At 66.7% G+C, this 42,761-nt stretch carries 37 protein-coding genes (1 of these 37 cut by a window edge); 18 read left to right on the top strand and 19 right to left on the bottom strand.

Features of this window, described 5'->3' with window-relative positions; translation table 11 throughout:
• Positions 1–33 precede the first annotated feature (33 nt).
• Together AC6LKD_RS02935 and AC6LKD_RS02930 are read right to left on the bottom strand one after the other, a co-directional pair.
• The gene (locus AC6LKD_RS02935) at positions 34–765 is read right to left on the bottom strand and encodes an iron-containing redox enzyme family protein (protein ID WP_013391055.1); all 732 of its coding nucleotides are present in this window, start codon (positions 763–765) and stop codon (positions 34–36) included.
• Between the two features lie 141 nt (positions 766–906).
• Positions 907–1,665 carry a ribosomal maturation YjgA family protein gene (locus tag AC6LKD_RS02930; protein ID WP_498115009.1) on the bottom strand — a complete coding sequence of 253 codons (759 nt, stop codon included), beginning with the start codon at positions 1,663–1,665 and terminating at the stop codon, positions 907–909.
• Positions 1,666–1,790: 125 nt separating this feature from the next.
• Between AC6LKD_RS02930 and sorA the strand changes: the two genes are divergently transcribed.
• From sorA to AC6LKD_RS02915, 3 genes are all read left to right on the top strand, one after another.
• Complete coding sequence (sorA, locus tag AC6LKD_RS02925) at positions 1,791–3,026, top strand: SorA family sulfite dehydrogenase catalytic subunit (RefSeq protein ID WP_498115008.1); 1,236 nt, start codon at positions 1,791–1,793, stop codon at positions 3,024–3,026.
• A gap of 10 nt (positions 3,027–3,036) precedes the next feature.
• On the top strand, positions 3,037–3,381 hold the full coding sequence (gene sorB / locus AC6LKD_RS02920; RefSeq protein WP_498115007.1) for a SorB family sulfite dehydrogenase c-type cytochrome subunit: 345 nt from the start codon (positions 3,037–3,039) through the stop codon (positions 3,379–3,381).
• A gap of 146 nt (positions 3,382–3,527) precedes the next feature.
• On the top strand, positions 3,528–5,219 hold the full coding sequence (locus tag AC6LKD_RS02915) for an MFS transporter (protein ID WP_013391050.1): 1,692 nt from the start codon (positions 3,528–3,530) through the stop codon (positions 5,217–5,219).
• Here the strand turns inward: AC6LKD_RS02915 and AC6LKD_RS02910 are convergent.
• Positions 5,155–6,189, bottom strand: coding sequence for a tripartite tricarboxylate transporter substrate-binding protein (locus tag AC6LKD_RS02910; protein ID WP_498115006.1), 1,035 nt, complete (start codon positions 6,187–6,189; stop codon positions 5,155–5,157). The genes AC6LKD_RS02915 and AC6LKD_RS02910 overlap by 65 nt on opposite strands.
• Before the next feature lie 184 nt (positions 6,190–6,373).
• Here AC6LKD_RS02910 and AC6LKD_RS02905 point away from each other — a divergent pair, with 184 nt between their 5' ends.
• Entirely contained in the window at positions 6,374–7,783 is a 1,410-nt protein-coding gene (locus tag AC6LKD_RS02905; protein WP_492275827.1) for an MFS transporter, read from the top strand.
• Positions 7,784–7,790: 7 nt separating this feature from the next.
• Here AC6LKD_RS02905 and AC6LKD_RS02900 read toward each other — a convergent pair whose 3' ends face one another.
• The 7 genes from AC6LKD_RS02900 to hutC form a co-directional block, all read right to left on the bottom strand.
• A complete protein-coding gene (locus tag AC6LKD_RS02900; RefSeq protein WP_498115005.1) occupies positions 7,791–8,543 on the bottom strand; it encodes a carbon-nitrogen hydrolase family protein in 753 nt (250 codons plus the stop codon).
• Positions 8,544–8,689: 146 nt separating this feature from the next.
• Positions 8,690–9,907, bottom strand: coding sequence for an imidazolonepropionase (gene hutI / locus AC6LKD_RS02895; RefSeq protein ID WP_498115004.1), 1,218 nt, complete (start codon positions 9,905–9,907; stop codon positions 8,690–8,692).
• 26 nt (positions 9,908–9,933) lie between these two features.
• The gene (gene hutH, locus AC6LKD_RS02890) at positions 9,934–11,463 is read right to left on the bottom strand and encodes a histidine ammonia-lyase (RefSeq protein ID WP_498115003.1); all 1,530 of its coding nucleotides are present in this window, start codon (positions 11,461–11,463) and stop codon (positions 9,934–9,936) included.
• Positions 11,464–11,490: 27 nt separating this feature from the next.
• A complete protein-coding gene (locus AC6LKD_RS02885) occupies positions 11,491–12,918 on the bottom strand; it encodes a purine-cytosine permease family protein (RefSeq protein WP_492275823.1) in 1,428 nt (475 codons plus the stop codon).
• A gap of 72 nt (positions 12,919–12,990) precedes the next feature.
• Positions 12,991–14,670 carry a urocanate hydratase gene (gene hutU, locus AC6LKD_RS02880; RefSeq protein ID WP_498115002.1) on the bottom strand — a complete coding sequence of 560 codons (1,680 nt, stop codon included), beginning with the start codon at positions 14,668–14,670 and terminating at the stop codon, positions 12,991–12,993.
• 181 nt (positions 14,671–14,851) lie between these two features.
• Positions 14,852–15,460, bottom strand: a complete 609-nt coding sequence (locus AC6LKD_RS02875) for a HutD/Ves family protein (RefSeq protein WP_498115001.1) — start codon at positions 15,458–15,460, stop codon at positions 14,852–14,854.
• Positions 15,457–16,200 (bottom strand): histidine utilization transcriptional repressor HutC, encoded by a 744-nt coding sequence (gene hutC / locus AC6LKD_RS02870; protein WP_013391041.1) that lies wholly within the window; start codon positions 16,198–16,200, stop codon positions 15,457–15,459. The genes AC6LKD_RS02875 and hutC overlap by 4 nt, the downstream gene beginning before the upstream one ends.
• Positions 16,201–16,399: 199 nt before the next feature.
• Here hutC and AC6LKD_RS02865 point away from each other — a divergent pair, with 199 nt between their 5' ends.
• From AC6LKD_RS02865 to AC6LKD_RS02855, 3 genes are all read left to right on the top strand, one after another.
• Positions 16,400–16,690: a metal-sensing transcriptional repressor gene (locus tag AC6LKD_RS02865; RefSeq protein ID WP_041652083.1), complete on the top strand. Its 291-nt coding sequence runs from the start codon at positions 16,400–16,402 to the stop codon at positions 16,688–16,690.
• A 28-nt stretch (positions 16,691–16,718) separates the two neighbouring features.
• Entirely contained in the window at positions 16,719–17,828 is a 1,110-nt protein-coding gene (locus tag AC6LKD_RS02860; protein WP_013391039.1) for an S-(hydroxymethyl)glutathione dehydrogenase/class III alcohol dehydrogenase, read from the top strand.
• Positions 17,829–17,999: 171 nt separating this feature from the next.
• Positions 18,000–19,922: a bifunctional metallophosphatase/5'-nucleotidase gene (locus tag AC6LKD_RS02855; protein WP_498114999.1), complete on the top strand. Its 1,923-nt coding sequence runs from the start codon at positions 18,000–18,002 to the stop codon at positions 19,920–19,922.
• Positions 19,923–19,944: 22 nt separating this feature from the next.
• Here the strand turns inward: AC6LKD_RS02855 and AC6LKD_RS02850 are convergent, their stop codons facing one another.
• Positions 19,945–21,069, bottom strand: coding sequence for a glycosyltransferase family 4 protein (locus AC6LKD_RS02850; RefSeq protein ID WP_498114998.1), 1,125 nt, complete (start codon positions 21,067–21,069; stop codon positions 19,945–19,947).
• The gene (locus AC6LKD_RS02845; protein ID WP_013391036.1) at positions 21,066–22,058 is read right to left on the bottom strand and encodes a WaaZ-like lipopolysaccharide core biosynthesis protein; all 993 of its coding nucleotides are present in this window, start codon (positions 22,056–22,058) and stop codon (positions 21,066–21,068) included. Before AC6LKD_RS02845 ends, AC6LKD_RS02850 begins: the two co-directional genes overlap by 4 nt.
• A gap of 314 nt (positions 22,059–22,372) precedes the next feature.
• Here AC6LKD_RS02845 and panB point away from each other — a divergent pair, with 314 nt between their 5' ends.
• The 3 genes from panB (at position 22,373) to AC6LKD_RS02830 (ending at position 24,799) form a co-directional block, all read left to right on the top strand.
• Positions 22,373–23,224 carry a 3-methyl-2-oxobutanoate hydroxymethyltransferase gene (gene panB, locus AC6LKD_RS02840; protein WP_013391035.1) on the top strand — a complete coding sequence of 284 codons (852 nt, stop codon included), beginning with the start codon at positions 22,373–22,375 and terminating at the stop codon, positions 23,222–23,224.
• A 56-nt stretch (positions 23,225–23,280) separates the two neighbouring features.
• Positions 23,281–24,390, top strand: coding sequence for a YcjF family protein (locus AC6LKD_RS02835; RefSeq protein ID WP_041652082.1), 1,110 nt, complete (start codon positions 23,281–23,283; stop codon positions 24,388–24,390).
• 196 nt (positions 24,391–24,586) lie between these two features.
• Positions 24,587–24,799, top strand: coding sequence for a DUF1059 domain-containing protein (locus AC6LKD_RS02830; protein WP_013391033.1), 213 nt, complete (start codon positions 24,587–24,589; stop codon positions 24,797–24,799).
• A gap of 109 nt (positions 24,800–24,908) precedes the next feature.
• Here the strand turns inward: AC6LKD_RS02830 and ocd are convergent, their stop codons facing one another.
• A complete protein-coding gene (gene ocd, locus AC6LKD_RS02825) occupies positions 24,909–25,949 on the bottom strand; it encodes an ornithine cyclodeaminase (RefSeq protein ID WP_498114997.1) in 1,041 nt (346 codons plus the stop codon).
• Positions 25,950–26,073: 124 nt separating this feature from the next.
• Here ocd and AC6LKD_RS02820 point away from each other — a divergent pair, with 124 nt between their 5' ends.
• The 3 genes from AC6LKD_RS02820 (at position 26,074) to lhpI (ending at position 28,731) form a co-directional block, all read left to right on the top strand.
• Complete coding sequence (locus AC6LKD_RS02820; RefSeq protein ID WP_013391031.1) at positions 26,074–26,499, top strand: Lrp/AsnC family transcriptional regulator; 426 nt, start codon at positions 26,074–26,076, stop codon at positions 26,497–26,499.
• Between the two features lie 254 nt (positions 26,500–26,753).
• A complete protein-coding gene (locus AC6LKD_RS02815; RefSeq protein WP_498115011.1) occupies positions 26,754–27,686 on the top strand; it encodes an N-carbamoyl-D-amino-acid hydrolase in 933 nt (310 codons plus the stop codon).
• Positions 27,687–27,786: 100 nt separating this feature from the next.
• Positions 27,787–28,731, top strand: a complete 945-nt coding sequence (gene lhpI, locus AC6LKD_RS02810; RefSeq protein WP_498114996.1) for a bifunctional Delta(1)-pyrroline-2-carboxylate/Delta(1)-piperideine-2-carboxylate reductase — start codon at positions 27,787–27,789, stop codon at positions 28,729–28,731.
• Positions 28,732–28,750: 19 nt separating this feature from the next.
• On the opposite strand, the gene AC6LKD_RS02805 is transcribed toward lhpI, so the two are convergent.
• Positions 28,751–29,650, bottom strand: coding sequence for a LysR substrate-binding domain-containing protein (locus tag AC6LKD_RS02805; protein WP_498114995.1), 900 nt, complete (start codon positions 29,648–29,650; stop codon positions 28,751–28,753).
• A gap of 123 nt (positions 29,651–29,773) precedes the next feature.
• On the opposite strand from AC6LKD_RS02805, the gene dkgB reads away from it, so the two are divergent.
• The 5 genes from dkgB to AC6LKD_RS02780 all read left to right on the top strand — a co-directional run bounded on the left by dkgB (position 29,774) and on the right by AC6LKD_RS02780 (position 38,647).
• Positions 29,774–30,577: a 2,5-didehydrogluconate reductase DkgB gene (gene dkgB, locus AC6LKD_RS02800; RefSeq protein WP_498114994.1), complete on the top strand. Its 804-nt coding sequence runs from the start codon at positions 29,774–29,776 to the stop codon at positions 30,575–30,577.
• A 178-nt stretch (positions 30,578–30,755) separates the two neighbouring features.
• Complete coding sequence (locus AC6LKD_RS02795; RefSeq protein ID WP_492275814.1) at positions 30,756–32,762, top strand: C1 family peptidase; 2,007 nt, start codon at positions 30,756–30,758, stop codon at positions 32,760–32,762.
• 46 nt (positions 32,763–32,808) lie between these two features.
• Positions 32,809–35,637 carry a PAS domain-containing protein gene (locus tag AC6LKD_RS02790; RefSeq protein ID WP_498114993.1) on the top strand — a complete coding sequence of 943 codons (2,829 nt, stop codon included), beginning with the start codon at positions 32,809–32,811 and terminating at the stop codon, positions 35,635–35,637.
• Between the two features lie 11 nt (positions 35,638–35,648).
• Entirely contained in the window at positions 35,649–37,280 is a 1,632-nt protein-coding gene (locus AC6LKD_RS02785; protein ID WP_498114992.1) for a CHAT domain-containing protein, read from the top strand.
• Between the two features lie 23 nt (positions 37,281–37,303).
• Entirely contained in the window at positions 37,304–38,647 is a 1,344-nt protein-coding gene (locus AC6LKD_RS02780; protein WP_498114991.1) for a hypothetical protein, read from the top strand.
• Between the two features lie 28 nt (positions 38,648–38,675).
• On the opposite strand, the gene AC6LKD_RS02775 is transcribed toward AC6LKD_RS02780, so the two are convergent.
• The 5 genes from AC6LKD_RS02775 to AC6LKD_RS02755 form a co-directional block, all read right to left on the bottom strand.
• The gene (locus AC6LKD_RS02775; protein WP_498114989.1) at positions 38,676–39,416 is read right to left on the bottom strand and encodes an IclR family transcriptional regulator; all 741 of its coding nucleotides are present in this window, start codon (positions 39,414–39,416) and stop codon (positions 38,676–38,678) included.
• A gap of 96 nt (positions 39,417–39,512) precedes the next feature.
• Entirely contained in the window at positions 39,513–40,289 is a 777-nt protein-coding gene (locus AC6LKD_RS02770; RefSeq protein ID WP_498114988.1) for a citryl-CoA lyase, read from the bottom strand.
• 12 nt (positions 40,290–40,301) lie between these two features.
• Complete coding sequence (locus tag AC6LKD_RS02765) at positions 40,302–40,823, bottom strand: MaoC family dehydratase (protein ID WP_498114987.1); 522 nt, start codon at positions 40,821–40,823, stop codon at positions 40,302–40,304.
• A complete protein-coding gene (locus AC6LKD_RS02760; RefSeq protein ID WP_013391019.1) occupies positions 40,820–41,986 on the bottom strand; it encodes an acyl-CoA dehydrogenase family protein in 1,167 nt (388 codons plus the stop codon). The genes AC6LKD_RS02765 and AC6LKD_RS02760 overlap by 4 nt, the downstream gene beginning before the upstream one ends.
• Before the next feature lie 42 nt (positions 41,987–42,028).
• Positions 42,029–42,761, bottom strand: the 3' portion of a protein-coding gene (locus AC6LKD_RS02755; protein ID WP_498114985.1) for an SDR family NAD(P)-dependent oxidoreductase. 20 nt of this gene lie beyond the right edge of the window; the window shows 733 of its 753 coding nt (coding positions 21–753); its start codon lies off the right edge, out of view — the gene reads right to left on this strand; its stop codon occupies positions 42,029–42,031.

Here is a 42,761-nt window from a genome sequence, read left to right as displayed (position 1 = left end):
CGGCACAACGCACCGGACGGCCGCGCGATGTGCTCAGGCGGCAAGGCCCAGTTCGGGCAGCGTGATTTCCTGCTGCACGTAGTCGGTGTAGAGCGCGGTCGTGTACAGCAGCCGCATCTGGGCGCCGATCTCGCAGATCTTCAGGCAGCGCTGCTGCAGGTCCACCGTGTTGGCGTGCTCCAGCACGATTTGATAGCCGCGTTCGCCGTGGATTTCGTCGGACACGATATGCAGGTCGAAGAATTCCACTTCCTCGTCGGTAAAGCCGTACTTCTCGCGCAGGGTCGGGGTCTGCTTGCGGTAGATCGACGGCACTTGCGATTCCAGGCCCACCACCAGTCCGGCCACCGCCACGATGGGGTCCTCGCGCATGGCCACGGCGTAGCACCAGCTTTGCAGGGCGCGCGTGGTGGGCGACATGTTGTCGGGGTTGACGACCCGCTCGCGGGTGGTGCCGCAGGCTTCGGCAAAACGGATTAGCAGATCCGTGTGGCGGTCACCGCCGATTTCCTCTTCATACATATTGGCCAGCAGGAAATCCTTGGCCTCGGTGTAGGAGTCGGGCGTGCGGGCGTACAGGTAGCCCAGGTAATCGGCGAACGGGCCTACGTAGTGGTAGTGGTTCTCGGCCCAGCGCTGCAGGTGCTGGCGGCTGAGCTTGCCCTCTGCCCAGGCGATGGAAAAGGGCGAGGCGTTGGCGCTCTTGCCCTTGATCGCGTTTTCCAACGCGGTACGGAATTCATCTCGGTTCATCAGTTCAGCCATGACGCGCTCCAGGTCCAGTGGTGAAGACTCCAGGCTGGTCTTAGCCCGGGCATGATGAACATTGTATACCGTCTACTATTTCGAACTGCTAGGGCAATCCCGGAGATCGGTCAGAGCTTGCTCAATAAACAGGGACAGTACTTACGGATCAATGACTTGGCTCGCAAGCACCGCACTTGCCCGGATGAGTGCGCGTAGGTACAATGAATACACTTTCAATGCAATACGGAAATACCATGAATACCCGCCACCCCCTGGGAGACGCCCCGATCGGCCAACAACTGCTGACGCACTACGCCCGCCGCGACGCCGTGCGCCATGCCACTCCGCTGTTTCCTTCGTCCTGGGCCGAGCTCTTCGCGCCGTTCCGCAATGCCCGGCTGCAACCGCTGCGCGCGGCCAAGCCCGCCGCGCGCGCGCATGACGACGCGCCGGTCTGCCAGGCAGGCTGATTTCCGGGTGGATAGCCTGGCGCTCGCGGCCAGGCGGAAAGACGAAAAGCGCCCAGGCGCCGCGCAACGCGGCGCCCCGCCGCCGGTTCCAGGCGGCCAGCGCCAGCACCAGCACAAATCCCAACGTGTAGGCCAGCATGTCCCACCAGTCGGGCACGCTGCCCAGGACGATGCGCAATAGCGGCTGCTCCAGCCGCCAGCCGAAATGCCGCGCCAGGTATTGGCCCAGCTCCACCGCGTAGCCGGTGAACAGCGCGGCCAGCGCCAGCGGCAGCACATCCGCGCGGATGAAGCTGCGATACACCAGATAGGCCCAGCCCACCGCCACCACGTCGCCCACGAAGCCCCGCAGCAAGGGATAGGGCGCGCCCAGGGTGGCGATCAGCGCTTCGAGCGCGGTTACGGCCAGCAGCGCGGCGAAGGCGCGCTTGTTGAATGTCAGGATCATCGAAGCGGAAAACGCGGAAATTGGAATGGGCAGCGCGGACGTTAACGCATTTGTCAGGCCGTGGCGCGTAGCCTCGTGTGAATGCGCCGGGGGCAGGGCGCTGACAAAAACGAGGAGACAGCAAGATGAGCACATTCGACCCGAATGGGCGCCGGCGCTTCCTGCGCCAGGCCTGTACGCTGGGCGCGACCGGCACGCTGGCCGGCCATGCGCTGACCAGCCTGGCGGCGCCGGCCACCGTCACCCTGCCGTTCGCCAATGGCGAGCGCGAGTTGATCGCCTATCCGCAAAAACGGCCCCTGATCCGCCAGACCTCGCGCCCGCCGCAGCTGGAAACGCCGTTCTCGGTCTTCAACGAAAACCTCATCACACCCAACGACGCCTTTTTCGTGCGCTATCACCTGGGCAACATCCCCACCGCGATCGACCTGAACACCTACCGCATCAAGGTCAGCGGCCTGGTGGACAAGCCGCTGGAACTGTCGCTGGCCGACCTGAAGCAGCAATTCGGCAAGCCGGTGGAACTGGTGGCGGTCACCCAGTGCTCGGGCAACAGCCGCGGCTTTTTCTTGCCGCGCGTGGGCGGCGGGCAGTCGGGCAACGGCGCCATGGGCAATGCCCGCTGGCTGGGCATCCCGCTCAAGCGCGTCCTGGAAAAAGCCGGCATCCGCGCCGATGCGCGCCAGATCTCGTTCGAAGGCCTGGACCGGCCAGTGCTGCCCGGCACGCCCGAGTTCGTCAAGGCGCTGGACGTGGCCCACGCACTGGACGGCGAGGTCATGCTGGCCTATGCCATGAACGGCGCCGACCTGCCCATGCTCAACGGCTATCCCGTGCGCCTGGTGGTTCCGGGGTACTACGGCACCTACTGGGTCAAGCACCTGGCCGACATCAAAGTGCTGGACAAGGAATTCGACGGCTTCTGGATGCAGAAGGCCTATCGCATCCCCGACAACGATTGCGCCTGCACGCCGCCGGGCAAGGCCCCGGAAAAGACCCGCCCCATCGGCCGCTACAACGTGCGCAGCTTCATCACCAGCCTGAGCGCGGGCGCGCGCGTCGCCCGCGGCAAGCCGGTGCAGGTGCGCGGCATCGCCTTCGACGGCGGCAAGGGCATACGCGAGGTCCAGTTCTCGTCCGACGACGGCAAGACCTGGCAGGCCGCCAAGCTGGGCAAGGACCTGGGCCGCTATTCCTTCCGCGAATGGCATGCCGACTTCACGCCCAAGGCCGCCGGCGACTACACGCTGAAGGTCCGCGCCACCAACATGGCCGGCGACACCCAGCCGCTGGACCCGCTGTGGAACCCGGCCGGCTACATGCGCAACGTGGTCGAAGCCGTCCGCGTCACCGCCGCCTGAGGAGAGCGCCATGAACCGCCATTTCCGTCGCTGCCTGCCGGCGCTTGCGCTGGCCTGCGCCTGTCTGTCCCCGGCTGTCCAGGCCCTGGAGATCAAGCTGCCCCAGGAAACCGCCACGCTGCACCCCGGCACGGGCGCGGGCGCGCAGCACGCGGCCCTGTGCCTGATGTGCCATTCGGTCGACTACGTGTCGTCCCAGCCGCCCATGCCCCTGGGCTTCTGGGATGCTGAGGTCAAGAAGATGGTGGGCACCTACGGCGCCCCCATCCCCGCCGACCAGGTTCCGCTGATCGTGGAGTACCTGAATCAGGCTTATCCTCCGGCCCCGGCTGCGGCCCCCGCCGCCAAGCAGTAGGGCTGGCAAGCAGCAAGCTCCCTGGGCGGCGCACAGCCGCTCTGAGGGGCCGCGCGCGCTCCCATCGATCGCTGGCTTAGGCGTACCATTACCCGACCCAGACCACGCCCGACAGGAGCGCCCACCCGGCGCGCCGGAAGAACTCCATGCTGCAACCCGTTTCGGCCAACACCGATCTGCCCGCGGACGCGCAGGCCGCTCCCGCCCCCGTGCTGCAGGTGAGCACGCTATCCCCCTTCGCGTTTCCGGCCTTCCGCATCATCTGGATCGCCAACCTGTTCGCCAACCTGGGCACCTGGGCGCAATCCGTCGCCGCCGCGTGGATCATCACCACCGAGCAGAGCAGCCCGCTGATGGTCGCCATGATCCAGGTGGCCGCCGCCTTCCCGCTGGTGGCGCTGTCCATCCTGACCGGGGTGCTGGCCGACAACTACGACCGCCGCAAGGTCATGCTGACCGGCATGCTGCTGGAGCTGGCGGGCGGCGTCTTCATCACCATCCTGGCCTTCGCCGGGCTGCTGCATCCCATCACGCTGATCGCGTCCGTCTTCTGTATTGCCATCGGCAGCGCCATCGTCACGCCGGCCTGGCAGGCCGCCGTCGGCGAACAGGTGCCGCGCGCCCACGTCGGCAGCGCGGTGCTGCTGAACAGCGTCAACTTCAACGTGGCGCGCGCGGTCGGGCCGGCCATCGGCGGCCTGCTGCTGGGCGCCATGGGCGCGCCCTGGGTGTTCCTGCTGAACTGCTTCTGCTATGGCGGCCTGATCTGGGCCATCTGGCGCTGGAGGCGCGAGCTGCCGCTGCGCCGCCTGCCGCCCGAAGGCATCCTGGAAGGCGTGGTGGCGGCGCTGCGCTACACCCAGCATTCCACCGTGACCCGCGTCGTGATGCTGCGGTCCTTCGCTTTCGGGCTGTCCGCCAGCGCGCTGTGGGCCTTGCTGCCGCTGCTGGCCCATGAACACGAAGGCGGCAGCGCACTGCTGTACGGCTACATGCTGGGCGCGCTGGGCCTGGGCGCCATCCTCGGCAGCGCCTTCGTGCGGCGGGTGCAGGCCGCCTGGGGCGCGGGCGGCCTGGTCAGCGTGGCCGCCGCGCTGCTGGCCGCGTGCCTGCTGGCGCTGGGCCTGACCGGCACCTTGTGGGTGGCCTTTCCGGCGCTGCTGCTGTCGGGCAGCTGCTGGATCGGGGTGCTGGCCACCTACAACACCACCGTCCAGATGCTTGTGCCCGACTGGGTCAAGGCGCGCGCGCTGGCGCTGTACCAGACGGCCATCTTCGGCGGCCTGGCGGCCGGGTCCTTCATGTGGGGCCACTTCGCCGGCACCATGGGTGTTTCCGGCGCCCTGGCCACCGCCGGCATCATGCTGGGCATCACCGTCGCGCTCATGTACCGCTCGCGCCTGCCCGAACACCTGGACACCTCATCGCTGGCGCGCGCCGACAGCACCGAGCCGACCATGGCCGCGGCCGGCTTCAATACGCAGCACGGCGCGGTGCTGGTCGCGGTCGAATACCTGATCGAGAAAGACAAGCTGTCCGCGCTGATCGGCGCGGCGCATCCGCTGCGGCTCATGCGGCTGCGCAACGGCGCGCAGCAGTGGCAGCTGTTCCGCGACCTGGAGCGCGAAGGGGTCTGGCGCGAAGTATTCCTGGTGGAAAGCTGGATGCAATACCTGCGCATGATCGACCGCATGACGCTGGAGGACAAGATGGTGCTGGACAAGGTGCGCGCGCTGCATGCCGGCGACAAGCCGCCGGTGGTGTCGCGTAACGTCAGCTATCTGGCGATGAACGAGGCGCAGGGCTTTTCGCTGCGACGCGACCCGGAGTCCCTGTAGCCGGCCGCGCCCGCCAGGCCTGGGCGCGTTCCGCCCAAGCCTGATGGACGGCGTCCATGTTGCGCGCCAGGGTGGCCGCATCGCCAAACCTCACCCGCGAGCCCTGCAAGCGCAGTTGCGCGACAACCTCTTCGGATTCGAGCGCCTGCGCCACCTGCTGCTGCAATTGCTCGATGCGGGCCGGCGCCACGCCGCGCGGCGCGAACAGCCCGGCCACGCCGCCGCGCTCCAGCCCGGCCACGCCTTGTTCGGCGAAGGTGGCAACGTCAGCCACATCCGGATGCCGGGCGGAACCCGAGATCGCCAGGAGACGCAGCCGCCCCGCACGCACAGGGTCCAGCAATTCGGCCAGGGAGGTCAGGCCCAGCGCCAGATAACCGCCCTGCAGATCAGTCACCAGCGGCGCGCCGCCCCCGTATGGGATCGCAGTCGCCACCACGCCCAGATGAGCATCCAGCAATTCCAGGGCAAGCTCCGGCACACTGCCGGGCGCCGGCACCCCCACGAACAGCGCATCCTGGTGCGCGCGCAGGTCGTTCAGGCTGCGCAGAGGCGAATCCGCCCTGACCGCCAGCGCCATGGCGGCCTGGTCCGTCATCTGCGCCACGGCGGCGAAATCGCCCGGCGAGGCATAGCCGGCCTGCTTCGCAATATGCGGCACGATGGCCAGCGCGTGGTCATTGGTGAACAGCAGGGTGTGTCCATCCGGCCGCGCAGCCAACAGCTCCTGCGCCGCCAGCATGCCGCCCGCGCCGGGCCGGTTCTCGACCAGCACCACTTCGCCCAGGCCGGCCTCCAGCTGCCGCGCCAGCAGACGGGCAATCACATCCACCCCGCCCCCCGGCGGGAAGCCAACCAGGATGCGCGTCAAGGGCGTGGCGCGCAAACGCCCTGCCACTGCGGCGCCCAGGACGCCCAGCGCGAACGCCGACAAGAGCCTGCGGCGGCGCCGGGATACGGCGAATTGCATGTTTCGATGACTCCTCGCGGATGCGGACCGGTTCCGCGCAAGGCGGCAGGATAAGGACAAATGTCCTGCAAGAAAAGCCGGTCGCTTCGAAGGCCCGCCAGCCGTGTTTCTTAACACGTTCTAGAATCAGTGATCGCGGCGCGCCGGCCCTCTGCCCGGACGCCTAGCCCCAGTGGTCCCGCACATGCTCTCGTTTTCCCGCCATACCGTCTACCCGGCCGGCGTCGGCCTGCCGGCTTCCGAACGCCCGGGCGCGCTCCTCGCCGTCATGCTGGCGCTATGCATGGCCAGCCTGGACACCGCCATCGCCAACACGGCGCTGCCTACGATTGCGCGCGACCTGCAGGCCAGCGACGCGGGCTCCATCTGGATCGTCAGCGGCTATCAGCTGGCCATGGTGGCGGGCCTGCTGCCGGCCGCCGCGCTGGGCGAGATCCTGGGCCACCGGCGGGTCTACATCGTCGGGCTGGCGATCTTCATCCTGTCTTCGCTGGCCAGCGGCCTGGCGCCGTCCTTGCCCACGCTGGTGACGGCGCGCGTGCTACAGGGCCTGGGCGCGGCCGGCGTCATGAGCGTCAACGGCGCCCTGCTGCGCTTCATCTACCCCTCGCGCCTGCTGGGCCGCGGCCTGGGCCTGAACGCCATGGTGGTGGGCATCGCCTTCGCGGCAGGGCCCACCGTGGCCTCGACCATCCTGCTGCTGGGATCCTGGCACTGGCTGTTCCTGATCAACGTGCCCATCGGCCTGCTGGCGTTCGCGCTGGGCCTGCGCAAGCTGCCCGAAACCGTGCGCGCGCCGCATCGCTTCGACGGGCTGGCAGCGGCGCTATGCGCCCTGACGCTGGGCTTGTTCGTACTGGGCGCGAACGAACTGGCGCACGCCGCCCCCCTGCCGCGCGTAGCGCTGGAATGGGGCGTCGCCGCGGCCAGCCTGTGGCTGCTGATGCGCCGGCAGGCGGGCCATCCCGCGCCCATCCTGGCGGTGGACCTGCTGCGCCGGCCCTTGTTCGCCTTATCCGCCGCCACCGCCGTCTGCGCCTTCGCAGCCCAGGCGCTGGCTTTCGTGTCGCTGCCGTTCATGCTTCAGACCATGCTGGGCTACAGCCAGGTGCAGACCGGCTTTCTCATCACGCCCTGGGCGGTGGTGGTGGCGATCATGGCGCCCATCGCCGGGCGGCTGTCCGACCGCTATGCGGCCGGCGCGCTGGGCGGCGTGGGCCTGGCGCTGCTGGCGCTGGGCATGGCGGCGCTGGCGCTGATGCCGGCTTCGCCTTCGGTCTGGGACATCTGCTGGCGCATGGCCATCTGCGGTGCCGGATTCGGCTTCTTCCAATCGCCCAACCTGCGCGCCATCATGATGTCAGCGCCGGCCTCGCGAGCCGGCGGCGCCAGCGGCATGATAGGAACGGTGCGGCTCTTGGGACAGTCCTCGGGCGCGGCCCTGGTAGCCGCCTGTTTCAATGTTTCCAGCACCCACGGCGCCATCGCCGCGCTGTGGCTGGGTTGCGGCTGCGCCGCACTGGCCTGCGTCGCCAGCTTTTCGCGGCTGCGCTTTGACGCGACCGAGCCGGCGCAGGCCGGCTCGACGCGCTAGCGCCGCGCTACTCGCGGACGTAGCACGGGTATAGCGACTTCTGCGCGCGCGAACGGGCCGGATCCACCTCGATCGCCACGATGGATTCGGTATCGCTGGATTGCGCCAGGGGTTCGCCATCGGGCTGGAAGGCGAACGCCGTTCCCCCGAATACCTGTCCCGACGCCGTGCGCCCCGCGCGGTTCGAACTGACCACATAGCAGCCCGACACCAGCGCCGCCATGGCGCCTGCCGTCAGCCAGCGGCGCGTCGACGCGCTGCTGGCGCGCGGCGCCACGATCAACTCCGCGCCCGCACGCCCATAGGCGCGCGCGCGCTCGTTGAACATCAGTTCGGTGCACAGCTGCACCCCCAGGCGTATGCCGCCCACCTCGAACACCTCGAACCCGTCGAAGGCGGAATGGAACCAGGTCGCCTCGAAGTAACCTGGTTCCTCCGGGAAGTATTGCTTGTGATGCAAGCGCGTGTAGCGGCCGTCCTGCAGGGCAAACGCCTCGTTCGCCAGCTTTGCGCCCGCGTGCACCGGCCGCGACGACACGATAGCCGGCACCCCCAGCGCGGCCAGGGCGTCCAGGCCGGCCTCATGGATGCGCACCGAATCCGCCGCGCGCGCGGCGTCGTACGCCGGGTCCGCCGCCAGCCAGGGACCAAAGGGCATTTCATTGGTGACCAACAAGTCCGGAGCCAGCTCGCCTATGCGTTCGGCCATGCCTTCCCACGTCACACCTGTGGGCTCCAGATCAGCCGGTCCTTCCATCATGCATATCCGCATACCCACACCCAATCCGATCGCGCGTCCCGGGATGGGCGCGTCATGCACGCATGGTAGACCGCCTGTCGCGGTTGCGAACGCGGACCGGCTCAAGCCGTCCGTCGCGGGCGCGATCCTGTCCGGATCTGCCTGTCTCAGACCAGCGTTGCGGCGTCGACCGGCGCGCCGTGGCGCACTACGCGCCTGGGCAGGTCGCCGCCTATCCAGTAGGCCAGCTCGGATGGATGCTGCACCTGCCAGGCCACGAAGTCCGCGTACTTGCCTGCTTCCAGCGTGCCGTGCGTGGCCTGCAGCCCCAGCGCTTTCGCCGCATGCGCGGTCACCCCGGCCAGCGCTTCTTCAGGCGTTAGCCGGAACAGCGTGCAGGCCATGCTCAACATGAGCCGCAGCGACAGCACGGGCGAAGTGCCGGGATTCAGGTCGCTGGAGATGGCGATGGGCACGCCATGGCGGCGCAACAGGTCGATGGGAGGAAGCTTGGTCTCGCGCAGGGCGTAGAACGCGCCGGGCAGCAGCACCGCCACCGTGCCGGCCCCTGCCATCGCCAGCACATCGCTTTCGGTCAGGTGTTCCAGGTGGTCTGCCGACCAGGCGCCATAACGTGCGGCCAGGGTCGCGCCGTGCAGCGGCGACAACTGTTCGGCGTGCAGCTTCACCGGCAGGCCCAGTTCGCGCGCGGCCTGGAACACCCGTTCGACCTGGCCCGGCGTGAATGCCAGATGCTCGCAGAACGCATCCACCGCATCGATCAGGCCCTCGGCCGCCAATACCGGCAGCATGCGGCGCGCGACTTCGTCGATGTAGTCGTCCGCGCGCCCCGCGTATTCCGGCGGCAGCGCGTGCGCGGCCAGACAGGTCGCGCTGACGGTCAGCGGCAGCGTCTGGCCCAGACGCCGCGCCACCCTGAGCATCTTGCGCTCGTTAGACAGATCCAGGCCATAACCGGACTTCACCTCCAGCGTGGTCACGCCGTCGCGCATCAGGTGCAAGGCCCGCTGGCGCGCGCTGGCATAGAGCTCGTCTTCGCTGGCGGCGCGGGTGGCGCGCACGGTGCTGGCGATGCCGCCGCCTTGCGCGGCAATGGTCGAGTAGTCCACGCCTTGCAGGCGCTGCTCGAACTCCTGGCTGCGGTTGCCGCCGAACACCAGATGGGTGTGGCAGTCGATCAGGCCGGGCGTCAGCCAGGCGCCGCCCAGGTCGTGCTCGCGCGCGGCGTCGGCCGGCGGCAATTGCGCCTCGGGGCCGATCCACTCGATGCGATCATCCCGCGTCACCACCGCGGCCCGTTCGATCACGGAATACTGGCCTTGGGCCATGGTGGCCGCGTGGCAATTGCGCCAGACCTGTCTCATGCATTTGCTCCTGTTGCGCGCCGGCTTCAAAGACTGGGCAGCAGGCCCGCCGGCACCAGCGCCGTCAGCCCGCGCGCCGCGATAAGCTGGCTGGCCGCCTCGATGTCGGGCGCGAAGAACCGGTCCCGCTCGTAGTGCGCCACTTTCTCGCGCAACAGGCTGCGGGCCCGCTCCAGCTTGGGCGCGGTCTTCAGGCCCTGGCGGAAATCCAGGCCCTGGCAGGCGCCGAGCCACTCGATCGCCAGGATGTCGCGCACGTTCTCGGCCATGGGCCAGAGCCGCTTGCCGGCATTGGGCGCCATGGACACATGGTCTTCCTGGTTGGCCGAGGTGGGCAGACTGTCCACGCTGGCGGGGTGCGCCAGCGCCTTGTTGTCGCTGGCCAGCGCCGCCGCAGTCACCTGGGCGATCATGAAGCCCGAGTTGACGCCGCCGTTGCTCACCAGGAACGGCGGCAGTTGCGACATGTGCTTGTCCATCATCAGCGAGATGCGACGTTCGGACAGCGCGCCGATCTCGGCCAGCGCCAGCGCCAGATTATCGGCCACCAGCGCCACCGGTTCGGCATGGAAGTTGCCCCCCGAAACCACGTCTCCCTGTTCCGCGAACACCAGCGGATTGTCGGAGACCGCATTGGATTCGATCGCCAGCACCTGCGCCACATGGCGTATCTGCGTCAGGCAGGCGCCCATCACCTGCGGCTGGCAACGCAGCGAATAGGGATCCTGCACCTTGTCGCAGTTCACGTGCGAATGGCCGACCTCGCTGTCCTCGGTCAATAGGTCGCGGTACACGGCGGCCACGTCGATCTGACCTGGCTGCCCGCGCGCGGCGTGGATGCGGGCGTCGAACGGCGCGCGCGAGGCCAGCATGGCCTCCACGCTGAGGCTGCCGCAAACCAGCGCAGCTGCCAACAGGTCCTCGGCCTCGAACAGGCCGCGCAGCGCGTAGGCCGTCGAAACCTGGGTGCCGTTGAGCAGCGCCAGGCCTTCCTTGGCCGCCAGCGTCAGGGGCTCCAGCCCCGCCTGGGCCAGCGCTTCGCGCGCGGGCAGCCAGGCGCCGCGATGGCGCGCCTTGCTCTCGCCCAGCAACAGCAGCGACATATGGGCCAGCGGCGCAAGGTCACCCGACGCGCCCACCGATCCCTTCAACGGAATATGCGGATAGACCTCGGCATTGACCAGCGCGATCAGCGCGTCGATGACCTTGCGGCGGATGCCCGAATAGCCTCGCGCCAGGCTGTTGATCTTCAGCACCATGATCAGCCGCACCATCGCGTCGTCCAGCGCCTCGCCGACCCCGGCCGCGTGCGACAGCACCAACGAACTCTGCAAGGACTCCAGGTCCTCGCGGGCGATCCGGGTGGTGGCCAGCAGGCCGAAGCCGGTGTTGATGCCGTAGGCCGTGCGGCCTTCGGCGATGATGCGCTCGACGCAGGCCACGCTGGCCTCGATAGGCCCGGCCGCTGCCGGGTCCAGCGTCACGCGCGCCGGCTGTTGATAGACGCGCCGCAAGTCGGCCAGCGTCATGAGGCCGGGTTTCAGATGCAATTCCATTGTGGGTCTCCTAGGCACGTTCCGGCGTCATGGCGTGGGGGTCGATATCGGCGCGCGGGCGGCGCCGCGATGTTGTGGCGGGGCTTCCCGGCGCGCGAACAGGTAATACAGGATGCTGGGCACGACCAGTCCGATGATCCACGAGATATCCACCCCGCCCAGGCGCTCGACCATCGGACCAGTGTAGAGCTTGGTGGAAATGAAGGGCATCTGCACCAGCACCCCGAACACATAGACCAGGATGCCCGGCCAGTTCCAGCGGCCATAGCGGCCGTTCGGATCCGACAGCGCCGCTACGTCGTATTGCCCGCGGCTGACGAAGTAATAGTCCACCAGGTTGACCGCGCTCCATGGCACGAAGAACGCCAGCAGAAAGAGGATGAAGGACTTGAACGCGTTCAGGAAGGAATGCTGCCCGATCAACGCCACGGCCGTGGCCGCGGCGACGATGACCAGCACCAGCAGCGCGCGCTGCCGGCGGGAAATCTCCACATGCCCGCGAAAGCCGCTGGCGATGGTCGCGATGCACATGAAGCTGCCATACGAGTTCAACGTGGAAATCGTGACCTTGCCGAACGCGATGGTGAAGTACAGCAACGCCGCCATGGTTCCCGTGCCGCCCAGTCCCACGATGTAGGCAACCTCGCGCCCGGCGAACTGGCCGGCCGCCATGGCCGCGGCCAGCACACCCAGCACCATGGCGATCTGCGCGCCCAGCACGGAACCCAGACCCACCGCCAGGAAGGTCTTGAAGGAAGAGGTCCGGCTTGGCAGATAGCGCGAGTAATCCGCCACATAGGGGCCGTAGGCGATCTGCCACGAGGCCGCCAGGGATACCGCCAGCAGGAAGGAGCTCCATGTGAAATGGCGGATCTGCAGCAGCTGGCCCACGTCGCCCAACGCGATCACCCGGCTGAAAAGGTAAAAGAAGGCGATGATGCCCAGCACGGTCGCGATGCGCCCGATGATGTGGATCACCTGGTAGCCGAACAGCGTCGCGGCCACGATCACCGCCGCGAAGATCAGGATGCCGACGGTATCGCTCACGCCGAACAACTGGCCCAGGGCCTGTCCCGACAGCACCGTGCCCGTGGCCGTGAATCCCAGGTACATCAGGCACACCAGCGCGATGGGTATGGCAGCGCCGTAGACGCCGAACTGCACGCGGCTGGAGATCATCTGCGGCAGCCCCAGCTTGGGCCCCTGGGCCGCATGCAGCGCCATGACTGCGCCGCCGAAGATTTGTCCGACGAACAACCCGATCAACGACCAGAACACGTCTCCCCCCAGCACCACGGCCAGCGCCCCGGTGATGATGGCGGTGATCTGCAGATTGGCGCCCATCCATAGCGTGAACTGGCTGTAGAGCTTGCCGTGGCGCTCGTCTTCGGGAATGAAATCTATCGAGCGCCGCTCGATGAGCGGCCCTCTTGCTGCCTGGCTGTCCTGAGTCATCGCGTTGTCTCGGTCATGGCTAGTCTATGGTCGCGGGCGCAACAGCAACCCGCTGGTATGGGCGGCTTCGTATCAGCGCTTGCCCGCAAGCATGGGCAGATTCAGGCCCTGCTCCTTGGCGCACTCGATGGCTTCCTCGTAGCCGGCATCGGCATGGCGCATGACGCCCGTGCCCGGATCGTTGGTCAGCACCCGGGCTATGCGCACGGCGGCCTCGTCCGTGCCGTCGCATACGATGACCATGCCGGCATGCTGAGAGAAGCCCATGCCCACGCCGCCGCCATGGTGCAGCGACACCCAGGTGGCGCCGCTGGCGGTGTTCAGCAGCGCATTCAGCAGGGGCCAGTCGGACACGGCGTCCGAGCCGTCGCGCATGGATTCGGTTTCGCGGTTGGGGCTGGCGACGGAGCCGGAATCCAGGTGATCGCGGCCGATGACGATGGGCGCCGACAGCTCGCCCGAGCGCACCATTTCATTGAACGCCAGGCCCAGCTTGGCGCGTTGGCCCAGGCCCACCCAGCAGATGCGCGCCGGCAAGCCCTGGAAGCTGATGCGCTCGCGCGCCATGTCCAGCCAGCGGTGCAGATGCGCATCGTCGGGGATCAGTTCCTTGACCTTGGCGTCGGTCTTGTAGATGTCCTGCGGATCGCCCGACAACGCGGCCCAGCGGAACGGGCCCACGCCGCGGCAGAACAGCGGCCGGATGTAGGCCGGCACGAAACCGGGAAAATCGAACGCGTCGGCCACGCCTTCTTCCTTGGCCATCTGTCGGATGTTGTTGCCGTAGTCGAAGGTGGGGATGCCCTGGCGCTGGAACGCCAGCATGGCCTGCACGTGCACGGCCATCGATTGCTTGGCGGCCTTGATGACGGCGGCCGGTTCGCGCTTGGCGCGGGCGCGGTAGTCCTGCCAGGTCCAGCCCGCCGGCAGGTAGCCGTTCAGCGGATCGTGCGCGCTGGTCTGGTCCGTGACCATGTCGGGGCGTACGCCGCGGCGCACCAGCTCGGGCAGCACCTCGGCGGCGTTGCCGCACAGGGCGATGGAAACGGCGCGGCCTTCCTGCGTGTATTTGGCGATGCGCGCCAGCGCGTCGTCCAGGTCGCGGGCCTGCTCGTCCACGTAACGGGTGCGCAGGCGGAAGTCGATGCTGGCCTGCTGGCATTCGATGTTCAGCGAGCAGGCGCCGGCCAGCGTGGCCGCCAGCGGCTGCGCGCCGCCCATGCCGCCCAGGCCCGCGGTCAGCACCCAGCGGCCTTTGAGGTTGCCGTCGTAGTGCTGGCGGCCCGCCTCGACAAAGGTCTCGTAGGTGCCCTGCACGATGCCCTGGCTGCCGATGTAGATCCAGCTGCCCGCGGTCATCTGGCCGTACATGGCCAGGCCCTTGGCGTCCAGTTCGTTGAAGTGTTCCCAGGTGGCCCAATGCGGCACCAGATTGGAATTGGCGATCAGCACGCGCGGCGCGTTGGCGTGGGTCTTGAAGACCCCGACGGGCTTGCCCGACTGCACCAGCAGGGTTTCGTCCTCGTTCAGGTTCTTGAGCGACTCGACGATCTTGTCGTAGCAGTCCCAGTCGCGGGCCGCGCGGCCAATGCCGCCGTAGACCACCAGTTCCTTGGGGTTCTCGGCCACGTCGGGGTCCAGATTGTTCATCAGCATGCGCAAGGGGGCTTCGGTCAGCCAGCTCTTGGCGTTCAGTTGCTTGCCGCGGGGCGCGCGGATGACGACATCGCGGTATCGGTTCGAGTTGTCCAAGAGGCTCTCCTTGATCGGTTCGGCTGCGCGCCCGATACGGGCGCTGCGCATGCCGTCATCATAGGATGCCTATGCTTGTATATACAAGCTAGCAAGAGTCAAATTTTTATCAGGGATTACCCGTAATAAAAAAGCCGGAACGAGCGTCCCGGCTTTGCTTCGAAACAGCCCAATACCACCACTACATCGCGGCGGCGCGCGGCAGCAGCTCGATCACGCAGGCGTCCAGCGGCGCATCGGCTTGCAGCCGGTACTCGGCCAGGCCGTCCGTGGAAACGGCGTGCAGGCAGTCGTAGCGCGCCGGCAGCGCGTGCGGCGCGCCATTGATGCGCACCGTAAGCGCGCCACCAGCGGTCATCACCAGCACGTCGCGCGCGGCGCTGTGAAAGGTCCACGGTCCCGCGCCCGCCACCCATTGCAACCGCGCATGCCAGCGCGCGGGCGCATAGATCAGGTTGAAGTCGCGTATCGGTCCGTCCAACAAGCGGCACTGCACCCGCGCGTCGCCCGCGAAGGCATAAGCCTGGCGCGGCCCGAGCGGCGCCTGCTCGCTGCCATCCACGGTCAGCTTGATGCCCTGGCCTTCCAGCACGGTGATGATGCGCTGACAACCCGTGAAAGCCGAAAAGCCGCCGTCCTGGGCCACATCGGCGATGGACAGGCGCCAATCGAACGCAGCGGCGCTGCCGCCCGGGTTGCAGGCGACTTCCTGCGTGGTGCCGCCCCCGTTGCGCCAGGGCATGCGCGGATAGTCGGCAGCGCGGTAAAGATGGACTTCAGGTTGCGTCATGAGGTGAACTTGCCTTCCAGGCGATGCCGGGAACCGGGATGAATCAAACGGGCCAGCGTGACGGCATGGTCGCCGGACCAGGTGCGGCGGCTGATCAGCAGGCAGGGCTCATCGCGCTCGATCTGCAGCAGCTGGCATTCGCGCGGCTTGGCCAGGATGGCTTCGACCACATGCTCGCCTTCGCTCAGCGGCGCCACGCGCGTCAGGTATTCGTATGGCGTGCTTTGCGTGAAATCCTGCTTGAGATAGTCCGGCGCCAGGCGCACATTCACATAGCGGTCCTCCAGCTGGATCGGCACGTCGTCTTCATAGTGGACGATGATCGAGTGATACACCGGCTGCCCGGCGCGGATGTCCAGCGCCAGCGCCTGTTCCGCGCCCGCGGGCTCCTCGGCCAGCCGGACCACGCGGCTGTGGTGGCGATGCTTGCGCGCCGCGATCTCGTCGGCAATGTTGTTGACGGCAAACAGCGCCGAGCGCGCCTTGGGCTGGGCCACGAAGGTGCCCACACCCTGCATGCGCACCAGCAGCCCCTCGGCCGTCAACTCGCGCAGGGCGCGGTTGATGGTCATGCGGCTGAACCCCAGCTCATCGACCAGTTCGCTTTCCGAGGGCACCCGGTAGTGTTCCGGCCATGCGCCGCTGCGGATCTGCTGCGCGATCATCTGCTTGACCTGCGCATAGAGCGGAGCAGGGGGAGCATTGGCTTGGATGGGCAATTTGGGAGGGTTCGAGGCCACGGAAAATCCTGTAGTGCGGCGCGGGGCGGCCGGTAGCGGACAGCGCCTAGTATAGACAGGTACAGATCGCTTGCGCCGCGACGACGCGCGAGCCGCAGCCGTTTGGGGCCCTAGGCATGGACCGCCGCGCCGGAGTATGTTGGTAGACGGGAGCCGCCAGATTCCCTATACTCCCCCCCTGTATTTATCGGAGCCTGCCGTGCCGCACTCCCCGGAAGAAAAAAAACGCGTCGTCACTCGCTTGCGACGCATCCAGGGCCAGGCGCTGGCGCTGGAGCGGGCCGTGAACGAAGGCACGGAATGCGGCGCGTTGCTGCAGCAGCTGGCCGCCTTGCGCGGCGCCGCCACCGGCCTGATGGCCGAGGTGCTGGAAAGCCATCTGCGTGAAACCTTCCTCCAATCCGCCCAGGGCGGACGCCAGGACGCCACGATCGAACCCGAAGCGGAGATCGACCTCTTGATGCGCCTGGTCCGTTCCTACTTGAAATAACGCTATCTGACATACGTGGAGCCTAGCTATGAAATCACGCGCAGCAGTCGCATTCGGACCCGGCAAGCCGCTGGAAATCGTTGAAATCGACGTCGCGCCGCCGCAGCGCGGCGAGGTGCTGGTGAAGATCACCCATACCGGCGTCTGCCACACCGACGCCTTCACCCTCAGCGGCGACGACCCTGAGGGCCTGTTCCCCGCCGTGCTGGGCCATGAAGGCGCGGGCGTGGTGGTCGAAGTCGGCGAAGGCGTGACCTCGCTCAAGCCGGGCGACCACGTCATTCCGCTCTACACGGCCGAATGCCGCGAATGCAAGTTCTGCCTGTCCGGCAAGACCAACCTGTGCCAGAAGGTGCGCGCCACCCAGGGCAAGGGCGTCATGCCCGACGGCACTTCGCGCTTCAGCTACGACGGCAAGCCGCTCTACCACTACATGGGCTGCTCGACCTTCAGCGAGTACACAGTGGTCAACGAGATCTCGCTGGCCAAGATCAACCCGGCCGCCCCCCATGAAAAGGTCTGCTTGCTGGGCTGCGGCGTCACCACCGGCCTCGGCGCCGTGCACAATACCGCCAAGGTCAAGGAAGGCGACACCGTCGCCGTGTTCGGGCTGGGCGGCATCGGCCTGGCCGTGATCCAAGGCGCGGTGCAGGCCAAGGCCGGCCGCATCATCGCCGTGGACACCAACCCCAACAAGTTCGTGCTGGCCAGCGCCATGGGCGCCACCGACTGCGTCAACCCCAAGGACCACGACAAGCCGATCCAGGACGTCATCGTCGAGATGACCGACGGCGGCGTGGACTTCTCGTTCGAGTGCATCGGCAACGTGCACGTGATGCGCGCCGCGCTGGAATGCTGCCATAAGGGCTGGGGCGAGAGCATCATCATCGGCGTGGCCGGCGCGGGCCAGGAAATCAGCACCCGTCCGTTCCAACTGGTCACCGGCCGCGTCTGGCGCGGTTCGGCCTTCGGCGGCGTCAAGGGCCGCACGCAGCTGCCGGGCATGGTCGAAGACGCCATGAGCGGCAAGATCGATCTGGACCCGTTCGTGACGCACACGCTACCGCTGGAACGCATCAACGAAGCCTTCGACCTGATGCATGAAGGCAAGTCGATCCGCACGGTCATCCACTACTAAGCACGAACCTTTTGCGGCAACGACGGGCCCGGCGCACCATGCGCCGGGCCCGTTGCTTTTCCATGACAGGCATGCGACATGTCGCTCCGCCACATGACAACACTGTCATTCATTTCGGCGTCATCTTGACCCGCGACCATTCGCCCTCCGATGACAGAGGGGTACACGCGAATGAACACGTGGAAGAGGAACGCGGGCGCGGCCATGCTGAGCGCCCTGGCGCTTTTGGCCGGCTGCGGCGGCGGTGACGACGATGACGACAAGCCCGTCGAACAGCCTGAACAGCCGGTCCCTGGCCGGGCAATGGAACTGACGATCCTGCACATCAACGATCATCATTCCAACCTGGACAGCAAGAAAAAAGACCTGAAGCTCAAGACCGCTTCCGGCTCGCGCGTGGCCGTGAACGCCGACACCGGCGGCTTCCCGCGGGTGACCGGCGCGATCAACGCACTGGCCTCGCAGTCCGCCAACGTGCTCAAGCTGCACGCGGGCGACGCCACCACCGGCACGCTGTACTTCAACCGCGCCGGCGAGCCCGGCGAGGCCGACGCGGCGATGATGAACACCGTCTGCTTCGACGCCATGACCCTGGGCAACCACGAGTTCGACAAGGGCGACAGCGGCTTGAAGCGCTTCATCGACCTGCTGCATGCAGGCGCCTGCCAGACGCCCGTGCTGAGCGCCAACGTTACGTTCGCCGCGGGGTCGGCCTTGAATCCGTCGCGCGCCCCCGGCATGGTCAAGCCAGCCGTGGTCCTGAAGCGCGACGGCCAGGACATCGGCTTGGTCGGCCTGACCATCGCCGCCAAGACCCAGCAATCCTCCAGCCCTGACGCCGGCACTGTGTTCTCCGACGAGACCGCGGCGGCGCAACAGCAGATCGACGCGCTGCGCGCGCAGGGCGTGAACAAAATCGTGGTGATGAGCCACATCGGCTACGACTACGACAAGCAGGTGATCGCGCAGTTGAGCGGCGTGGACGTGGTGGTGGGCGGCGACTCGCACACGCTGCTGGGTCCCGCGTCCATGGCGGACTATGGCGTGGGTTCGCCCGCCGGCGCCTATCCCACCGTGCTGCAGGACAAGGACGGCAAGCGCGTCTGCCTGGTGCAGGCTTGGGAATACTCGCAAGTGGTGGGCGAACTGAAAGTCAGCTTCGACGCCAACGGCGATGTCACCGCCTGCGCCGGCACGCCGCACGTGCTGATGGACGGCCCGCTGAAGGTGGCCGGCGGCGCGCCCTCGGCCGCGGACGAGGCGGCGATCCAGGCCGACGTTCTGGCCAGCGGCTTCCTGCGCATGCAGACGCCGGACGCGCAGGCCACGGCCGTGCTGCAGCCGTTCAAGGCCAAGGTTGACCAGTTCAGCCGCAGCCTGGTCGCATCGGTGCCGCAAGAGCTGTGCTCCCGGCGCGTGCCGGGCGGTCCCGGTTCGCGCGACTACAGCCGCTCCAGCGCTGCCTGCAACACCCTGGGCAGCGTCAGCCTGCGCGGCGGCGACATCCAGCAACTGGTGGCGCAGGCTTATCTGGACGTGGCCAACGCCAGCTACGGCGGCGCCGACATCTCGCTGCAAAGCGGCGGCGGAGTGCGCGTGCCGCTGCTGGGCAACGTGACGGCGGCCAACGTGATCGAGGTCGTGCCTTTCGGCAATATGCTCTGGCGCCTGGACGTAACCGGCGCCGAGGTCAAGAGCATGCTGGAAGACGGCATGCAGGCAGTCTACGGCGCGGGCGGCTCCACCGGCCCCTATCCGTATGCCGGCGGCCTGCGCTGGGACGTGAATGCGGCCCAGGCCCAGGGCAACCGCGTGTCCAACATCGAAGTGCGGGACCATGCCAGCGGCAACTGGCTGCCGCTGGACGCGAGCCGCAGCTACAAGCTGTTCGTGCTGAGTTTCAACGCCACCGGCGGCGACGGCTACAAGACCCTGGCCAACGTGCCTGCCTCGCGCCGCCAGGACATCGGCGTGCTGGACGCCGACGTGCTCCAGGCCTACATCGACAAGCAGGCCAAGGATCCGGCCAGCGGTCTGCCTGTGCTGAACCTGTTGCCGGCGAGCCTGTACAGCACCAAGACGTACAGCGAGTAAAAGTGAACGCCGGGCGCGGCCGTCAGGCCGGCTGCGCCTGGCTTTCGCGGTAGACGCGCTCGGTCTTGCCGACGAACGTGGTCAGCGAAAACTCCCGCAGCGCCGTGCTGCGGGCTTCGGCGCCCATCACGCCCAGGGCGTCGCGATTTTCCAGGATCTGCGACAGCGCCTGCACGATGCTGTCCACCGATGCCGGCGGCACCACCCAGCCATCGCGGCCGTCGGTGACGTTTTCGGGCAGGCCGCCCACTGCGCTCACGATGACAGGCTTGCCCGCCGCCATCATCTCGCGGCAGGCGAAGGAAATCGTCTCCAGCTTGGACGACAGCACGAAGCCCACGTCCAACGCCGACAGGAAAGGGCCGACGTCGTCCAGCAGGCCGGTGAACACCACCTGATCCGACATGCCCAGTTCAAGGACGCGCTGCATCTGCTCCGCCTCCGGCAGCTTGCCGGCGATCAGCACCACCACCTGCCGCCGCTGATTTTCGGGCAGCATGGACACGGCGGTCACCATGTCCATCCAATTCTTGTAGACCGCGGTGCCGGCATTGCTGCCGATGACCAGCCGGCCCTGCATGCCCTCGGGCAACAGGCTGTCGCGCGCCTGCGCCGTCTCGCGCCGCGAGGCCGGGCTGCATTTTTCCGTATCCACGCCGTTGTGCACCACCCGCAGGTCTTCGTTGCGGAAGACCGACTGCTTCATGCGGCGGAACGTGTGGCTGCATACGCAGATGACGCGGTTGGTGCCCCATTTGGCGCGTACCCGCGCGCCCAGACTATTGGCGCTGCGGTCGGTGTGCTGGGTATAGACCATGAAAGGGCGCCGCGCGCCCATGCCCACGGTCGCCAGCATGCACAGGCGGTGATCGGCGGAACCGTTGGCGTGGATCACATCGAACTGTTGCTCGCGCAGCAGGGCCCGCAGCTGGCGCAGCGCGCGCAGCTGCTGCAACGGGCGGCTCTTGAACTCCAGGGCCAGCGTGCGCACGCCGGGCAGGGCGGCGGCCTCGGCCAGCAGACGGCTGCTGGCAGGCGCGGCCACGGTCACCTGCGACTTCTCGCACAGGATGCGCGCCAGCGACATCACGTAGGTGGTGTGACCGCCGCCATCGCCTTGGTGGAAATTGGTGTACAGAATCTTCATGGGGTCATACTCGAAATCGGCTGCTCGGGCAGCAGGCAGCTCCAGTCGCGCTTCTCGAACACGTCATCCCCCAGCCGGCTGGCGGGAGACAGGTTGTAGACCTTGACCCCGCGTTTGCCAAGCAGCCGGCTGGCTTGCCGGAACGCGGGTTCGATATGTCCTGAGAATTGCCGGTCCAGCGCGGTGGACAGCTGCGTTGCCGCGCTTTCATAGAATCGGGGTCCTGCCGCGGCCGTCAGGTCCAGGCCGTGCAGGTAGATGGTTTTCGCGCCCAGCCACGCCAGCAGCTGCAAGCCCGTGTAGGCCACCGTGCCGCCGCCGAACAGGCCGCGCGTCGGGTCCAGGCTGAAGCCATGCGCATGCACCGGATTGCGGGCGTCGAACAGCACCAGGCCGGGATCGTCGGCCAGCCGCGCTTCCAGTTCCTCGGGACGGGCGCGCGGTTGCAGCGCGCGCTGGTGCACCTCTTCGAACAGCGCGATGCGGCAGCGCACGGAACGGCGGTCGAACAGGAAGCCGATCCAGCGGTAGACCTCGGGCGTGACGAACAGCGTCAGGTCCTGCGCCAGCACTTCCGCCACCAGTTCGCGCCTGCGGTTGACGAAACCCGCATCCAGCATCGCGTAGTAATCGAAGCGCAGGGAAGGGTGCTGGCGCCGCAACGCGATCGAGCCATTGACGCCCATCGCCACGTCCAGCCGGCAGCGCGCGTAGTCGATCTGGGCCACGGACGGGCCGCTGAGTATCAGATGGGCGTCCGCGCCGATGTCGCGCGGCAGCCGATCCAGGGGCGTGATGGCAGGGCCCTGCACGCCGCGCAGTTCGCAGCCGGTCAGCCGCCCCTCCGCATCGCGCTGCAGGGCCACGAAAGGCCAAAGGGTTTCGTTGTGGCGGTATGCGGCGGGCCGGGTGTGGCGATAGAAGTAACGCAGGCTCTTGGTCAGCGGACGCGAACGCAGCAAGCGTGGAATAAGCCCGGGGCTAGGCATGAGCGATGTTGCGCGGAAGCCGCGAAATAAGCTTGTAAGCGGCGAATTCTACGCAGCCGGACCTATCGAAAAAGCGAGTGAACCCATGAAGATGTAACGCTTTTGAGTAACCGCCAAAACGTCCCCAAATTAGTTGCGAACGATTTCCACAGGGCATGGCGTCACGCGCCGCAAAAATTTCGATTACGTTTTGCCGCAAAGATTTGCCTGCGCGGCTACGCCATGCGCTAAGCGAGCCCCCACGGCCTTCCGCTACGATGCGGGTATCGCAAGGTCCCGATTCAAGCACTCAACCCTGGATAGGAAGGATTTCGATGTCTACGACCGCCACCCTGAACGCCGCTGCGGCTGCGGCCAGCGCGCCACGCCTGAGCGTGCCGGCATTCCGTGCGCGCAAGCGCCAGGAGCCGCTGGTGATGCTGACGGCCTACACCGCGCGCATGGCCGAGCTGCTGGACCCGCATTGCGACGCTCTGCTAGTGGGCGACAGCCTGGCGCAGACGATCTACGGACTACCTACCACGGTGCCCGTCACGCTGGACATGATGATTGCGCACGGCGCCGCCGTGGTGCGCGGCTCGCGACGCGCGCTGATCGTCATCGACATGCCCTTCGGCAGCTATGAAGAAAGCCCCGAACAGGCCTTCCGGTCCGCCGCGCGGATCTTGAAGGAAACCGGCGCGGCCGCGGTCAAGCTGGAAGGCGGCCAGAGCATGGCGCCCACCGTCGCCTACCTGTCCGCGCGCGGCATACCGGTGATGGGCCATGTGGGCCTGACGCCGCAGGCCGTGAACATCCTGGGCGGCTACGGCGCGCGCGGCCGCGGCGAAGCCGAATACGCCCGCATCGCCGCCGATGCCGCTGCGGTGGCGGATGCCGGTGCGTTCTCGCTGGTGATCGAGGGCGTGGTCGAGCCGCTGGCGGCGTCGATCACCGAAGCCGTCGCCTGCCCGACCATAGGCATAGGCGCGTCCGGCCGCTGCGACGGCCAGGTGCTGGTGGTGGACGACATGCTGGGCATGTTCGACCGCACCGCGCGCTTCGTGAAACGCTACGACGACCTGGCCGGCCGCATCCAGCAGGCAGCGCAAGCCTATGCGGGCGAAGTCCGGACGCGGACCTTCCCCGAACCGGCCCATCTTTACGGCGTCTCTGGCGGCGCCTGATGGCCGCGCGCGTTTCTCGATAGAATCATCCCCATGCCTATCTTCCCGCACACCTCATGAGCACGCCGCGCATGGACACGCCCCAATTGCAGGACGCCATCGCGGACGCCATCAGCACCGCCACGCGCGGCGCCGGGCGCGTGAACATCCTGGTCGCGGGCAAGACCGGCGTGGGCAAGAGCACGTTGCTCAATGCCGTGTTCCGGGGCGACCTGGCCAAGACGGGCGCGGGCAAGCCCGTCACCCAGTCCACCCAGGAATTCACCCGCGCCGGCCATCCGCTCACCATCATCGACACGCGCGGCCTGGAAGTCGGCGACTACGAACGCTCGCGCCAGCAGTTGGCCGACCTGATCCGGGAACGCTCCGCCTCCGACGACCAGGACAAGCACCTGCACGTGGCCTGGCTCTGCATCCAGGACAGCAGCCACCGCGTCGAAGACGCGGAAATCGAACTGTGCGACATGCTGTCCAACGCCGGCATCCCCGTCGTGGCGGTACTGACCAAGGCGCGCAAGAACAGCCCCTTCGTCGACGAAGCGCGCAAGCTGCTGCCGCGCGCCAAGCAGGTGGTGGCGGTGCGCGCGCTACCGGAATGGATCGAGGAACTGGACGCGGAATTGCCGCCCATGGGCCTGGACAACCTGATCGAGGCTACCGCCCTGCACATCCCCGAGGCGCAGCAGCGGGCCTATGCCAACGCGCTGTCCACCCGCAACAAGAAGGCCCTGGAAGTAAAAAAAAAGCGGGCTGAGATAGAGGTCAACGTGGCCGCCGGCCTGGCCGCCTCGGCCGCCGCCGCCCCCATTCCGTTCTCGGACGCCTTCGCGCTGGTGCCCATCCAGGTCGGCATGATCGCCAAGATCGGCATCACCTTCGGCATGGAACTGGACACCGCCGCCATCACCACCTTGGTCACGTCCACCCTGGGCGCGTCCGCCGCCACGCTGATCGGGCGCTCGGTGGTCTCCGGGCTGTTGAAGTTCATTCCCGGCGCGGGCAGCGCGGTGGGCGGCACCATTGCCGCCACCACGGCTGGCACCATCACCAAGCTGCTGGGCAATGCCTACGTGGCCGTGCTGTACGACTTCTGCCTGAAGAATCCGGGCAAGGACATCGACATCGCGATGATCGCCAAGGGCTTGAAGCAGCGCGTCACTTTCTGAAGCGCGCTGCCCTCGCACCAGTGCCCGCGCACTAGTGCGAACCGCGTCTTGCGAACTGCGCCGGACCGGCGGTGCCAGATCTATACTTTTCAGACCGCCCCCGCCGCTGCGACGCGCCAACGGCCTGGACGTCCCGCGCCGCGCGCCGGATGCTCTTGCGCAGAGCTCAGCCAGCCTGCGCGCAGGGAGACCCCTCATGACTCGCAAATACATCGATTGCCGCGAGTACCCCAGTGAAATGAACTGTTCGGTAGCCCTCGCGGCGGATTCCGAAGGCGAATTGCTGGAGGCGGCCGTGCAGCATGCAACCACGGTGCACAAGCATGCCGACACGCCCGAGCTGCGATCGCAACTGAAGTCGCTGTTCCACGACGGCACGCCGCCGGTTGAAACGCCCAGCCGGGCGTGAACATGACTGCGGCCGCATTCGCGGCCGCCATCGTACTGGCGCCGGCGCGTTCCACCACGCCGGCGCTTGCGCTTTGCACCAACCGCGCCGACGCCGCGGCGCGCGAGCGCTAAGCCCTTGCCAGCACCGGCGTAGCCGCCCGCACCACCTCGAACAGGTTCTTCGGATCGGGCGATTGCGGCGCGACCTCGATGCGGGCGCCCACGCCATGGCGAATGGCGGCATCGCGCAGCCAGCGCAGCGCCGAAAAGTCCTCCAGCGCAAAACCCACCGAATCGAAGATGGTCACTTCCGCCGGCTGCTTGCGGCCAGCGGCCTGGCCCGTCAGCACCCGCCACAGTTCCGTCACTGCGAAATCGGCCGGCATCTGCTGCAGATCGCCCTCGATGCGCGTCTGCGGCTCGTATTCCACGAACACCGGCCCGGCCCGCAACACGTCCGCGTGCAGCTCCGTCTTGCCCGGGCAATCGCCGCCCACGGCGTTGATGTGCATGCCCGGTTCGACCATGTCCGCGGTCAGGATGGTGGCGTAGGCCTTGTCCGCCGTCACCGTGGTGACGATGTCGGTGCCCTTGACCGCCTCAGCCGCACTATCGAAGCGCACCACGCGCAAGCCGGGCACTGAAGCCAGATTGCTTTCAAGCTTGCGTGTGGCGCCTGCGTCCACGTCATAGACGTGCAGGGTGTCGATGCCCAGGAGGTAATGGAAGGCCAGGGCCTGGAACTCGCTTTGCGCGCCGTTGCCGATCAATGCCATCTTGCGCGAGTCCGGCCGGGCCAGCGCGCGCGCCGCCAGGGCCGAGGTCACGGCCGTGCGCAGCGCCGTGGTCAGGGTCAGTTCGCTGATCAGCAGCGGCTCGCCCGTGCTGACCTGCGCCAGCGCGCCGAACGCCATCACGGTGGACAGGCCGGCCTGCGGATTGCCGGGATGGCCGTTCACGTATTTGAAGGTGTAGTACTCGCTGTCGGCGGTGGGCATCAATTCGATCACGCCGGTCGCCGAATGGCTGGCCACCCGCGCACTTTTGTCGAACTCCTGCCATCGCAGAAAGTCCGCCAGCAAGTAGTCGAGCAGGCCGGCGAAGACCTGTCGCGGACCTTGCAGGGCCACGATTTTGGCCACGTCGGAAGTTGAAAGCAGCGTCGTCAATTTGTTCTCCCCGAGTTATGGAACAGAAATTCTGGGGGATGGGCAAACCAATTAATAGTGACAACAATCCACACAAAACGCTAAGATTCTGCCATTCTGATAGCCATAAATAGCATTTTTCACAATGGACACGCTGGATCAGAACTTGCTCGGCCTGTTGCGCGCCGACGCCCGCATGTCGGTCGCCACCCTGGCGAAGAAGCTCGATGTCTCGCGCGGCACCATCGACAACCGCATCCGCAAACTGGAAGAGCGGGGCATCATCCGCGGCTATACCGTGCGGCTGCGCCCCGAAGTCGAGACCGAGGACATCGTCGCCTGGATGAGCATCGCCGTCGAAGGCCATGAAACCCGCAAGATCGTGAGCCTGCTGATGGGCGAGCCCAGCGTGGCGGGCCTGCACGACACCAACGGCCGCTGGGACCTGCTGGCCGAGCTGCGCGTGCCCACCATCGACCAGCTGTCCGAAGTGCTGGACCGCCTGCGTACGCTCAAGGGCATCGCCGCCACGGAAACCAGCATCCATCTCAAGACCTTCAAGGCCCTCTGAGCGCTGGCATACGGGGAAACCCGATATAAAACTTTGCATGGACTCCATGACGCCGCGTTATGCATGAGGCCGGGACGACCTCTGCCACCACGGTGAAAATCCCCGCTGAATCAGGGCCTTGGAGTGAATCCCGTCGCATCCGGCGGCGCGCGCCGCCAGCCCAGACAGCGGTTCCCGATTTCGGCCCGCGGATGCATGCTTGCGCCTTCAGCCTGGAGATCCACATCGTGAGTAATGCATACCCCGCCCGCAAGATGGGCCTGGCGGTCGCCCAGATGGGCGCAGTGAACCTTGCCGATACGCGCGCCGCCGTGGTCCGCCGCCTGGTGGAAATGATGCGCGAGGCAGCCGCCCGCAAGGCGGAGTTCGTCGTATTCCCCGAGCTGGCGCTGACCACGTTCTTCCCCCGCTATTGGATGGAAGACGCCGAAGCCGTCGAGCGCTACTTTGAAAAAAGCATGCCCAACGCCGACGTGCAGCCGCTGTTCGACGCCGCGCGCGAACTGGCCATAGGCTTCTACCTGGGCTATGCCGAACTGACGCCCGAAGGCCGCCAGTTCAACACCGCCATCCTGGTGGACCGCAGCGCCAAAATCATCGGCAAGTACCGCAAGATCCACCTGCCGGGCCACTCGGACCATAAGGTCGGCGCGCCGTTCCAGCACCTGGAAAAGAAGTTCTTCGAAGTCGGCGACCTGGGCTTTGGTGTCTGGGAAACCAACGACGTGAAGATCGGCATGTGCCTGTGCAACGACCGCCGCTGGCCCGAGACGTATCGCGTCATGTCGCTGCAAAGCGCAGAATTGATCGTGCTGGGCTACAACACGCCGTCCCTGAACATCCACTGGAACGAGCCCGCGCATCTGCGCACCACCACGCACGAGATCGTATTGCAGGCCAGCGCCTACCAGAACGCGGTCTGGGTCGGCGCCGCCGCGAAGTGCGGCCACGAAGACGGCCACCACATGATAGGCAGCTCCATGATCGTCGCGCCGTCCGGCGAGATCGTGGCGCGCGCAAGCGGCGAAGAAGACGAAGTGATCACCGCCAACATCGACCTGGCCATGGGCCAGGCCTTCCGCGACCACGTGTTCAATTTCGCCAAGCACCGCAACCCGCAGCACTACAAGCTCATCGTCGAACGCACCGGCGCTGGCGATCCGCTGCCCACGGCTGCCATCGACTAGACGCTGCACTCAACCACGACGCGGCGCGGGCGGACGCCGCCCGCGCTGCTAGACTGCCTGCTGGCCCTCAGACTGACCGACCCGCAGCAGGCAAGAACCCATGCGCTTCATCGACACCGAACAAACCCGCGACGCCCTGTCCTTCGACGCCGTCATTCCCGCCCTGCGGGAAGCCTTCCGTGGCAGCGCCACCGTGCCGCCGCGGCATGTCCACGCCATCCAGTCGGGCAATGCGCACGGCACCTCGCTGATCATGCCGGCCTGGAGCGATCGCGGCTACTTCGGCGTGAAGATCATCAATATCTTCCCCGAGAACACGCATCTGGGCCTGCCGGGCCTGCATGCCACCTACAACCTGTACAGCGCCACCACCGGCGTGCCCATCGCCCAGGTGGACGGCGACATCGTCACCGTCTACCGCACGGCGGGCGCAGCCGCATTGGGCGCGGACTACCTGGCGCGCGCCGACGCCAGCACGCTGCTGATCGTCGGTTCCGGCCGCATCGCCGGCCTGGTGGCGCAGGCCATGCGCAGCGTGCGCCCCATCCAGCGCGTGCTGGTATGGAACGTGCGCGCGGCCGGCGCCGAGAAGCTGGCCGGCGAGCTGCGCGCGCAGGGCTTCGATGCCGAGGCCGCCAGCGACCTGGAAGCCGCCGCGCGTCAGGCCGACATCATCAGCTGCGCCACCCTGTCCACCGTGCCGCTGATCCACGGCGCCTGGCTGCGTCCGGGCGTGCACCTGGACCTGATCGGCAGTTTCAAGCCTGAAATGCGCGAGACTGACGCGGCCTGCTTCGACGGCACCTCGGTCTACGTGGACACCAGCGAAGCGCCCACCAAGTCCGGCGACCTGCTGGCCGCTTTCGAGGCCGGCACGCTCAAACACGAGGACATCCGCGGCGACCTGCATCAGTTGGCCACCGGCGAACTGCCGGGCCGCCGCGACGACCAGGAAATCACCGTGTTCAAAGCCGTGGGCAGCGCACTCGAAGACCTGACGCTGGCAACGCTGGTGTACGAGTCGGTCAGCGGCGAACGCGCTTGAGCGCGCGGCGCCTGCGGCGCTATTCGAAGCCGCGCGGACCCAACGCCTGGACCATGTAGTCGATGAAGGACTTGATGCGCGAGGAGATCGCGGTGTTGCGGTAGTACACCGCGTTGATCGGCTGCCGCACGTCCTGCGTCTGCTTCGCCAGCAGCTGCTGCAAGGCGCCGCTTTCGCGGTCGCCGCGCGTCATGAAGTCCGACAGGCAGACGACGCCGCCGTCGTTCAAGGCCAGTTGCCGCAAGGTTTCGCCGCTGAACGCGCGCACATGGGGCTTGATGTGCAGGGCCTGGCCGTCGGCCTCCAGCAGCGGCCATTCGTTCAGCGCTTCCAGCTGGCTGAAGCCCAGCAGGACATGCGAAGCCAGATCGGCCACGCGCCTGGGCGTGCCATGCTTGGCCAGATAGCCGGGACTGGCCAGCACGCGCACGCGGCTATGGCCCAGCGGCACCGCGTGCAGCGATGAATCCTTCAGGCGCCCGATGCGGATGGCCAGGTCGGTGCGGCGCTCCAGCAGGTCGATATTGCCTTCGTTGCTGTTCAGTTCCAGCTCCACCTGCGGATAGCGCTGGCGATAGCCCGGCACCAGCGGCGCGATCACGTGCAGCATGAAGGGCGATGCCGCATCCACCCGCAAGCGTCCTGCCGGCTGGTTGCGGCGCAGGCTCATCAGTTCCTCGCTTTCCTCCACTGCGGCCACGATCTTGCGCGCCTGCTCCAGATAGGCCCGGCCTTCCTCGGTCAGTTCCAGCCGACGCGTGGTCCGGCGCATCAGCGTGGTCTGTAGCTTCTCTTCCAGCCGGCTCATGGTCCGGCTGGCGGCGGAAACAGTCTGTCCCAGCACATCCGCGGCGGCAGTGATCGAGCCGCTGTCCACGATGGCGATAAAGACCTGCATTTCGTCTAGCGTCGTCTTCATTCTTGCATTTATATCAAAAGTCTTTCGTGCATACCGGACTTTTTCCGCAAGTATCCGACGGGCACACTGCAGGCATTCCCGGACGCCTGCGTCCGCAGCCCTGAATCCCCCAAGGAGTTACCCATGAGCATTCCCGTCTTCGGCGCCGGCACTTTCCGCCTGCAAGGCCAGGCCGTCATCGATTCCGTGCGCAACGCGCTGGACCTCGGCTACCGCGCCATCGACACCGCGCAGATCTATGAAAACGAAACCGAGGTCGGCCAGGCCATCGCCGAATCCGGCGTGGCGCGCGATGCACTGTTCGTCACGACCAAAATCTGGGTTCCCCACTACGCCCGCGGCAAGCTCATACCCAGTCTGCAGGACAGCCTGGCCAAGCTGCGCAGCGACTACGCGGACCTGACCTTGATCCATTGGCCCGCGCCCGGCAACGGCGTCGCCGTCGAGGAATTCATGACTGCGTTGGCCGAGGCCAAGGCGCAGGGCCTGACCCGCCAGATCGGCATCTCCAACTTCCCCATCGCCGAAACCCGCGCCGCCATCGCCGCCGTGGGCCGCGAGCAGATCGCCACCAACCAGATCGAACTCAGCCCTTACCTGCAGAACCGCAAGCTCGCCGCCTTCCTGCAGGAACAAGACATCCCGGTCACCTCGTACATGACGCTGGCCTACGGCAAGGTGCTGAAGGATCCGGTCATCGGCCAGATCGCCCAACGCCACGACGCCACGCCCGCACAGGTGGCGCTGGCCTGGGCCCTGCAACTGGGCTATGCCGTCATTCCGTCGTCGACCAAACGCGAAAACCTGGCCAGCAACCTGCTGGCCCAGGACCTGCGGCTGACGGAGGCGGACATGGCGCAGATCGCGGCGCTGGAGCGCAACGGCCGTGAAGTCAGCCCGGAAGGCCTGGCGGCGCAGTGGGATTAAGCCTCGAATAGTGAAAATGCACTATTTCAAATTCAAGGAGTAATACTTTCGGATACTAGCGAACTGGTTTAGGCGCGCCTATATATCGCAGCTACGGGCGCAATCATTACTGTCGTCATGTCGTCTTGCCTGCAAATGCCGCCCTCGCGCTGAAAGCCTGTCTCCACTGGAGTACGCCATGGCTGCAAAGAAGCAAGCGGGGCGTGCCGCCCCGGCACGCAAGACGGTGGCAACGCGGCAGCCCGCCGCCGGCAAGACGCCCCGATCCGCTCCAAAGCGTAAAAGCCGCAGCCTGCCGCCGGCGCTGCCGTTTCGCCGCACGGCCAAGCCCGATGCCTTCGATGTCCGCGACATTCCGTTCCACCCTAACATCTCGGTCACGCCCAAGACCGAGATGATTCCCGCCATGGGGTTGACGGTGAAGCATCAGGAAGACACCTCGGCCTGCACCGGATTCGCCCTGTCCACGGTGGTCGAGTACCTGCTGCGCAAGTCGGAACGCGAACCGCGCCCAGCCATCTCGCCGTTCATGCTGTATTCCATGGCCAGGCGCTACGACGAATTCCCGGGTTCGGTCGACGACACGGGATCGAGCCTGCGCGGCGCGCTCAAAGGCTGGTTCAAGCACGGCGCCTGCGCCCAGGATCTGTTTCCGACCCTGAACATGCCGGCGGCGGCCAACGAGACCGCCGACGACTGGTGGCTGGATGCCGTCAAGCGTCCGCTGGGCGCCTACTACCGCATCGACACGCGCAACATCGTCGAAATGCACGCTGCGCTCAACGAGGTCGGCATTCTGTACGCCAGCGCGGGCTGCCACGCCGGCTGGGACGACGGCCATGGCGTCACCCCGCTGAAGGCGCCGTCCACGCCGGGAGCCCAGCCGTTCTGGATCATCCCGCCCGACCCGCAGGATTCCGCCACCGACGGCCACGCCTTCGTCATCGTCGGCTATACCCAGGACGGCTTCCTGATCCAGAACTCCTGGGGCGAGGAGTGGGGCACCCACGGCATGGCGGTGCTGACCTACGACGACTGGATGCGCAACGCCATGGATTGCTGGGTGGTGCAGCTGGGCGTGGTCACGCATGAGCACACCAAGATCTCGAACAGCATCACGCTGCGCACCGAAGGCAAGCGGGTCACCCTGGCCGCGGGCACTGTGCTGCGCAACCGCGAGATCTCGCCCTTCATCGTCAACGTGGGCAACAACGGCAAGCTCAGCAACAGCGGCGCGTTCCGGACCACGCCCGACGATCTGCGCGCCATCGTCGACGTGCACATGAACGCCGCGCGCGAGAAATGGGGCTTGAAGGACAAGCCCATGGACGTATGCGTGTACGCGCACGGCGGCCTGGTCGGCGAAGAGGATGCGGCGGAGGCCGCCGCCGAATGGATACCGCTGCTCTACGAGAAGCAGATCTTCCCGGTCTTCCTGATGTGGGAGACGGACTTCATCACCACCGTGAAGAACATCATCCAGGATGCCGCCCACAGCGTTCCACGCACCACCGGCGGCCTGGGCGAGCGGCTGGAGCGTTGGTGGAACCAGCGCCTGGAACGCTGGCTGGCGCGGCCGGGCACGGTGATCTGGGGCGAAATGAAGCAGAACGCCCAGGCCATGAGCGCACCCGTTCCCAAGGGCATGGCGCAGGAAGAAGCCGCGATGATCATGCTGTACAAGCATTTCAAGGCGCACGTCAGCCAGGGACGCGTGCGCCTGCACATCGTCGGCCACTCGGCCGGCGCCATCGTCGCCAGCCACTTCGTGCACCGGCTGGCGGCCGACGGCGGTGAACTGGAATCGCTCAACCTGATGGCCCCGGCGGTCACGCTGGACACCTTCCGCAAGCTGGTCGTGCCGAATCTGAAGACGCGGGTAAAGCGCTATCAGCAGTTCCATCTTTCCGACCGGGCCGAGGAAGACGATCCCACTTGCGGCCCGTACCGGCGCTCGCTGCTCTACCTGGTGAGCGAGTCCTTCGAAGGCGGCACCACCACGCCGCTGCTCGGCATGGAGCGCTATTTCCGCGATGCCGGCATTGCGTGCGACGCCGTGCATGTCTCGCCCGCCGGCAGCCCCGCGCCCGGCTCCACCAACCCGCCGGTGGCGGCCAGCACGCACGGCGGATTCGACAACGACAAAGGCACCCAGCAGCAGATCATTGCATTCATCAAGCGTTGAGCCGGCAGCCGCGCCCGCAAGGGCGGCAAGCAGGGAGGGCTTCGATATGTTTGAGTTTCCTCAGGCGCAGACGGACCTGGATGCTGGCGCGCAAGTACGCGTGCCAGCATCCGCCTCCATCCCGGGCGATCCCGCGGCAATGCTGCGGGTGATGTCGCGGGCGGGCGTGCCTTGCCTGTTGCTGGACCGGGACGGTGTCATCATCGACGTCAGCGATACGCTCGCGCCCAGCGCCCAGGCGTTCCGCGGCCGCGCCGCCGCCGAGACCTACGGCCTGGGCGAACCATTGACCATGGGCAGCGGCGCGGTCGGCGGCATCTACCAGGCCGCGGACGGCGCGCCCGTGCCCGCGCAACTGGTGCCCTTGTGCGAATTGGAAAGCGGCAAGATCGTCGTGCTGGTCAACGACGGCACGCCCTTCAGGAAAGCGGAATCGCGCCGCTTTGAACGCACGCCCTATGCGGTGTTCCGCCTGGATCTGGACGGTGTGGTGCGCTTCGCCAACCGCGAGGCCGCGCGCGCGCTGGGCCAGAAGCTCGACGAGGTTTGCGGCGAGCCACTGGCCCGCCATTTCCGCAAAAGCGACGCGCCCCGCATCGCCGATGCCATCCGCTGCTGCGCCCGCAACCAGGAGGGCGATTCCATGGTGGCCGTGATCGTCACCATGCCCGGACGCGAAGGCGAAGAAAGACTGTTCCAGCTGGTAATGACGCCAGACCCCGCGCCCAGCGGCGAATTGCTGGGCGTGATCGCCGTCATCCAGTCGCGGGCGCTGGAGTCCGCCCGCGACGAGATCCGGCGCATCGCGCTGGATCCGTCCATCAACGGCTGGCGTCTCAAGCTCGACGCCATCCTGGAACAGATCCGTCCGCTGGTGCCGTTCGAGCACGCGGTGTTCGGCATCTACGACAGGCAGGTGTCGCTGTTCCGCGCGATCGCGGTACGGCCCGAAGGGGTGGAACTGTGGCCGGCGCGCTGGATGGAGCTGCCCCCTGCGATCCGGCCGTTCCTGGATTCCGGCCAGACCTGGGTCGAAGAGATGGACCGCTTCGTCAGCGACCAGCGCTTCGAGCCAGGCGACGAGGTCGTACGCTGCTACCGCGACATGGGCATGCAGGCCAGCGTCACCCTGCCCGTCACGCGTCCGGGCGGCTACAGCTCAGCGCTGAGTCTGTGTTCGCGCCAACCGGCGCAGTACGGGCAACGCCACCTGGAGATCCTGCGCGCCCTGGACTTGGAGCCGGTACTGATGCGCTTCGAGAAAGAGCGCGACGACGAGCGCGTCACCTTCGCCGAATCATTGCGCGAGACGATCATGACGGCCGCTTCCTTGCGCCGGGCGGCGGAGGACATCGTGCCCAGACTGGCGCAGTTCTTCTCCTGGGACTACGTGGCGCTGTTCCGCGTCAACCGCAAGGAAAGCCGCTACGAGATCGTCACCCAGCACAGCCTGGCGCCCGAATACGCCTTGCCTGCGAACTACCTGCAGCCCATCGAGCGCGGCATGCTGGGCCAGACGCTGCGCCAGCGCCAACTGCTGTCGCTGGACGACGTGGGCGACCCTGGGGATCCCAGGAACGATTACACCGGTCCGCCGCGGCCGCTGCGCTCGGCCATGACAGTGCCGATCCGCCTGAACGGCCGGATCCGTTGGCTGTTGGACGTGGAGTCCTCGGTATCGCATGCGTTCAAGGGACCCGACGCCGACGACCTGCTGGAGATCATCGAGTCGCTGGAGGAAGGGCTGGACCAGCATCTGCTCAGGCAGACCAAGCAGAGCCTGATGGCCGAAACCGAACAAGCAGTGGTGTTCGTGGGTCGCGAGGGCTCCATCATCGAGATGAACCGCGTCGCGGCCGACATGCTGGGCACCGAGCCCGGCCGCTGCCTCGAAGGCGAGACGCCGGTGTCGATCACGGCGTTTGCGCTGCCCGACGACGCGTCGGCGCACACGCTGCTGACTTCAGATGCCGGCGTCCGGCGCGAACGCATCGAGCTGCGCGGCGCGGGCGGACAGCCGCGCTCGGTACTGGCGACCCGGACGGACCTGGATCCCAGCCTGGACATGGCCATCTGGTTCTTCACCGACATCGCCGACATGAAATGGGCACGCGACATGCGATTCCTGCGCGAAACCGTGGCCGAGATCGCCGACCAGACCCGGACGTCGCTGGCGCTGGCCTGCAGCCTGACGACGCAGACCGCACTGCTGCACGAGGACGCGGCACGCGGCGAACAGCCTGAGGCCATCGTCACCCGGGCCCATGCCCTCAGCCAGCGCATCGTGGCGGAAATCGGCAAGGCCGACATCACCTTCGAGCGGCTGGCCAGCGCCAGCGAAGCGCGCCAGCAGGCTCCGCCCGAGCATGCCCGCGTCGCGCTGCATGAGTTGCTGACCCGGATCATCGCCGCCTTGCCGCAGCGAGACCAAGGCCGCATCGCGCCATTGGCGCAAGTGGGCGCCGCCAGCGGACCCATGGTGCATGCCGACGCCGATACACTGTCCGCGGCCTTCCGCTCCATTCTTGCCTATTTGCTGCGCTGCCGCTCCGATGACGCCCGGGTGGAAATCGACATCAGCGACGACCCTGACGGCTGCTCGGTGCAACTGGGGCTGAGCGCCGCACAAAACTGGGACACGGACCAGCGCGCGCACGCAGTGCCCGACGACGCGCTGCTGAACGCGGAGCGCGCGGCGCATGATGGCGCCGGATTGGCCATCGCCCAGATCGTGCGCACCATGCAGGCCCACGGCGGCACCTTGGCGACGCTGCCGCCCCTGGCCGAGTCGGCGATGCCGCCCGCGGAGGCATATGAATCGGTCCTGCCGCCATGGCGTTCGTTCACCCTGCGCTTTCCTGCCCGGTCGGGTTGATGGAGGCGGCGATGGAACAGCCTGGACAGAACAACAACTGGATCCTGCTTGCTGGCGGCGACGATGTCGACGAGGAATGCTGGGCGGACCGCATCCAGCAATTGCAGCGGCATGAGCAGAAGTACCCGCGCATCAAGCCCTTCGTCGGCGCCCCTTTCCGGCACGTCTTCAACCTGGAGAACGCGCGGCAGGAGATCGAGCGTTGCGGAACGCTGCCGGGCCTGATGATCATCGACGCCAAGCCGGCGCCCCAAGCCACCAAGAAAAAGAGCGGCGCGGCGGCTGTCGAGCTGCTCAACTGGCTGGCCGAACACGCACCCGTACCCGTGCTGGTCGTGACCGAAGCCCCCTCCGAAGCCGTGCAGCGTTGCGTGCTGGAACGGCCCGAAAGGCTGATGTGGAGCAACGAGATCGGCAAGAAGCGGGACGGTGGCGCAGACCTCGCCGTGGTGCTGGACAGCGTGGCGGCCGCTACGCAACGCCGCCGGCTGGTCATAGAAGTTGCCGAAAAATCGGTCCGCTACCGGATCCAGTTCGGCCCGCACGACTTCAGGTCACCGGAAATGCCCTACAAGCGGCAACCTGATATCGCCGCGCTGCTGACGCGCGTCGAGAAGTTCTCGCCCTATCTCGACAATCAGAGAGTGGCCGATTGGCTGGAGTCGCTCAGCGACATGGGCAGGCAGGCGTTCGACGTGATGGTGGCCGAAACCGTGGGGCCGCCCATCGCCACGCTGATCCAGCGGGCCCGCGACCAGGAAGGCGTCTCGTCCGGCGATGGGCTCGCCTGGATGGACCTGCGATTCGATTTCAACGTGTCGGACCATCAGAGCGCAGCCTTCTTCAGCCTGCCATTCGAATTGAGCTGCAATGCCGATTTCAAGGCCAATGACAGGCGCTACCTGTGCCAGCGCATTCCCATGGCCCGCCGCCTGCACATGGAAGGCATGGACTCCGCCAGCGATTGGGAGCAGACGGCGTCCCGGCCAGCCGGCCCCGTGCGCCTGCTTTTCATCGGCGCGAACTTCAGCGGCACCATTTCGTTCCAGCCGGAAGATGGCGGAGACGATATCCCGAGCGTCACGCTGCCTCCGCTGGAGTCGGTCGCCGACGAACTCGAGAACCTGCAGGCCCTGGCCAAGCGCCTGGACGGCCGCCTGGTGGTCGAGGACGTGCCGCTCCTGACCGGATACGCGCTGCAGGACTATCTGGAAGAAAAGGTGACTGGCGGCGGCTACGACATCCTGCATTTCTCCGGCCACGCCCACTCGGTGCGCGACAGCACCATGCTGGTCTTGCCGGGCAGCAGAGAAGGCGAGGGCCTGCAACTGTCCATACGCCTGGTGGGCCGCTGGATGAAGGCCGGCAATTGCAAGCTGCTGGTGCTGTCGTCATGCCGCGGCGCCTCGGTGCGGACGGCGCTGGAGGTCATGCGGGCTGGCGCCATGGGCGTGCTGGCCTTCCGCTGGCAGGTCGAGGAAAAAACCTGCGCGCGCTTCATCAGGCGCTTTTATGCTGCCTATTTCGATCCCGCCAATACCCAGGGATTTGCTGAAGCCTACCGGCGCGCCTGTGCCGGTTCGCACGACGAATCCCGGGGCTCGCCCACCTGGGCTTCCGCGCTGGCGGTCGTGCGCGACTGACACCGCAATCAGGAACGGACATCATGGCTTCCATATTCGGCATGCTGCGCAAGATAGGCGACCTGGGAACCTCGGCGGACGGCGTGGGCGCCTTGATGGCGACCGTGCCAGCAGGCCGCAACTTCTATGCGGAGATCGATCCGCCGCCCGGCGGCGCGGCTGCGGGCGAAGCAGGACTGAACGGCGAAGCCTTCATTCCGGGACAGTGCTATTTCAGCGTCCGCATGGTCGAAATGCGCCTGACCGATGCCGGCAACTACATTGCCGCCTTCCTGCCCCTGTGCGCCTTTTTCCTGCGCTACACCGAGGCCGGCGCGCAACGCGAGATTCCGTATGTCGTAGGCTATGACGCGATCCAGCAGGCGATGGGCGCGGCGACGCCGCAATCAGGCGCGGGCAGGGTCGTGTTCCGCGACGTCTATATCGCCCGCAACGTACCCTACAACAGCGACGGGCTGGAGATGTTCGCCGCGCTGTGCCGCTTCAGCGACAGCAGCCTCACCCGCGGCATACTCGACTTCGTCGCGACCACGGTCAGCATGTTCGGCGGCGCGGTGGGCGGCGCCGTCGTCAAGGCCGGCGAAGGCCTGCTCAAGCCCCTGAGCAAGCTTTTCGGTACCGATGGCGTCAGCATCCGCTTCGGCGTCTTCGACGGCTTGGCGCTGCGCCGCAGCGGCTATCGCGTATTGGCGGGCACCGACTCGCAAGACAGGCTGCAAGGACTGCAACTGGTGGACGGCGTGCTGCACCGGCAGAATGGAAGCGGCGGCCTGGAGCCCGTGAACGACGTGGACTACCTGGTGCTGGCCTTCGAGCAGCGCGCCACGCTGGGAGAGGACATGTTCAGCGCCGCCGCGGCCCTGCCGTTCCATCGCAAATGGACCGAGACGACCACGGCCCTGCTGAGCGACAACGCCGTGGCCGCGCGCGCCGCGTTTCAGTCGCTGGCGGTCGACATCGCAGGCTCGCCGCTGCTGATCGAGCGCGACCGTTTCGCGCTGCTGGCGGCCTACTCCAGCGAAAGGGAAAAGTGGAAGGCCAGGAAGAAGTCGCTGAAATCCGCTGCCGGCGACGGCAAGAGCCAGAACATCGCGTCCGCGGTGGCGGACAGGCAGAAAGCCGCGGCCGCCAGGAACAGTCCCGTTGCGCAACCGCTGGACGCCGCGAGGCTCCTGCTGACGAAATCGGCGGCGGCAGGCGCGGGCACGCCCCCCGCCGGGCAAGACAATGCTTCGTTGACGCTGGCGCTTTCCGCACTGCTGGATACGCTGCAACCCGGCGCAAACGGCAAGCCCGGCGCACCGCCCGCCGCCTTGTCCGGAGCCTCCCGGGAGATGCTGTCGGCGATACTGGGAGAATCGTCCTAGCGGCCGGCCAGCGACCGCGCGATGCCGCCTACCGCTCGCGCGTGAAGACTTTCCCGGCGACGCCGCGCAGGACCTCGACGTACTCGTCACGCTTGCTTTGGAAGCGGTCGGAAGGGCCCGAGATGGCCATGGCGACGCATTCTTCGCCCAGCCAACCCGACACGGCCAGCGCGTCCGCGCCGTCCCCGCCTTCACCATGAGTGTGATACCAGCCGCGTTCGCGGCTCTTGTCGATTTCGGCCAGGAGCGCATCGGGCTCGGTAACCGTGGCGGACGTCAGCTTGCGCAGCGGCTTGGCGGCCAGCAGCTTGCGCGCCGCCTCCGGCGGCAAGCCGCCCAGCAAGGACTTGCCCATGGCGGACGCATGCAGCGCAATGCGCTCGCCCAGGCCCAGGATATAGCGCAGCGGATACTTGCCATCGCGCACGGCGACGATCTTGACCGCGGCGCCGTCGATGCGCCCGATGTAGGCGGTTTCCCCGGTACGCTCGGACAACTGCTCGAGCGCTTCGCGCGTGGCATGGATGATGGGATCGACCGTGCTTATCTGCTGGACGGCCAGCAACAATTTGCCGGTAGGGTAGTAGCGCCGCGACTGCGTGCGGAACAGGTAGCCCAATTGATGCAAGGTGTGCAGCAGGTCCAGGCAGCTGCTGTCGGCCAGATCCAGCAGCCGGGCCAGGTCGGAATTTGAGAGTTCTCTTTTCTCTCGCGCGAAGACTTCAAATACCGCCATGGCACGGGCGGCGGCGCTAACAAAGGTCGGCATATGACGCTCAATTACCTGGAGTTTGCCATCGGCCTGCGACACAAGCGCAGCAAGTTGAAAAGGCGTGGTTAAACGGCGTCGGCAGTGTAGTCCATGTCAACGAACAGGGGCAACATTGCGCTCGTCCTGCGCCAGCACCAGATCCCATATGTGCTGACCGATAGGATGCTCGCGCTCTTCGTACAGATGGGCCAGCAAACCGCCCGCGCGCCCGACCAGCATGAGGCCGCGCGCGATCATCGGATCCAGCTCCATGTCGCAGATGATGGCGCCGATCGCGCCGACCACGTTCATGGGCAGGTTCTTGTTCCGGTCTTGCAGCAGCACGCGGTGCACGGCGTCCATCAGGCGCCAGTGCTTGCCATGAAAGCCCAGCTCCTGCGCCAGCTGGCGCAGCGTCGGCACGCGCGGATCGCCATTCACATGTATGGGATGACCGATGCCGTAGACAGGCTGCCTCTTTTCCCTGCTGGCGCTGAGCATGGCGCGCGCCGCGGCGTCGCACTCGGTTTCGTCCGGGTCATCGGACAGGCCGGCGGCGCCGGCGGCCAGCATCTCGGCGCAGTTCTGGGTAGTGCCCAGGAAGACGCTGCCCGCGCCCAGCAGGCCGGCGGCCACGGCGGCCTGCATCGCTTCCGGCGCGCCCAGGTAGGTCAGCCGGGCGCTCATGGCGCTGGGGGTCAAGCCATGGTCGCAGGCGGTGACCAGGATATGGTTGATCATGGTCTTCTCGGCCGCGCTGGGCGTGCGGTTGAAGATCACCAGCAGCATCATGTCGACGAAGTCGACTTTCCCCAGCAGTTCAGTGGCCAGGTTCTTGCCGCGCACGGTAATGACTTCCGGGGTGGTGTACCCGATTTCGGTCTTGATCAATTCATTTCTCCGTTATTGTTCAATGGACTGCGACGCGCGGCGGGCGACCAGCATCTTCACGTTGCAGACGCATACCGTTTCCCCATTTTGATTAATGCCTTGCCGTTCGAACTCGACCACGCCCCGGCTGGTATCGCTGGCCAGGCGCCGGCCGGCCACCAGGATCCTGACCTTGATCGTGTCGCCGACAAACGTGGGCTTGGCGAAGCGATAGGACATCTCCAGCAGGCCCAGGATCGACGGTTCCAGGCACTGGTTCAGCACGGTGCGGGTGTTCAGGCCGGACATGATGGAGCCGACCAGCATGCCGTGCGCGATGCGCCGGCCGAATTTGCTTTGGCCCGCGTAGACCGCATCCGTATGCAGGCGGTTGTAGTCGCCGCTCAGGCCGGCGAAGGCGACGACGTCGGCTTCGGTGATGGTGCGCGCCGCGGTCTCGACCGCCAGGCCCGGCGGCAGGTCGTCCCAGTAATAGCGCAAGTCCGCCAGCGCGCCGGGCGCGGGCGCCTCGACTGCAATCTGCGCTGCCGTCACTTCGCCGTCTCCGCCGCGTTGATCGCGGACAGGCCCAGCACCTCGCGGCCCACGATCAGCGTCTGCACTTCCGCCGTGCCTTCCGGTATCGTGCCGCCGCTGGTATCGCGGAAGATGCGCTCCAACGGGTATTCGGTCGAATAACCCAGGCCGCCATGGACGCTCAGCGCAATCTTGGCGACTTCGTGCGCGGCTTCGGCGCCGTACAGTTTGGCGATGGAGCATTCGACACGCGCGGGCAGGCCTTTCTGCACGGCCACGGCCGCCTTGTAGCCCAGCGCCCGCGCCGCTTCGGTGCGGACCATCATGTCGACGATATGCTTCTGCACGAGTTGGAATTCACCGATGGGGCGGCCGAACTGGCGCCGGGTCTTGGCGTACTCAATGGACAAATCCAGTGCGGCCTGCGCCGCGCCCACGGCGCCCATTGCGATGTTCAGGCGGCCATAGTTCAGGCCTGTCAGCATGGTCTTGAGCGCAGTGCCCTCGGCGCCCAGCAGGTTCTCCTTGGGTACGCGCACGCCGTCAAAACGCAGCTCGGCGGTGCCGGACGCTTTCAGGACCATTTTGTCGACCAGGCGCGCCTCGTAGGGCGACTGTTCGCGTTCGACCAGGAACAGCGAGAGCTTGCCGTCGCAGCTGGCGCTGAAGGTACGCGCCAGGACGATCGCGTAGTCGGCGTTGACCCCGTTGGTAATCCACAGCTTGCTGCCGTTCAGCACATAGTGGTCGCCCTGGTCTTCCGCCTTGAGCTCGATGCCCGCCACGTTGGAGCCGTGATTGGGCTCGCTGATCGCCACGCAGACATTCTTGGCCGACGCCAGCACGGGCCGCAGGAATTTCTCTTTCTGGGCCGGCGTACCGTAGGCATTGACGAGGCGCAGGAAGATATTCGTGATGTTGAGGATGGTGCGCAACGATCCCCAGCAATACCCGGCCTCTTCGACCATCATCGCCCACGTGACGAAATCCAGGCCGAAGCCACCGTCGTCCTCGGGGAGCAGTCCGCCGATGTAGCCGAATGGCGCCAGCCCCTCCAGCACGTCCGAAGGTATGCGCCTGTCGGCTTCGCAGGCGGCGATGCGCGGGCCCACCTCGGCCTTCATATAGCGCCTGATGCTGTCGCGCAGGGCCAGTTGATCGGTATCGAAATCAAAATCCATGTTGTCCTCCAGGCGGCCAATTCAAGATATGGGGTGTGCGTCTCAAGACGAAAAACGTCCGCCCGTCACATACAGCGTGACGCCGGTGATGTAGCGGGCGCGCTCCGAAGCGATGAAGGCGACGGACGACGCGATATCGTCCGGCTGGCCCAGGAAGCCGACCGGATTCTTGGCCAATGCCGCATCCCGCAATGCCGGATAGGACGGCAGGGACTGGATCAGCTCGGTCTCGACGAAGCCGGGTGCGATGGCGTTGACGGTAATGCCGAACTTGGCCTGTTCCAGCGACAGGGCGCGGGTGAAGCCCACCAGGCCCAGCTTGGCGGTGGTGTAGTTGGTCTGGCCAGGGTTGCCGAACACCGAACGCGAGGCGATATTGATGATGCGCCCCCACTTGCGCTCCATCATGCCCGGCAGCACGGCGCGGGTGCAATGGAAGGCGCCTTTCAGGATGGTGTCGACCACCGAATCCCAATCGGACTCGGCCATCTTTCCCAGATACTTGTCACGCGTGAAACCCGCGTTGTTGACCAGGATGTCGACGCCGCCGAAGGTAGAAGCCGCAGCGTCCATCATGGCGGCGACGGCGTCGCGCTCGCAGACGTCGCACTGGACGCCGATCGCCTCGTGGCCCTCATCCCGCAGCCGCTGCGCCGTCGCGGCGGCGGTCTGACCGTCGATGTCGGTGATGACGACGCGCGCCCCTTCTTCGGCCAGCACCCGCGCCGTCTGAGCGCCGATGCCGCGACCCGATCCGGTCACCAGCGCCACTTTT

It is taken from the genome of Achromobacter sp. D7-1 (assembly GCF_059760445.1).
The sequence above is the reverse complement of the archived record's forward strand: the minus strand, read 5'-3'. Positions and strand labels throughout refer to the sequence as shown.

What these genes read in the sequence shown, in the direction of transcription:
- AC6LKD_RS02935 (WP_013391055.1), bottom strand. Translation starts at nt 765, where the DNA reads ATGGCTGAACTGATGAACCGAGATGAATTCCGTACCGCGTTGGAAAAC.
- AC6LKD_RS02930 (WP_498115009.1), bottom strand. Translation starts at nt 1,665, where the DNA reads ATGATCCTGACATTCAACAAGCGCGCCTTCGCCGCGCTGCTGGCCGTA.
- sorA (WP_498115008.1), top strand. Translation starts at nt 1,791, where the DNA reads ATGAGCACATTCGACCCGAATGGGCGCCGGCGCTTCCTGCGCCAGGCC.
- sorB (WP_498115007.1), top strand. Translation starts at nt 3,037, where the DNA reads ATGAACCGCCATTTCCGTCGCTGCCTGCCGGCGCTTGCGCTGGCCTGC.
- AC6LKD_RS02915 (WP_013391050.1), top strand. Translation starts at nt 3,528, where the DNA reads ATGCTGCAACCCGTTTCGGCCAACACCGATCTGCCCGCGGACGCGCAG.
- AC6LKD_RS02910 (WP_498115006.1), bottom strand. Translation starts at nt 6,189, where the DNA reads ATGCAATTCGCCGTATCCCGGCGCCGCCGCAGGCTCTTGTCGGCGTTC.
- AC6LKD_RS02905 (WP_492275827.1), top strand. Translation starts at nt 6,374, where the DNA reads ATGCTCTCGTTTTCCCGCCATACCGTCTACCCGGCCGGCGTCGGCCTG.
- AC6LKD_RS02900 (WP_498115005.1), bottom strand. Translation starts at nt 8,543, where the DNA reads ATGATGGAAGGACCGGCTGATCTGGAGCCCACAGGTGTGACGTGGGAA.
- hutI (WP_498115004.1), bottom strand. Translation starts at nt 9,907, where the DNA reads ATGAGACAGGTCTGGCGCAATTGCCACGCGGCCACCATGGCCCAAGGC.
- hutH (WP_498115003.1), bottom strand. Translation starts at nt 11,463, where the DNA reads ATGGAATTGCATCTGAAACCCGGCCTCATGACGCTGGCCGACTTGCGG.
- AC6LKD_RS02885 (WP_492275823.1), bottom strand. Translation starts at nt 12,918, where the DNA reads ATGACTCAGGACAGCCAGGCAGCAAGAGGGCCGCTCATCGAGCGGCGC.
- AC6LKD_RS02875 (WP_498115001.1), bottom strand. Translation starts at nt 15,460, where the DNA reads ATGACGCAACCTGAAGTCCATCTTTACCGCGCTGCCGACTATCCGCGC.
- AC6LKD_RS02860 (WP_013391039.1), top strand. Translation starts at nt 16,719, where the DNA reads ATGAAATCACGCGCAGCAGTCGCATTCGGACCCGGCAAGCCGCTGGAA.
- AC6LKD_RS02855 (WP_498114999.1), top strand. Translation starts at nt 18,000, where the DNA reads ATGAACACGTGGAAGAGGAACGCGGGCGCGGCCATGCTGAGCGCCCTG.
- AC6LKD_RS02850 (WP_498114998.1), bottom strand. Translation starts at nt 21,069, where the DNA reads ATGAAGATTCTGTACACCAATTTCCACCAAGGCGATGGCGGCGGTCAC.
- AC6LKD_RS02845 (WP_013391036.1), bottom strand. Translation starts at nt 22,058, where the DNA reads ATGCCTAGCCCCGGGCTTATTCCACGCTTGCTGCGTTCGCGTCCGCTG.
- panB (WP_013391035.1), top strand. Translation starts at nt 22,373, where the DNA reads ATGTCTACGACCGCCACCCTGAACGCCGCTGCGGCTGCGGCCAGCGCG.
- AC6LKD_RS02835 (WP_041652082.1), top strand. Translation starts at nt 23,281, where the DNA reads ATGAGCACGCCGCGCATGGACACGCCCCAATTGCAGGACGCCATCGCG.
- AC6LKD_RS02830 (WP_013391033.1), top strand. Translation starts at nt 24,587, where the DNA reads ATGACTCGCAAATACATCGATTGCCGCGAGTACCCCAGTGAAATGAAC.
- AC6LKD_RS02820 (WP_013391031.1), top strand. Translation starts at nt 26,074, where the DNA reads ATGGACACGCTGGATCAGAACTTGCTCGGCCTGTTGCGCGCCGACGCC.
- AC6LKD_RS02815 (WP_498115011.1), top strand. Translation starts at nt 26,754, where the DNA reads ATGGGCCTGGCGGTCGCCCAGATGGGCGCAGTGAACCTTGCCGATACG.
- lhpI (WP_498114996.1), top strand. Translation starts at nt 27,787, where the DNA reads ATGCGCTTCATCGACACCGAACAAACCCGCGACGCCCTGTCCTTCGAC.
- AC6LKD_RS02805 (WP_498114995.1), bottom strand. Translation starts at nt 29,650, where the DNA reads ATGAAGACGACGCTAGACGAAATGCAGGTCTTTATCGCCATCGTGGAC.
- dkgB (WP_498114994.1), top strand. Translation starts at nt 29,774, where the DNA reads ATGAGCATTCCCGTCTTCGGCGCCGGCACTTTCCGCCTGCAAGGCCAG.
- AC6LKD_RS02795 (WP_492275814.1), top strand. Translation starts at nt 30,756, where the DNA reads ATGGCTGCAAAGAAGCAAGCGGGGCGTGCCGCCCCGGCACGCAAGACG.
- AC6LKD_RS02790 (WP_498114993.1), top strand. Translation starts at nt 32,809, where the DNA reads ATGTTTGAGTTTCCTCAGGCGCAGACGGACCTGGATGCTGGCGCGCAA.
- AC6LKD_RS02785 (WP_498114992.1), top strand. Translation starts at nt 35,649, where the DNA reads ATGGAACAGCCTGGACAGAACAACAACTGGATCCTGCTTGCTGGCGGC.
- AC6LKD_RS02780 (WP_498114991.1), top strand. Translation starts at nt 37,304, where the DNA reads ATGGCTTCCATATTCGGCATGCTGCGCAAGATAGGCGACCTGGGAACC.
- AC6LKD_RS02775 (WP_498114989.1), bottom strand. Translation starts at nt 39,416, where the DNA reads ATGCCGACCTTTGTTAGCGCCGCCGCCCGTGCCATGGCGGTATTTGAA.
- AC6LKD_RS02760 (WP_013391019.1), bottom strand. Translation starts at nt 41,986, where the DNA reads ATGGATTTTGATTTCGATACCGATCAACTGGCCCTGCGCGACAGCATC.